The organism is Streptomyces sp. P9(2023) (assembly GCF_032436795.1).
Classification (GTDB): Bacteria; Actinomycetota; Actinomycetes; order Streptomycetales; family Streptomycetaceae; genus Streptomyces.
The window spans coordinates 1-56,345 of sequence record NZ_JAUPWM010000014.1 but is presented as its reverse complement, the minus strand read 5'-3'; the positions used below and the strand labels follow the sequence as shown (position 1 = coordinate 56,345).

The following is a 56,345-nucleotide window of genomic DNA, read 5'->3' as shown; positions in this document are numbered from 1 at the left end:
CCGCGTCCGGGGGCGGCTCGACCCCCTCGGGAGGCGGCGGGGGCTCCACGCCCGCCCCGCCGAAGACCACGCGCCCGGCACCCCCGCCCTCCGACGGCGGCGGCTCGTCGACCTCGGGGACGTACTCCCTGGAGAACGTGTCGAACGGCCAGTGCGTGGGTGAGTACAACCCCGGCTACGGCGACTTCGCCAACACGCACACGTGTGGTGCCGACGACGGCGCCGGCAACCCGATCCACTTCGCGTGGACCTACTCACCGGGCGCGAACGGCACCTTCCGGCTGGTCAACAAGAAGACCGGCCACTGCCTCCAGTCGGGCGGGAACCCCGGCGGCGTCGGCGTCAGCGCCTGCAACGGCTCCAGCAACCAGGCGTGGAAGGTCCGCTCCACCACGTCCTCCGGCCGGACGATCATGAATGTGGGCAACGGCCAGTGCATGATCGTCGGACCGCCGTTCCTGAGCACGTCCGCCTGCGACTCCGGCAATCGCGCTCAGCTCTGGCGGAACATCTCAGCCCTCTGACGCCGCCGACGGTGGCCCGAAGACGGGGACGGCGACCGCCCTGTCCCCGTCCCCCTCCGCCCGGAAGGTGACCTCCAGGTCCATGCCGATGCGGAGGTCCGGTTCCGGTACGCCGACGATCTCGGTCATCATCCGGGGGCCCTCGGCGAGGCCGACCACCGCCGCCACGTACGGGACGCGTTCGCCGAAGGGTGGGAGGTCGTTGCGGTGGACGACGGACCAGGTGTAGAGCGTGGCCCGGCCGCTCGCGGGCTCCCAGGTGACGTCCTCGCTCCAGCAGTGCGGGCAGAACTCGCGCGGGTAGTGGTGCGCCCGGCCGCACGCGGCGCAGCGGCGGAGCAGGAGACGGCCCTGGCCCGCCGCTTCCCAGTAGGGGCGGGTGAAGGCGTCGATGTCGGGGTCGGCGGCCGTCCTCGGATTGCCCATCAGAAGAGTCCGATCGCGTGGTCGAGGGACCAGGTCTGCCAGGAGACGGCGAAGAGGGCGACGAGGGAGATGAGGGCCATCATCGCGTTCTGCCCCTGCTCGGCCCAGTCGTGGATCATCAGGACGAGGTAGAGGAGGTTGAGGAGCAGGCCGGCGATCAGGGCGATCGGGGTCAGGAGGCCGAAGATCAGGCCGAGGCCCAGGGCGAGTTCGGCGTAGACGACGACGTACGCCATCACCTTGGGGCGGGGTGCGACGACCGAGTCGAAGCCGCGCTTCACGAACGGCCACCGGTGCTTGCCGGCGATGTCCGCCGCCCACGCGATGCCGGTACCGCGCTCGAACCAGCCCTTCTTGTCCTTGTGGCGCCAGCTCTCCAGCCACCACAGGCCGAGGCCGATGCGGAGGACGGCGAGCCATTCGGCGCCGGTGAGCCAGACGGTCTGCATCGGCGGTACCTGCCCCTCCCGTTGGAACGAATCTGACGGTACGTCAGTTCAGCGGATGTGGCTCCACCCGCGCAAGACCCGCGCACGATTCCCGCACGTCTCCATGCACCCCACCCAGGCGTAACCGTTTCGCAACCGAACCCCCTCTTGACCGAGACCCAACAAGTGATCAGCTCGTTACGCTGAGCACTCATGGTCAACACCCCCCAATTCGGCCCCGATCACCCCGTGTACGTCATCGGGGGCGGACCCGGCGGACTCGCCGTCGCCGCCTCGCTGCGCGCGAAGGGCGTCCGGGCCGTGGTCCTGGAGAAGTCCGACGCCGTGGGCGCCTCCTGGCGCTCCCACTACGACCGGCTGCGGCTGCACACCACGCGTCGGCTGTCGGCCCTTCCCGGCCTCGCGATGCCCCGCTCCTTCGGACGCTGGGTGGCCCGCGCGGACGTGGTGCGGTACCTGGAGAAGTACGCCGATGTGCACGAGCTGGAGATCGTGACCGGGGTCGAGGTCACGCGGGTGGAGCGGGACACCGAGGGCGGCTGGCTGCTGCACGCGACGGGCGGACGGCGGCTGACGGGGCGGGCGGTGGTCGTCGCGACCGGGTACAACCACACGCCGCGGGTGCCGGAGTGGCCGGGCCTGGACGCGTACGGCGGCGAGTTCGCGCACGCGAGCGCGTACCGCAACCCCGCCCCGTACGCGGGGCGGGACGTCCTCGTCGTCGGCGCCGGGAACACGGGCGCGGAGATCGCCGCGGACCTCGTGGAGGGCGGTGCGGGGCGGGTGCGGCTCGCGGTGCGCACGGTGCCGCACATCGTGCGCCGCTCGACGGCCGGGTGGCCGGCGCAGCGCACGGGGATCCTGGTACGGCGGCTGCCGGTGCGGCTGGTCGACAAGGCGGGCGAGCTGATGGCCCGGGTCGCGGTCCCGGACCTGTCGGAGCACGGCCTGCCGCGGCCGGACACGGGGCTGTACTCGCGGGTGCGGGAGGGCGCGATCCCGGTGCAGGACGTGGGCCTGATCGACGCGGTGCGGCGGGGTGCGGTGGAGATCGTGGGCGCGGTCGCTTCGTTCGCCGGCGACAAGGTCGTCCTGGCGGACGGCTCGGCGATCACCCCGGACGCGGTGATCGCGGCAACGGGCTACGGGCGGGCGCTCGAGCCCTTGGTCGGCCACCTGGGGGTCCTGGACGAGCGGGGCCGCCCGGTGACGCACGGGGCGCGGTCGCCGGAGTCGGCGCCGGGGCTCTACTTCACGGGATTCACGAACCCGATCAGCGGGATGTTCCGAGAGATGGCGCGGGACGCGGAGCGCATCGCGAAGGCGCTGGCCGGGCGGGGGCGGTCAGCGGGGTAGCCGTTGCGGCACGGGGGGCGCCGCACGGGGCGGGCGCCGCACCCCGTGCGTGCGGTGACCCCGCGCCCCACCCTGCGTGGGGCGGTCGCCCCGCGCCCCCCACCCCCCGCCGGGGTCCCCCCTGCTCGAGCGAAGCCGAGAGCTTGGGGGGGGTGGGCACACGGGACGGCGCCCCATGCGGGCGCCTTCCGCACATGCGCCCCCCTGTACCCCGGGGCCGTTGCGCGTGCAGGCACCTCGGTGTGGGCGGGGTTACACGGGGCGGACGCGCCCGCCAAGGGCGCCGTTCCGTTGTGCCCACCCGTTCCGCCCCAGCGGAACAGTTGCCCACAACGGGGCGGGGGGGGAGCCCCAGCGGGACCGTTGCCCACAACGGGGGCGGGGCGGGAGCCCCAGCGGGACCGTTGCCCACAACGGGGGCGGGGCGGGAGCCCCAGCGGAACAGTTGCCCACAACGGGGCGGGGGGGGGAGCCCCAGCGGGACCGTTGCGCACAACGGGGGCGGGGCGGGAGGCACCGCCCACGAACGACGCACCGGGTCCGCCAGATCGTCGCGTCCGGGCCATTCCTGACTCGTCGTCAGTTCTGTAATCTGACTGGGCGTCAGGTATGCGTCAGCGGCGGAAGGGTGGAGCGGAACGATGCTCGGATCGACTCACGGCACCTTCACCACCGATCTCCGCGCCCGCGTGGTCGCCTGTGGCGAGCATCCGGGGGCGGCCACCGTCGCCGTGCACGGTGTCACCGCCGTCGCGGGGGACCTCGATGTCAGCGGGCGGGCGCTGCACGCGCCCGTGCCCGATCTCGACCGGTTCTTCCGGCCCGGGTCCGTCGCCGTCGTCGGGGCCTCCGACGCCGAGGGGCGGCCGAACACCGGGATCACGCGGCAGCTGATCGCCTGGGCCGAGCGGGTCGGCGCCCGGCTCGTGCCCGTGCACCCGACCCGTACGACGGTCTTCGGGATCGACTGCGTGCCGTCCGTCAAGGACCTCCCCGAACCCGTCGACCTCGCCGTCCTGCTCCTCGCCGACCCGCTCCCCGTCATCGAGGAACTCGCCGAGGCCAAGGTCAAGTTCGCCGTCGCCTTCGCCTCCGGCTTCGCCGAGACCGGCGGCGAGGGCGCCGCCGCGCAGGAACGTCTCGCCGACGCCGTACGCCGCTCCGGCATCCGCCTCCTCGGCCCCAACACCAACCTCAACGCCTTCGAGCGCTTCCGCGACGACCTCGACGGGCCCGCCATCGCGCTCATCACCCAGTCCGGGCACCAGGGGCGGCCCGTCCACACGCTCCAGGAACTCGGCATCAGGCTCTCCCACTGGGCTCCCACCGGCAACGAAGCGGACCTCGAGACCGCCGACTTCATCTCGTACTTCGCCACCCGGCCCGAGGTCGGCGCCATCGCCTGTTACGTCGAGGGGCTCAAGGACGGCCGCTCCTTCCTCCTCGCCGCCGACCGCGCCGCCCGCGAGGGCGTGCCCGTGGTCGCCGTCAAGGTCGGGCGGACCGAGGCCGGTGCCCGGATGGCCGCCTCGCACACCGGCAAGCTCACCGGCGCGGACCAGGTCGTGGACGCGGCCATGCGGCAGTACGGGGTGATACGGGTCGACGGGCTCGACCAACTCCAGGACACCGCCGCCCTGTTGGCCCGCGCCCGCAAGCCGGTCGCGGACGGCGTCGTCGTCTACTCGATCTCCGGCGGCACCGGCGCCCACTTCTCCGACCTCGCCACCGCCGCCGGGCTCCACCTGCCCACCCTCCCCCAGGCCAAGCAGGACGAGTTGCACGAGTGGATCCCCGGGTATCTGAACGTCGCCAATCCCGTCGACAACGGCGGGCACCCCGTCGGCGACTGGCGTGGGCGGAAGATCATCGATGCCATCCTTTCCGATCCCTCCGTCGGCGTCCTCATCTGCCCCATCACCGGGCCCTTCCCTCCCATGAGCGACAAGCTCGCCCAAGACCTCGTCGACGCCGCCGAAGCCACCGACAAGCTGGTGTGCGTCGTGTGGGGTTCGCCGGTCGGGACCGAGGCGGCCTACCGGGAGACCCTGCTCGGATCGTCCCGCGTCGCCACCTTCCGTACGTTCGCCAACTGCATCGGGGCCGTGAAGGCGTACCTCGACCACCACCGCTTCACCACCGCCTACCGCTCCCCCTTCGACGACGCCCCGCGCACCCCCTCCCCCTCCTTCCGCAAGGCCCAGGCCCTGATGCGGCCCGGCCGGCAGCTCAGCGAGCACGCGGCGAAGCAGCTGCTGCGGGCGTACGGGATCCGGGTGCCGCGCGAGCAGCTGGTGACGAGCGCGGCGGCGGCGGTCCGGGCGGCCGGGCTCGTCGGCTATCCGGTGGTCATGAAGGCGTCCGGTGCGCAGCTGGCCCACAAGACCGAACTCGGGCTTGTGAAAGTGGGGTTGACCTCTGCCAGCCAGGTCCGGGACGCCTACCGGGAGCTCACCGACATCGCCCGCTACGAGGGTGTCGACCTCGACGGGATCCTCGTCTGCCAGATGGTGGGGCGCGGCGTCGAGATGGTGGTGGGCGTGACCCGCGACCCTCTCTTCGGGCCGACGGTCACGGTCGGTCTCGGGGGCGTCCTGGTGGAGGTCCTGAACGACGCGGCCGTACGCGTACCGCCGTTCGGCGAGGAACAGGCCAGGGACATGCTCGGGGAACTGCGCGGGCAGGCTCTGCTGAAGGGCGTACGGGGGGCTCCGCCGGCGGACGTGGACGCGCTGGTGGAGGTCGTGCTGCGGGTGCAGCGGATGGCCCTTGAGCTGGACGGCGACCTGGCCGAACTGGACATCAACCCGCTGATGGTGCTGCCTCGGGGGCAGGGCGCGGTGGCGCTCGACGCGCTCGCGGTGTGCCGATAGGAGCCACTCGACTCATGACCGATGTCCTGCACACCGTCGAGAACGGCGTCTCGTGGATCACGCTCAACCGGCCCGAGGCCATGAACGCCGTCACCTGGGACCAGCGCGAGCGGGTCATCGCGCTGCTCGGGGACGCCTCGGCCGACCCGGACGTCCGGTGCGTGGTCCTCACCGCCACCGGGCGGGGCTTCTGCGCGGGCGCGGACCTGCGGGGCGCACCGGCCTCGGGCTCGGGCTCGGGCTCGGGCTCGGGCGAGCGAAGCGAGATGGGGGTCCCCCCGGCCGGAGGCTGGGGGAGGGTCCCCGGTGACGTGGCCCGGACGATCCGGCTCGGGGCGCAGCGCCTGATCGCGGCCGTACTGGACTGCGAGAAGCCGGTGATCGCGGCGGTGAACGGGACGGCGGCGGGGATCGGGGCGCATCTGGCGCTCGCGTGCGATCTGGTACTGGCGGCCGAGCCCGCGAAGTTCATCGAGGTGTTCGTACGGCGGGGGCTGGTGCCGGACGGGGGCGGGGCGTATCTGCTGCCCCGGCTGATCGGGCCGCAGCGGGCGAAGGAGCTGATGTTCTTCGGGGACGCGGTGACGGCGCACGAGGCGCGGGAGCTGGGTCTGGTGAACCTGGTCGTACCGGCGGAGGAGCTGGAGAAGACGGCGCGGGAGTGGGCGGAACGCCTCGCACAGGGCCCGACGCGGGCCCTGGCTCTGACGAAACAGCTGGTCAACGCCTCCCTGGACACCGACCGTACGACCGCGTTCGCGGCGGAGGCGGCGGCACAGGAGATCAACATGACGACGCGGGACGCGAACGAGGGCGTCGCGAGCTTCGTGGAGCGCCGGACGCCCCGGTACGAGGGGCGCTAGCGCGTCGGCATGAGACCCGTCAGCGGCACAGGGCTTCCCATCTGACGCATCGTCAGCTTCAATGAACACTGTGATGGGACACGCTGGGATGGCGGCCACCGCCGTCCGATACCTCAGGTCGGCCGGGTCACCTACGGCCGTCGAACCGCACCCCCGCCCGCGGCTCCGCGCGGTACGGGAGGACGAGCGCATGCCCGTCGACCCGGCCGAGTTCCGGCGGGTGCTGGGCCACTTCGCGAGCGGGGTGACCGTCGTGACGGCCCTCGACCCGGACGGGCCGACCGGCTTCGCCTGCCAGTCGTTCGCGTCGCTCTCCCTGGACCCACCGCTGGTGGCCTTCATGGTCGCCCGTACGTCGACGACCTGGCCCCGGCTCGCCCGGGCCGGCGCCTTCTGCGTCAACGTCCTCGGCGCGGACCAGCGGGAGTTGTGCCTGGGCTTCGCGAAGAGCGGCACGGACAAGTTCGCGGGCGTCCCGTACGACGCCGCCCCCGTGACCGGCTCCCCCCGCCTGACCGGCGCCCCGGCCTGGATCGACTGCACGATCGCCACCGTCCACACGGGCGGCGACCACCTCATCGTGGTCGGCCGCGTGGAGGCCCTGGGCACCCCGGAGGAAGACACCGGCGAACCCCTCCTCTTCCACCGGGGCCGCTTCGGCCGCTTCAGCGGCTAGGGCCTGTCCGGCGGATCAGGGTCGGATAGGCCGCGGCGTCCGGTGCGGTGCATCGCAAGGCGCCGGAGCGCCTCGATAGCGGAGCTATTGGGGCGTTTCGGCAACGCCGCGAGGTGCCGTGCCAGGCGTCGCGGACCCGGCCATGATCCGCCGGACAGGCCCTAGCTAGGCCACGGCCGGCACACTCGGCTCGCGGCGGCGGATGACCAGGGCCATCAGGGCCGCTACCGCGCACAGGGCGCCCGAGGCGTACCAGACGACGTCGTACGAGCCGAAGACATCGCGGGCCACGCCGGCCGCGAAGGCGACGACTGCCGCGCCGACCTGGTGGGAGGCGAGGACCCAGCCGAAGACGATGGCGCTGTCCTCGCCGTAGTACTCCCGGCACAGGGCGATCGTGGGCGGGACGGTGGCCACCCAGTCCAGGCCGTAGAAGACGATGAAGAAGAGCATCGGCGGGTTGACCGTCGGCGCCAGCAGCATCGGCAGGAACAGGAGCGACACGCCTCGGAACGCGTAGTAGATCGCCAGCAGGCGGCGCGCCTCGAAGCGGTCCGTGAACCAGCCGGAGGCGATCGTGCCGACGACGTCGAAGACCCCGATCACGGCCAGCAGCCCGGCCGCCGCCGTGATCGGCATGCCTTGGTCGTGGGCGGCCGGTACGAAGTGGGTCTTCACCAGGCCGTTCGTCGTGGCCCCGCAGATCGCGAACGTACCCGCCAGGAGCCAGAACGGGCCGGTGCGTGCCGCCTTGAAGAGGACCGTCACGGCCCGGCGCGCCGCGCCCGTCACCGGCGCCGGCTTCGGCACGAACTCACCGCCGTACGGGGCCAGGCCGACGTCCGCCGGGTGGTCGCGCAGCAGCAGCCAGACGAAGGGGACGACCGCGAGCGCGGAGAGCGCGACGGTCACCGCCGCCGGGCGCCAGCCCTCGTTCTCCACCAGCCAGGAGAGGAGCGGGAGGAAGACGAGCTGACCCGACGCGCCCGCCGCCGTCAGGACGCCGGTCACCAGGCCGCGCCGGGCCACGAACCACCGGTTCGTCACCGTCGCCGCGAACGCCAGCGCCATCGAGCCGCTGCCGAAGCCGACGAGAACGCCCCAGTACAGGACGAGTTGCCACGGCTCCGTCATCCACACGGTCAGCACCGAGCCGAGCGCGATCACGCTCAGCGCGACCGCGACGACCTTGCGGATGCCGAACCGGTCCATCAGGGCGGCGGCGAACGGCGCCGTCAGGCCGTAGAGCGCGAGGTTCACCGAGACCGCGAAGCCGATCGTGCCGCGCGACCAGTCGAACTCGCCGTGCAGCGTCTCGATCAGGAGCCCCGGCAGCGAGGCGAAGGCCGCCGCCCCGATGATCGTGACGAAGGTGATGGCCGCGACGAACCACGCGCGGTGCACTCGGGGGGTACGGGAGTTACGGGAGGAGAGGGGCGCCGCCGGCTTCTCGGTTGTCTGGGTCACGTCACACAGCTTCGTGGCCGGGAACCCTCCCCACCATTGGCCCGAATGACAGCTTTCGCAAGGATCGGGCCAAGCGCAGGCTCACCACGCCCGTCGCCGCGAACGCGGCCGTACGCTCACACCCTCGCCAGCCTCCTGATCGGCCGTACCACCAGCAGCGCCGCCACCACGAGCACCGCGATCCCCGCCCCCGCCAGCAGCACCTTCTCCGTGCCGACCTCCTCCGCGACCGGGCCCGCGAGCGCGCGGCCCGCCGCCATCATCAGGAGCGAGCCGGCCACGTCGTACGCGTGCATCCGGTTCAGCGCCTCCTGCGGCACATGCGTCTGGACCGACGTCGACCACATCACCAGCCAGAACGCGAACGCCGCGCCACCGACGAACTGCCCCACGCACAGCAGCGGCACGGACGCCCCCGAGCCGAGCAGCACGAGGTTCACCGGCAGCCCGAGCAGCGCGACCGCGCCCGCCGCGAGCGGGCGGCGGGGCCGCAGCCGCAGGGCGAGCAGCCCACCGGCCGCGTTGCCCGCACCGGCGACGGCCATCAGCCAGCCGTACGTGGCCGAACCGTGGTCGCCGGTCACCAGGGTCGCGGTAAGCGGCACCATCGGCCCGGCGACCGTGAACCCGTACACCGTCCAGATCGCGATCACCCCCCACAGCCAGCTCCGCGCGGTGAACTCCCGCCAGCCCAGCGCCATTTCCGACCGCAGCGAACCGCGCCGGACCGAGTCGGCGGGGCGGGCGGGGAGCCGCATCAGGGTGAGGCAGACCGCGCTGACGGCGAAGGTCGCGCCGTTGAGGCCGAAGGTGGCGCCCGCGCCGCCGGTCAGCGCGACGAGGACGCCCGCGACCGCCGGACCCGCCATCGTCATCAGCGACTCGACGACCCGCAGCACGGCGTTGGCACGCTGCACGTCCGGAGCGATGCGCGGGATCGTGGACGCGACGCCCGGCTGGAAGAGCGCGGCGCCGACGCCGCTCAGGGCGCTGAGCACGTACACCGACCAGAGCGGCGGACTGCCGACGGCGAAGGAGACCGCGAGCACGGCCGCGCCGGGCAGCCGGATCAGGTCGGCGAGGATCATCATGCGGCGGGCGGTGAACCGGTCCGCGAGCACCCCGCCGACGACGACGAGCAGGGCGAAGGGGCCGATCCAGGCGCCCAGCGCGTAACCGACCGAGGAGCCGGGGTACCCGGCGCCGAGCAGACCGGCGGCGAGCGCGACGGGCACCATGCCCTCACCGAAGACGGCGGCGGCACGAGCAACGAAGAAGAGCCGGAAGTCGCGGTTCCAGAGGGTGGGGGTGGGGGCGGGGGTCGAGGCGGGCGGCGCGGACGCGGGCGGCGCGACCGTTCCGGGAATGGGGTCGGGGGCCGCAGACTTGTAGGAGGAGGGCTTGTCCGTCACGGACCGACTTCTAGCAGCAAGTGGTCTGGACCACAAAGGGTTATCGCAAGGGGATCTGCTCGTGCCGCACCGTATCGCCGTCCTGGCCCTGCCCGGCCTCCTCCCCTTCGAGCTGGGCATTCCGCACCGGATCTTCGGCCGCGCCAAGGACAGCGCGGGCCGGCCGCTCTACGAGATCGTGACCTGCGCCCCGGTCGCGGGCCCGGTCCAGACGGACGCGGACTTCGCGATCCACGTGGAGCACGGCCCGGAGGCGCTCGCGACGGCGGACACGGTCGTCGTACCCGCCTCGTACGAACTGGGCCCGGTGTACGACGAGGGCCGGCTGACCGACGAACTCGCGGACGCGCTCGCCCGCATCCGGCCCGGGACGCGGCTGGTCGCCATCTGCACGGGCGGATACGTACTGGCCGCCGCCGGCTACCTGGACGGGCGCCCGGCCACCACCCACTGGGCCTCGGCGGAGCACTTCCAGCGGCGCTTCCCGAAGGTACGGGTCGACGCGGACGTCCTCTTCGTCGACGACGGGGACGTACTGACCTCGGCGGGCGTCGCGGCCGGGATCGACCTGTGCCTGCACATCGTGCGCCGCGACCACGGGAGCGCCGTCGCCAACGACGTGGCCCGCGGGACCGTCGTACCGCCACACCGGGACGGCGGGCAGGCCCAGTACATCGCGCGGCCGGTCCCGGAGGCGGGGACGGCGACGACGACTGCCGCACGGGCCTGGGCGCTCGCGCATCTGCACGAGCCGATCCAGCTGCGGGACCTGGCGGTACGGGAGGCGATGAGCGTACGGACGTTCACGCGCCGCTTCCGGGACGAGGTCGGCATCAGCCCCGGCCAATGGCTGACCCAGCAGCGGGTCGAACGGGCCCGCCACCTCCTGGAGTCCACGGACCTCCCGGTCGACCAGGTGGCCCGCGACGCCGGCTTCGGCACGCCACAGTCACTACGGTCCCACCTGCAGGCAGCGATCGGCGTCGCCCCGACGACGTACCGGAGGACGTTCCGCACGGCCGCCCATGCGGGCGCGTTCCGCACAGGAGCCTGACCCCCGCCCCGGGGCCGGCGCCCGAGGCGGCGCCTCGTCAGTCGGTCCGCGCACCCGCCCGGGACGGCAGCGACGTTGCCGCCGCCTCCCGTCCGCTCTCCCGCCGCGCGTCCACCCGCGCGTCCACCCGCACCCGCCGCCACTCGCCCACCGCCCCCATCGCCGTCAGGACCAACGTCAGGGCGACGCCCCACAGGATCGCCGTGGACGGCGCGACGACCTTCAGAAGGCCGCCGGCCAGCGTGCCGCTCGCGGCGTAGCCGGCGCCCACGGCCGCGTACATCACCGAGTACCCGGCGGCCAGGGCGTGCGGCGGGAGGATCTGGCGGAGGGCCAGGTTCCGGGTGAGCATCGCCGGGGCCTGGAGCAGTCCGGCGAGGACGAGGGCGAGGGCGATGGCGCCCGTCCACGGCAGGACGGCGACCAGCACGACGCCCCCCGAGACGGCCAGGATGAGGAGCAGGCTCTGCACCGGCAGCCGGCCCGGCCAGCCGCTGCGGAGCCCGTACACGAACGCGCCGACCGCCGAGCCGATCGAGAACCCGGCGAGCAGGGGGCCGGCCCAGCCGATCCCGATGCCCCGCTGTTCGAGGAGCGCGGGGAGGATCAGTTCGGCGAGGGCGAGCAGGGTCAGGCTCGCGGCGCCGGTCACGTACACGGGCCAGGCCCGGACCAGGACGCGCCGCAGCGGTTCGCCGTCCGCGTCGCGGCCCTGCCCGTCGACCTTCCAGCCGGCGGGCAGCGCCCGGAGCCCGCCGACCGAGGCCGCCATCAGCCCGCCCGCGAGCAGCAGAGGCACGCCGGGGGCGACGCCGAGGGCGAGCCCGGTCGCGAGGGCGGGGGCGGCGGCCCAGATGCCGAAGGTCAGCACGGACTCCATGGAGAGCGCCTGGGTGACGGCCTTCTCGGGGACCATGCCGGTCAGCACCGCGCGCAGCCCGCCGGGCGCGGCGGCGGGGCCCGCGCCCGCGATGAAGGCGAGGACGCCGAGGAGGGCGGGGTGGGTGGTGCCGGCGAGCCCGAACCCGAGCCCGCTGAAGGCGAGCGCGCCGACCGCGAGCCCGACGGCGAGGTGCGGCCGGGCCCGTTCGGCGTTCATCCGGATGCCGAGGACGGGTGCGCCGAGGATCTCGCCGAGGACGTACGCGGCGGCGAGTACGGCCCCGAGGGTGTAGCCGCCGGGCTGCTCGCGCACGAGGAACACCAGCGCGAGCGGCGCCATCGCGACGGGCAGCCGGCTGGCGACGGCGACGGCCGACCAGGTGAGGACGGGGCGGGTGAGGATGTCGCGGTAGGCCATGAGACATGACCGTAAGGGCGGAACGGTGATGGCGACAGGGGGCGGGCTACGCCTCCAGGATCGCGTTGCCTGAAGCTGAAGGACCTCGACGGCTCGGCGGTCCAGGCGGTGACGGGCACCTGGATCGCCTGAGCCGGGGCCGGGGCCGGGGCCGGGGCGGGGCCGGGGGCGTACGCCCTTCTAGAAGGTCAGGACGCCCCGCGCGACCTTGCCGCGCTCTGCGTCCTCCGCCGCCCGCGCGAACTCCTCCACCGGGTACGTGGCGGTGACGAGCTCGTCGAGGAGGAGGAGGCCCTCGCGGTAGAGGTCGGCGTAGAGGGCGATGTCCTTCTGCGGCCGCGAGGAACCGTACCGGCAGCCCAGGATCGACTTGTCGAGGAACATCGCGGCGGGCGGAAAACTCGCCTCGGCGGTGGGCGCGGTCATGCCGAGGAGGATGGCCTGACCGTGCCGGTCGAGCAGGTCGATCGCCTGCCGGACGAGGCCCACGTGGCCGACGCACTCGAAGACGTGGTCGGCGCCGGTGGGCAGGATGTCCCGTACGGACTCGGTGGAGTTCAGGAAGTGCGTGGCGCCGAAGCGGCGGGCGGTCTCCTCCTTGGCGGGGTTGGTGTCGACGGCGACGATCGTGAGCGCGCCGGCGATCCGGGCGCCCTGGAGGACGTTGAGCCCGATGCCGCCGGTGCCGATCACGACGACGGTCTCGCCGCGGTCGACCTTGGCGCGGTTGAGTACGGCGCCGACGCCGGTGAGGACGCCACAGCCCATGAGGGCGGCGGAGGTGAGGGGGATGTCGGAGGGGATCTTCACGGCCTGGATGGCCTTGACGAGGGTCTTCTCGGCGAAGGAGGAGTTGGAGGCGAACTGGAAGAGCGGCTCGCCTGTACTGGTGCGGCTGAAGGGCTGCTTCGGCATCCCGATGGCTTTACGGCACATGGTGGGGCGACCGCGGTCGCAGTCGGCGCAGGCGCCGCAGTTGGCGAGCGTGGAGAGGGCGACGTGGTCGCCGGGGGTGACGTGGGTGACGCCGGGTCCGACCTCCTCGACGACACCGGCGCCTTCGTGTCCGAGGACGACGGGGGCGGGGAAGGGGATGGTGCCGTCGATGACGGCGAGATCGCTGTGGCAGAGCCCGGCGGCGGCGACGCGCACGAGCACGTCGCCGGGCCCGGGCGCGCGGATGTCGAGATCGTGCACGACCTGAACCTGCTTGCCGTCGTAGACGACACCTCTCATGAGCGTGCTCCTTCGTGTCGCGAGTTGGCCGAGCTGTGAACTCCGGTTCGGCTGGGCGGCGCCCCCGTTGTGGGCAACTGTTCCGCTGGGGCGATGGGGGTCCCCCTGCTCGAGCGAAGCCGAGAGCTTGGGGGAGGGTGGGCACAACGGAACGGCGCCCTTGGCGGGCGCGTCCGCCCCGTGCACCCGGAGGTACCTGAACCGCGCAACGGCCCCGGGGTACAGGGGGGCGCATGTGCGGAAGGCGCCCGCATAGGGCGCCGTCCCGTGTGCCCACCCGTCCCGCCCTGCGGGACGATTGCCCACACGGGAGGCGGGACCCCCGCACAAGCGAGGGCACACGGCGTCGGCCTACCCGTTGGGCCTGGTGCCCTCCGAGGCCGCCCTCGCCATCTCCTCCAGGCGCGCAAGCAGCGGCATCGGGTCCACCCCCACCGTCCCCGGCAGAAAGTCCGCGATCCGTTCCGGCGTCCACGCGCCGCCCTCCGCGTACCCCGCCCGCAACTCCCTCGGCTGCGCCCACACCGCGATCTTCGGGCCCGCGATCGTGTAGACCTGGCCCGTGATCCGTTCCTCCCGCGCCCGGTCCGAGAGCAGGTAGACGACCAGCGCCGCCACGTCCTCCGGCTCCCCGATCTCCTTCAGCTCCATCGGGACGTTCGCCGACATCCGCGTCCGCGCCACCGGCGCCACCGCGTTCGCCGTCACCCCGTACTTGTGCAGGCCCAGCGCCGCCGACCGCACCAGCGAGATGATCCCGCCCTTCGCCGCCGAGTAGTTCGCCTGCGCCACCGACCCCTGGTGGTTGCCGCTCGTGAAGCCGATCAGCGTCCCGCCGCCCTGCTTCCGCATCACCGCCGACGCCGCCCGGAACACCGTGAACGTCCCCTTCAGATGCGTCGCGACGACCGGATCCCACTCCTCCTCCGACATGTTGAAGAGCATCCGCTCGCGCAGGATCCCCGCCACGCACACGACCCCGTCGATCCGCCCGTACTCCGCGAGCGCGGTATCCACCACCCGCTGCCCGCCCGCCATCGTCGAGATGTCGTCCGCGACCGCGACCGCCGAACCACCCGCCGCCTCGATCTCCTTCACCACCCCGAGCGCCACCTCCGACGCCGGCTCCCCGCCCTCGATGGAGACCCCGTAGTCGTTGACGACGACCTTCGCCCCCTCCGCCGCACACGCGAGCGCCACCGCGCGCCCGATCCCGCGCCCCGCGCCCGTCACCGCCACGACCTTGCCTGCCAAGAAGTTCCCCACGCCCGGCCCCTTCCCGCACTTTCTGACGGTCCGTTAGATTCGTTCGTCAGCTGGATTCTACGACCCGCCAGATACCGGAGAACAAGACCCGCGGAGGCCCCGATGTCAGATCCCGCGCCCAACCCCCTGCCATCCCAACTCCCCACCCCCTTCCACGACATCGCCAAACGCGTCAACAACTGGGGCCGCTGGGGCCGGGACGACGAGATCGGCACCCTCAACCTGATCACCGACGACGTCGTACGTGAAGCCACCCGCACCGTCCGCTCCGGACACCGCGTCCCCCTCGCCCTCGACCTCAAGCAGGACGGCGTGCAGACCGGCATGATCCCCGGCCGGGTCAACCCGCTCCACGTCATGGTCCAGATCAACCAGGAGCTCTTCGGCCCCGGCACCGTCGCCACCAGCGACGACGCCGTGACCTTCGGCCTCCAGGCCGGCACCCACTGGGACGCCCTCACCCACGTCTCGCACTCGGGCAGGATCTACAACGGGCGCCCCGCCGCCACCATCACCCCGCACGGCCGCTCCGCGTACAGCGGCATCCACACCGCCCGGCACATCGTCAGCCGCGGCGTCCTGCTCGACGTCGCCGCCGCCAAGGGCCTGGACCGGCTGCCCGGCGACCACGCCGTCACCCCCGAAGACCTCGACGAGGCCGCCGAATTCGGCCGCGTCACCGTCCGGGCGGGCGACATCGTCCTCGTACGGACCGGTCAGATCCAGCAGTATCTCGCCGGGGACAAGCACGCGTACGCGTTCCCCTCCCCCGGCCTCTCCGTCCGTACGCCCGAGTGGTTCCACGCCCACGACGTCGCCGCCGTCGCCAACGACACGCTCACCTTCGAGATATTCCCGCCCGAGATCGAGAACCTCTGGCTGGCCGTCCACGCCCTCGACCTGGTCGAGATGGGGATGCTCCAGGGTCAGAACTGGAATCTGGAAAGTCTGTCCACAGCCTGTGCACAGCGCGAGCAGTACGCCTTCCTGCTCTCCGCGATGCCCGAACCCTTCGTCGGCGGAACGGGCACACCCGTAGCCCCGGTCGCCATTCTCTGAATCACGGCCCTACGAGCGACCGGCCCGGCCGCACTACGGGCTCCACGGGTGGCGGCGCGCTCGCGCGCGCCCCGAGCACGGCACGAACCACCGCCGCCACCCGGCCACGACCCGCACTCGTCAAGGGCCCGGGCACACCGGCCCGCCCTCGTCGTCCCCTCGCAACGAATCGCTCACCCCAGGGTGAACAAAACACCACGAACCGTCAACAGTGCACCGAGGCCGCAGGACTGGCCGTGGACGCCGGCGGTTTCATCGGCACCCCCCGGTCCACCTCGCACCAGATGCTCTTGCCCGCGCCCTCGCGCTGCCAGCCCCACCGGTCCGCCAGGCCGTCCACCAGCTCCAGGCCGCGCCCGTTGGTGTCCTCGCCGTGCGCGTGCCGGGGCTGCGGCGGCCGGTCGCTCGAATCGGCGACCTCCACCCGTACCGTCCCGGACTCCGGACAGCCCGCGCCGAACAGCATCCGCAGCACGGCCGGACAGCCCGTGTGCACCACGGCGTTGGTCACGAGCTCGGAGATGAGCAGCACCAGCGTCTCGGCCAGCGGCTCGTCATCCCCTATGCCCGAACCGGCGAGCCTCGAACGCGCCCAACGCCGGGCCCGCCCCACCTCCGCCGGGTCCGGCCCGACCTCCAACTGAACCTGAAGCACCTGCACCGCTCACACCATCCGAACCGGCGGACACATCGCCTCGCGCCTCACAGCCATCGACGTCCTCACGGAACGTGATTCCCTTGTGAGACAGCATGGTTGACGTACAGTCACCGCAACAAGCGCTTCGGGCATATTCCAGCGCGAAGGAGTACGCATGGTCCATACTGTGCGACGCACGTTGCGGGGAGTCGAACAGGAGGACGTCCAGCGCCTCCACGGGGTACCAGCGGTGGGCATCGCCCGATCCGGGGTCACCGCTACGGCGACACCGGGACGATCCGGGCTCACAACCACTCGCATCCCACGGAGGGTACCGGAGCGGAACCCCGACTCCGGGCCGTGACGGCCCGCCCGAAGGACACAACCCGATATCGACGCTCCGTGAGCACCCGCACACCCGCCGCCTACAGCGCGGCCGCCTCCATCTCCTCCGCCCGCGCCCGCGTCAGCCCCCGCTCGGCCCGCACCCAGGCCCGCTTGAGATGCAGATGTACGTCGGCCTCCCAGGTGAACCCCATGCCGCCGTGCACCTGAAGACAGTCCCGCGCACACTGCACAGCCGCCTCGTCGGCAAGCAGCTTCGCCCCGGCGATCTCGACGGGGTCGGCGGTGACGGCAGCCCCATAGACGGCCGCCCGCGCGACCTCGGTGCGTACGAGCATCTCCGCGCAGAGATGCTTGACGGCCTGGAACGCCCCAACGGCCTGCCCGAACTGCTCCCGATTACGGGCGTAAGCCACGGCCATCTCGGTCGTGCGCGAGGCACTCCCGAGCTGCTCAGCGGCGGTGAGCAGGACTGCCCCGTGTGGGCAATCGTCCCGCAGGGCGGGACGGGTGGGCACACGGGACGGCGCCCCTGCGGGCGCGTTCCGCTCCGAGCGCCCCGCAACCACAGGCCCGGGCACCCGATGCAAGGGCGTAAGCGGATCCACCGACCGCACGGCGACGGCACCCGTCACATCGCCCAGCACCACGTCCGCCGCCTCCAGCCACTCCACGAGGCCACCGTCGACCGCCGTCACCACCACCTCCCCCTCCGCGGCACCGTCCACGGAACCGGCGGCCAAGTGCGTGGCAATCAACGGCCCCGGCAACAACACCCGCCCCGCCTCCTCAAAGACAAGAACCGCCTCCGGGAGGCCGAGCCCCACACCGCCCGCCTCCTCCGGGAGCCGCAGGGCGAAGAACCCGGCCGCCCCCAGATCCCGCCAAAGCCCCCGGTCCAACACCTGGGAATCGACCGCCGCCCGCAACGCCTCCCGCCCGAACCGCCCCTCCAGCAGCTCCCGTACCCCCGCCTTCAGCGCCTTCTGGTCGTCCGTCAGCCGAAAGTCCACGTCACCCTCACCGCCCCTTCGGCAGGCCGAGTATCCGCTCGGCGACGATGTTCCGCTGGATCTGACTGGTCCCGGCCGCGATCGTGTACGACAGCGACGACAGCCGGTCCAACGTCCAGTCCCGCCCCAGATCCAGCGCGTCCGGCCCCAGCACCTCCGCCGCCGCCTCGTACAGCTCCTGCCGCGCATGCGAGTACCGCAGCTTGAAGACGGAGCCTCCGACCCCTGGCCCCCCACCCCCCGCCTCCGCCTCGCTCACGTTCCACTGCGTCAGCCGCCACAGCGCCCGGAACTCCGCGCTCAGCCGCCCGAGCCGCCGGCGTAGTACGGCGTCGTCCCAACGCCCGTTCTTCCGCGCGGCGGAGGCGAGCTCACCCAACACCCGCCGGCACGCCACGACCTCCCCCACGAAGGCCGTCCCCCGCTCGAACGACAGCGTCACCATCGTCACGCGCCAGCCGTCGTTCTCCTCCCCCACCCGGTTGGCGACCGGCACCCGCACCTCGTCCAGGAACATCTCCGCGAACTCCGTCGACCCGGCGAGCGTCCGCAGCGGACGTACGGTGATCCCGGGCGCGTCCATCGGCATCGCGAGCCACGTGATCCCCCGGTGCTTGGGACCTGAGCCGTCCGTCCGCACCAACAACTCGCACCAGTCCGCCACCTCCGCGTGCGAGGTCCATATCTTCGACCCCGACACGACGTACGCGTCCCCGTCCCGTACCGCCCGCGTCCGCAGCGACGCCAGGTCGGACCCCGCGTCCGGCTCGCTGAAGCCCTGGCACCACACCTCGTCGCCGCGCAGCACCGGCGGCAGCCAGCGCTCCCGCTGTTCGGGCGTCCCCTCGGCGGCGATGGTCGGCCCGGCGTGCAGCAGCCCGACGAAGTTGGCGCCGACGTACGGGGCCCCGGCGCGCTCGGTCTCCTCCAGGAAGATCAGCCGCTGGGTCGGCGAGGCGTCCCAGTGCACGTCCGCGTAACCGGCGTCGTACAGCCGCCGCTGCCAGCCGCAGTCGTACGCGCGCCGCCCCGGCCAGTCCAGCGGATCGGGCTTCGGCGGCAGCGTCGGCAGGACGCCCGCCAGCCATTCCCTCAGCCGCGCCCGGAACTCCTCCTCGCCCGCCCCGTCCGCGAGGTCCATCAAACGATCCCCAGGTCCAGCATGCGGATCGCGTTGCCGCGCATCAGCTTGTAGATCGTCTCGTCGTCGAGTCCCCGGACATGGTCCAGGGCGACTTCCTTGGTGTGCGGGAAGGTCGAGTCGACGTGCGGGTAGTCGGTCTCGAAGGTGGCGTTGTCCCGCCCCACCACGTCCAGCGACGCGATGCCGTGCTTGTCGCGGAAGAAGCAGCAGAACATCTGCCGGTAGTAGTACGTCGACGGCGGCTCGGGGATCAGGTCGCGCACCCCGCCCCAGGCCCGGTGCTCCTCCCACACGTCGTCCGCGCGCTCCAGGGCGTACGGGATCCAGCCCATCTGCCCCTCGCTGTACGCCAGCTTCAGCCTCGGGAACTTCACAAGCACGCCACTGAACAGGAAGTCCATCATCGAGGCCATCGCGTTGTTGAAGCTCAGCGAGGCCTGGACGGCGGGCGGGGCGTCCGGGGACGCGGCGGGCATCTGGCTGCTCGACCCGATGTGCATGTTGACCACCGTCCCGGTCTCCTGGCACACCGCGAAGAACGGGTCCCAGTAGCCGGAGTGGATCGACGGGAGGCCGAGATACGTGGGGATCTCCGAGAACGTCACCGCCTTCACGCCCCGCGCCGCGTTCCGGCGGATCTCTGCCACCGCCAGGTCGATGTCCCAGAGCGGGATGATGCAGAGCGGGATGAGCCGGCCGCCGCTGTCGCCGCACCACTCCTCGACCATCCAGTCGTTGTACGCGCGGACGCAGGCGAGGGCGACCTCCCTGTCCTTGGCCTCGGCGAAGGTCTGCCCGCAGAAGCGCGGGAACGTCGGGAAGCACAGGCTCGCCTCGACATGGTTCAGATCCATGTCCTTCAGCCGCGCCGCCGGGTCCCAGCAGCCGCGCCGCATCTCCTCCCGGGTGATGCCCTCCAGGGTCATGTCGTCCCGGTCGAAGCCGACGGCGGCGATGTTCCGCTTGTAAGGGAACTTGAGGTCCTCGTAGATCCACCAGTCGGTCGGCGGCCCGTCCGGATCCATCGTGATCTGGTACTTCCCGGCGACGTAGGCCAGCTCCCCGATCCCGGCGGTGAGCGGCTGCGGCCCCCGGTCGCGGTACTTGGCCGGCAGCCAGGTCTTGAAGAGATGGGCCGGTTCGATCACGTGGTCGTCGACGCTGATGATGCGGGGCAGCTCCGTCATGAGGCCCTCTCCCGTTTCCCGATGCCATTTCTGATGACCCGTCAGATACCGAGCGGTCTCAGGTTAGCCCCGCACCCCTGGACCGACAAGGAGCGGACCTCTACCCTCTCCCGTAAATCTGACTGATCGTCAGTTAAGGGGATCGCCGTGACCGACACCGCACACGCCCTGGGCGCCGCCCGGACCCTCTGGGAGCTGGTCGAGCTCCGGGCCGACCTCACCCCCGACCGGCCCGTCCTCCTCCAGCAGGACCGCGTGCTCACCTTCGGAGAGCTGCGGGAACGCGCCGAGCGGTGCGCCGCCGGGCTGTACGGGGCGGGGGTGCGGCCCGGCACCGTCGTGGCCTGGCAGCTGCCGACCCGGATCGAGACAGCGGTCCTCTCCTTCGCGCTCGCCCGACTCGGCGCCGTGCAGTCCCCGGTCATCCCCTTCTACCGGGACCGCGAGGTCGGCTTCGCGCTGCGCGAGTCGAAGGCCGAGTTCTTCGCCGTACCGGGTGTGTGGCGCGGCTTCGACCACACCGAGATGGCGCGGCGGCTCGGCGCGCGCGGGGTCTTCGAGGCGTACGGCCCCGAGTCGCTGCCCGACGGCGACCCGGCCGTCCTGCCGCCGCCGCCCGCATCCGGGGAGGACGTCCGGTGGATCTACTGGACCTCCGGCACGACCTCCGACCCCAAGGGCGTCCTGCACACCGACCGTTCCCTGATCGCGGGCGGCTCCTGCCTCGCGCACGCGCTGCACCTGACCGAGGACGACATCGGCTCGATGGCCTTCCCGTACGCCCATATCGCCGGGCCCGACTACACGGTGATGCTCCTGCTGTACGGGTTCCCCGCCGTCATGTTCGAGCAGTTCGCGCTGCCCGAGGCGCTGGCGGAGTACCGCAGGCACGGGGTGACCGTGGCCGGCGGGTCCACCGCCTTCTACTCGATGTTCCTCGCCGAGCAGCGGAAGCAGCCCGGCGAGAAGCTGATACCGACGCTGCGGCTGCTCGCGGGCGGCGGGGCGCCCAAGCCGCCGGAGGTCTACCACGCGGTCGTACGGGAGATGGGTTGCCAGCTCACCCACGGCTACGGCATGACCGAGGTCCCGATGATCACGATGGGGTCGCCGGACGACACGACGGAGAACCTGGCGACCACGGAGGGGCGGCCGCCGGCCGGGATGGAGATACGGATCGCGGACGACGGTTCCGGGAACGGCGAGGTCCGGCTGCGTGGCGAGGCCGTCTGCCAGGGGTACCTCGACCCGGCGCAGACCGCCGCCGCCTTCGACGAGGACGGCTTCCTGATCACGGGCGACGTCGGGCACGTCACGGCGAGCGGCCATCTCGTCCTCACCGGGCGGATCAAGGACATCATCATCCGTAAGGGCGAGAACATCTCGGCCAAGGAGATCGAGGACCTGCTCCACCGGCACCCGGCCGTCGGCGACGCGGCCGTCGTCGGCCTCCCGGACCCCGACCGGGGCGAGCGGGTCTGCGCGGTGATCGAACAGCCCCCGGGCGCGGACCCGCTGACCCTCGCGGCGGTCACGGAGTTCCTGCGCGGCGAGGGGCTCTCCGTCCACAAGCTGCCGGAACAGGTGGAGGTGGTGGACGCCCTGCCTCGTAACGAGACGCTGCGGAAGGTACTGAAGTACAAGCTCAGGGAGAAGTTCGCCTAGTAGGGCCTGTCCGGCGGATCAGGGTCGGATAGGCCGCGGCGTCCGGTGCGGTGCATCGCAAGGCGCCGGAGCGTCTCGATAGCGGAGCTATTGGGGCGTTTCGGCAACGCGGCGAGGTGCCGTGCCAGGCGTCGCGGACCCGGCCATGATCCGCCGGACAGAACACCTAGGGCGCCAGGTCGCGGGTGGCCTGGAGGAGGTGGCGGACGGGCGGGGGCGGCGGGCCGGGGCGCAGGGCCAGGTACGTCGTGACCGACGCGGTCCGTTCCGGGAGGGCGCGGACGGCGGTGCGCGGGGTGTTCGGGAGGGCCGCCACCTCGTAGAAGACCGTCCAGGAGGGCTCCCGGGCCGAGCCGATCGCGGTCAGGGTGGACTGGAGATCGGTGAACGGCGGCCCGAGCAGGGGCGCTTCGCCGGTCTCGGCACGTACGGCGGCGGTGACCAGGTCGTGGAAGGCGGGGTTGCGCTCGCGGGGCGCGAGGCGGAGGGGGAGAGCGGGGAGGTCCGCGAACTCCGTGAGTTGCGCGAATTCCGTGAGTTCCGCGAGTTCCGCGAGTTCCGCGAGTTCCGCGAGTTCCGCGAGTTCCGCGAGGGCGGGCGGCGCGGTGTCGCTCGCCAGCGGGTGCGTGGCGGGCAGGGCGACGTACAGCGGGTCGTGCCAGAGCGGCAGCAGTTCCAGGCCGGTGGCCGAGGTGCCGGGCGGGCGGGCCCGGACGAAGGCCGCGTCGAGGGCGCCCGAGCCGACGGCCGCGAGGCGCGCCGCCGGGGGCAGGCGCTCGGGGCGGACCTCAAGGCGGGGGGCGAGTTCGGCGAGGCGGGCGAGGAGCCGGTAGGTCCGGTCCCCCGGACCGTGCACGGTGCCCAGGCGGAGGACGCCCTCCTCGCCCGCCGCGAGCTCGGCGGCCACGCGGCGGGTGCGGTCGGCGGCGTCGAGCACCGCACGGGCCTCGGGGAGCAGCCGCTCGCCCTCGGCGGTGAGCCGGACCTGGCGGGCGGAACGGTCGAACAGCCGGACGCCCAGCTCGCGTTCGAGCCGGCGGATCTGCTGACTGACGGCCGACTGGACGATGTGCAGGCGCTCGGCGGCCCGGCCGAAGCCGCCCTCGTCGGCGACGGCCGCGAAGTAGCGCAGCTGCCTCAGTTCCATGCCGTCCCCGTCCCGTCTCCGCGTCCGCATCCATCTGTTTCGGTGATGTCTGTGGTCGGGAAACGGTTCTGGTTCGCCTGCTCTTCCCCGCATGGAATGGCTGCATGACACATCAAGCAGCACAGGTCGTACAGGCCGACGAAGCCGAACACATACCGCTGCCGCACGGCGGCGGCTTCCATCTGCTCGCGGACGGCGGCGCGCTGGGCGCGAACCGGCTGGCCCTCGGCGCCGGGGCGCCAGGGGCCCGGCTCCACTTCCACGCCCGCTCCACCGAGTTGTTCTACGTCCTGGCCGGGACGGTCGAGTTCGAGCTCGCCGGGGACACGACGGCCGTGGGCCGGGGCGGTCTCGTCCTCGTACCGCCGGGGATGCCGCACGCCTTCGGCGCCGCGCCGGGCACGCCGGCCGAGGTGCTCGCCGTGCTGTCGCCGGGCGTGGAGCGGTTCGGGTACTTCCGGTCGCTCGGCCGGATCCAGCACGGCCTGGAGCCGTTCGAGAGCCTGCTGCCCGCGCAGGAACGGTACGACGTCCACTTCGTGGACCGGGACGGGGCCAGGGACGGAGGTGGTGGCTCGGCTACTCCGTCATGAAGTAGTGCGCGAACGCGTTGACCGCCGCCGCCTCGTCGACCTGGCCCGAGGCGACGGTCGGCAGGGTACGGGCGCTCAGCGCGGCCGGGACGTCGGCGATGCCGAGGGCCAGCAGGGCGCGCTCCACGTCGGCGGGGGTCGCGGCGATGGCGAGGACGGCGTGCAGGAACGGCCGGGCGATCTCGGCGAACCGCTCGGGGTGGTCGTGCAGCCGCTTCACGGCGCCGCCGAGGAACTCCTCGCGGCTGACCTTCTGGTCGCCGTCGACGTCCGCGATCCCCGCCATGCCCTGCCAGAACGCCTCGGCGCCGTCGCACAGCGCCTGGCCCCGGTCGGAGCGGAACGACACGTCGAACTCGGTGAGCAGGCGCTTTGCCGCCGTACTGAAGTCCTCGCGCGAGATCGTCCCGTCGCCGTCCTGGTCGAAGGCGGCGAAACGGCGGGCGATCCGGCGCTCGTAGAGCTGTCCGGGGTTTTGCTCGGTGTCCATGGGCTCCATCCAGGGAGGGTACGACGATCGGCGCCGCGGTGCCGAGTGCGGCGACGCGCGGGTCACGCGACCCTCCCGGTCGCGAAGCCCTCGCCGCCCTCGCCGCCCTCGCCCCTCACGCTGCTCACGCCGCTCACGCCGACAGCGGCTGGGCCTCGTCGTCGACGGCCGCCATCGCGTCACCGTAGACATCGAAGAGGCGGCGCACCCCGAGCGCGGCGAGGACCCGGTTGACGTGCGAGGCGTCCTCCGAGCCCCGGGCGGGCAGGACGACGTGCAGCCGGCCCTGGCATGAGCGCATCAGGCGGCGCGCCGCGATCAGCACGCCCACCCCGCTGGAGTCGCAGAACAGCACGCCCGAGAGGTCGAGGACGACATCGTGGCGGCCGCTCGCGACGGCGGCGTGCACCCGTCTCCTGACCAGGGGCGAGGTCAGCAGATCCAGCTCCCCGTGGATCCGCAGCACGGTCCATGGGCCCTGCTCTTCTTCGTCGACGTGGAGATTCACGCGTCGCGCCCTTCAAGCGGAGGCAGTCGTTCAAGCGGAGGCAGTCGTTCCCGTCCCCTCCCGCTGCCCCGCGACCGCGACTCGAAACCCCCTGGCCCGGGGATGACCATTTCCTTACCATCCCGCCCCACCCCGGAGGCGTACTTGCCGCAAAGGGGAGTGCGCTGTCGGACGGCCCATTACTTTGGAGGGTGAACTCGGGTCGGGAGGTCGACGCATGGCGAAGGACACACCACCGCGCTGGGACCGCAGGATGCAGCAGCGTCTTGCACGCGGTGAGGCCGCCGCGCTCGGCGAGCTCTACGACCGGTTCGCCTCCCTCGTCCACAGCCTCGCCCACCGCGTGCTCGACGACGAGCGCGCCGCCGACCAGGTCACCCGCGAGGTGTTCGGCTACATCTGGGAGAACCCGGACGCGTACGACCCCAAGCAGGGAAACATGCGCTCCTGGGTCGCCAAGCTGACCCAGCGGCAGGCCGTCCACCGGCTGCGGCAGACGGAGGCGACGGCGTACGCGGAGACCGGCGAGGGCTCGGCGGAGGAGCTGGAGCAGAAGGTGCGCCAGGCCTCGGTCGCGGCCCGCGCCGACTACATCGTGACGTCGATGCCGGCGCCGCTGCGGGCCGCGCTTGAACTGGCGTACTTCCAGCGGCGCGACTACCGGCAGACGGCCGCGGACCTCGGCGTCACGGAGGACGAGGCGCGGCGCCGGCTGCGGCTCGGGCTACAGCTGCTCTCGACGGCGAACACCCGCCCGCTGGAGGGCTCGTCGCCGCCCGGTTACGGACGGACGCTGTGAGCGGCCCCGACGACACGCCCGACGAGGTGGCGCGCGCTCGCCGGATACCGGGACCGCGCGCGGCGGCGGACGACCACGCGGACCTGACGGGAAGCCCTGCGGTGACAGAGCGCACGACCGACCCCGGAGTGACGGATCCCGAGCCGCCGCCTCCTCCACCCCCGCCCCCGCCCCCGCCCCCGCCCCCGCCCCCGCACAGCGTCCTGAAATCGCTTCTCGGCGCGTGGGCGCTGTCGGCCTGCTCGCCGGAGGAGACGCAGGCGGTCGAGGACCATCTGACCGAGTGCGCGCCGTGCGCGGACGAGGCGCTGCGGCTACGGGACGCGGTCGGGCTGCTGCACTCCGAACGGGACCTGGACCTCGACCCGCTGCTGCGCTCCCGGGTCCTGGAGAACTGTCTGGGCCGCCGCCCGGCCCGTATTCCGGTGCCCACCTGGGCGACTCCGTACGACGCGGAGACGGCCCGGCTCGACGCGCTGCTGCGGGACATCGGCGAATCGGAGTGGCACGCGCCGGTACGGCTGAAGTGGTTCGAGGGCGAGCGGCCGGTGACGCGCAAGACGACGGTGGCCGGTGTCATAGGCCATCTGCTGACGGTGGACGGCCTGGTGTCCACGGCGCTCGGCCTGGACGACCCGCTGGGCCCGCAGGCCGCGGACCTCGACCCGGCGGAGCGTACGGAGGCGTACTGGCAGGGCTCGTACCACCCGCCGACACGGGGCGTGCGCGAGCCGTGGCGGGAGCAGAGCCACACGCTGATCCGCACGGTGTCGTTCGCGGGGCGGGGCGTCGCGGACCTGACGGTGACGTACGGGGACTTCGCGCTGCCGATGCGGGACTCGCTGCTTGAGCGGGCGTTCGAGTGCTGGGTGCACGCGGAGGACATCGCGAACGCGGTGGCGTATCCGTACGAGCCGCCGAGCGGGACGCACCTGCACGGCATGATCGACCTGGCGGCGCGGCTGCTGCCGGCGGCCCTGGCCGACCGGCGCCGCGCGGGCCTGGCGGGGCCGGCGCGCCACCTGGTCACGGCGGGAGCGCCGGGCCGCTCGCTCCACCTGGAGGTCGAGGGCTCGGGCGGCGGCCACTGGTACATCGCCCTGGACTCCCCGGCGGCGGTCGGCTCGCCGGACCACGCGGTGGCGCAGGTGGCGATGGACGGCGTCGAGTTCTGCCAGCTACTGGCGGGCCACGTCCCTCCGGGAGAGGCGGCGGCAGGCCAGGACGGCGACCGAGAGGCAATCCGAGACGTCCTCTTCGCAGCGGCGTCCCTCAGCAGGCTGTAGACCGCCGGGTTGTGGGCAATCGTTCCGCAGGGCGGAACGGGTGGGCACAACCCACGACGGCGCCGCACCCATGGGCACCGCCAGGCACCGGGAGCCTGGGCCCGGCAAGGGCGCCGTCCGTTGTGCCCACGCGCGCGCGGGCTACGCGAAGACGACCGTGCGGCGGCCGTTCAGGAGGATTCGGCGTTCCGCGTGCCACTTCACCGCTCGGGCCAGCGCCTGGCACTCCACGTCGCGGCCGGTCGCCACCAGCTGGTCCGGGGTGACCTCGTGGCCGACGCGCTCGACCTCCTGCTCGATGATCGGGCCCTCGTCGAGGTCTGCCGTCACGTAGTGGGCCGTCGCGCCGATCAGCTTCACGCCGCGCGCGTGCGCCTGGTGGTACGGCTTGGCGCCCTTGAAGCTCGGCAGGAAGGAGTGGTGGATGTTGATGATCCGCCCCGACAGCTGCTTGCACAGGTCGTCCGACAGGACCTGCATGTAGCGGGCGAGGACGACCAGTTCCACGTTCTCCGAACGGACCAGCTCCAGCAGCTCCGCCTCCGCCGCCGACTTGTTGTCCTTCGTGACCGGAATGTGCCGGAACGGAATACCGTACGAGCCGACCAGCTCCGCGAAGTCCGTGTGGTTGGAGACCACCGCGACGATCTCGACCGGCAGCGCCCCGATCCGCGAGCGGAACAGCAGGTCGTTCAGGCAGTGGCCGAACTTCGACACCATCAGCACGACGCGCATCCGCTCGTCGGCCCGGTTGATGTGCCAGTCCATCACGAACGAGTCGCCCACCGCCGCGAAGCTCGCCCGGAGCTTCTCCACGGTCACCGGCTCCTCCGCCGAGAAGTGGACGCGCATGAAGAAGAGACCCGTGTCCCGGTCCTTGAACTGCTGGCTGTCCTCGATGTTGCAACCCGTGATGAAGAGGTAGCTCGACACGGCGTGCACGATGCCCTGTTTGTCCGGGCAGGAGAGAGTGAGGACGTACTGGTCGGTCATCCCCGTAGTTTTTCACACCCCGCCACCCCGGCAGGGCGGACGTCCGTCAGACGGACCCGTTCATGATACGGAGCACGTCCAGGGAGCGCGGGGGCGTGTCCGGGTCCTCGCCGTCCGCCGACGCCATCCGTACGTGCGCCTCGCGGGCGGCCCGTACGGCCTCCGGCCACCCGTGGTGCTCCATGTACGCGGAGAACGGCGCGTCGGGCCCCACCTGGTGCATGATCCGCAGCACCCGCAGCGCGGCGACGTCCACCATCGCGGCCTCGCCCGAGTCGCGGAAGATCGTTCCGACGTACTTCTCGGCGGACCAGTTGTCCAGCCAGGTGTCCTCGACCAGGCGGTAGACGGCGTCGGTGACGTCGCCGTACCCCTCGTGGCCGGCCAGCCAGGTCGTCTCGTGGAACCCGGGGTCGGAGAGCATGTGCAGCGCCGAGCGCACGTTGCTGCGCCAGCGCCACCACGGCATGTCGTTGAGCGGCATGCCGCCCATGGTGGAGGAGCGACGGCCGCGACGGGAAGAGTTCACCGAACCTGAGACTGGACTGGACACCGTTCGATCGTACGTTCCCCATCAAGATCGGCCGACCAGCACCCTCCCCGGCCGGAGTGGACCCCTGCAATTCACCTTGGCGTCACCCTGCGTTGAACTATGCACATTTCTGCGTTACCCATGAGGCGGAATTGTGCGTGACCATGACCGGTAGGCGACTGACCTCACTCCTCGCGTACGTCACGGCGGCAGCGGCCGGGGCGTCACTGCTCACCGGCTGTGGCGTGATCCCAGGGACCTCGGGGGGTTCCAGGGAGCCCGTGATCGTCATGACCTGGGCCCCGGACGGGACCCGCGCCACCAACCAGCCCGGCATGCCCGCCATGGCCCAGGCCTTCGCCCGCTGGGTCAACGCGGCCGGCGGCATCGACGGCCATGAACTCAGGATCCTCACCTGCAACGAGGAGAACAGCTCCGCCGGCGCCGCGGCCTGCGCCCGCCGGGCCGTCCGCGAGGACGTCGTCGCCGTGGTCGGCTCGTACAGCCAGAACGGGCGCGCCTTCATGGCCCCCCTCGAAGCGGCCGAGATCCCGTACATCGGCGGCTACGGCATCTCCGAGGACGAGTTCACCAGCCCGCTCTCCTACCCGGTCAACGGCGGCCTCGCCTCCCTCATGGCCGGTCACGGCACGCAGCTCGCCGAGTCCTGCCGCAAGGTCTCCCTCGTCCGGCCCGACACCCTCGCCGGCGACAAGCTGCCCGACCTCCTCAACTCCGGACTGCGCAAGAGCAGCCACGACGGCGCCACCGACATCCCGGCCCCCGAGGACGCCGCCGAGTACACCGCGCCGGCCGACCGCGCCCGCGCCAAGGCCGGCGGCAAGGACGGCTGCGTCGCCGCCGTCCTCGGCGAACGCACCCAGACCTTCTTCGACTCCTTCCGCCGCCTCCCGGGCGACGAGGGGGGGAAGGGCTCGGACGACGCGAAGAGCGCCGAGAGCATCCGGATCTCCTCCGTGCTCGGCAGCGTCAGCCAGCCCGTCGTCGACCGCACCGGCGGCGAGCACAGCCCCTTCGAGGGCGCGTACGTCACCGGCTGGTACCCGGAGGCGAACGACGAGCGCTGGGCCCCGATGCGCAAGGTGATCAAGGACCACGCGTTCGCCGACAACCGCGTCGACCCGACCGACGCGGGCGTCCAGACGACCTGGATCGCGTACACCGTCCTGAAGAAGGTGATCGAGTCGCTCGACAGCGAGTCGATCACCGCGGGCGCCGTCGCGTACGCCCTGGACCAGGGTGTCCAGGTCGAGACCGGCGGCCTCACCCCGACGCTGCGCTGGCGTTACGAGGACATGCTCGGCGCCCCTCGCTTCCCGCGGATCGTCAACCACGAGGTGACGTTCCAGGTGGTCCGCAAGGGGCAGCTCGTGGCGCAGAAGCCCGGCTTCGTCGACGTCGGCGAGACCGTCCTCAGCGCCCCGTAGGCACGCGGGCCCCGGAGCCGGGGGCCGGAGCCGCGGGCCCAGGAGCCGGGCCGCCCCGGAGCCGGGTGGCCCCTACAGCTGGACCGGCTCCCGCTTCGGCAGGCCGAACTTCTGGGCGGTCGGGTTCCACAGCCCGGCCGCCTCGCGCTTGGCGATCGTCGCGTCGGAGCTCTTCTTGCCCGCCTCGACCGTCTGCGTGGTGCCCCGGGCCTTGCCGCCCTTGCACAGCTTCTTGTTGCCCTTCACCTGGTCCGCCCAGGCCGCGTAGTGGTCGTCGGCGGACGCCGAGGCCTGCCACGCCTTGGTGAGCGCGGCGCTCAGCGCGGCGTTGTCCGGGATCTTGTCGACGCTCAGGCCCTGCAACCGGGTCACCAGGGCCCGCCGCTGCCCTGCGGCGCCCCGCAGATCGACGGCCGCCTTGTCCAGGTTCTTGCACTGCTTGATCGCCTCGACCGAGCGGATCACCGCGTCACGGCTGTTGTTGCTGTCCGCGAGCAGCTTGTCGAGCGCCTTCGCCTGCGGCTCGGCCGGGTCGGCCGGGTCGGCCGCGGCCTTCCCGCTCGGCGCGGCCGACGGGACGCCCGAGCTGGCGGCCACGTTCTGGCCGGGGCCCTTGTCCTTCTCTTCGCCCCCGCCACTGAGCAGCGCGCCGGCCCCGAGGCCGACGACCGCGCAGCCGACGACGACGGCGGCGATCAGGGCGACGGGCGACTTTCGGCGCCGCTCGGGCTCGTCGTCGTAGCCGTCCTGGTACGCGCCCTGGAACGCGGGCGGCACCGGCGGCTGCTGCTGGAACTGCTGCTGCGGCGGGGTGTGCGGGGCGTAGGGCGCCTGCTGGTGCTGCTGGAACTGCGGCGGCGCGGCCTGCCGCGGAGGCTGCGGCATGTGCTGCGTCGCGTCGCTGCGGAAGAGGTTGTCGAACTCGGCGGGCGGCTGCCGCTCACCGGGCGTCTGCGCCGGTACGGGAGCGATGTACTGGGTCGCGTCCGACGCCCCGGCGGGCTGCTGCGGCGGGCCGCCGGCCAGCGGGCCGGTGCCGAGGAACTGCGTGTCCGAACCGGCGCCCCGCGCGGCGACGGGCGGGATGTGCTGGGTCGCCTGCATGTCGGCGACGGAGGGCGCGGGCGGGTAGCCGTACCCGGGCTGGGCGGGCTGCGCGGCGGGAGGATATCCGTAGCCGGGCTGCGCGGGCTGCACCGGCGGAGGGTAGCCGTACCCCTGCGGCGGCTGCGGCTGCCCACCGGGTATCGCGCCCGGCATCGGTCCGGGCATCGGCCCCGGCCCCGCGCCCCGGGGCGCAGGCGGGATCGGGGCGATGTACTGCGTCGCCTGCATGTCCGCGACCCCGCCCGGCACGGCCTCCGGCGGGAGCGGCTGGGCCGGCAGCAGCGGCTGAGCGGACCCCTGGGGCTGCTGCGGCTGCTGCCCCTGCGGTCCCCCACCGGGACCCCAGGCGCCGCCCCACGGCTGGCCACCGGCCGGGCCCGTGCCCTGGCCGGTCTCCACGCCGCCCTCCGCGGGCAGCACGACACCTTCGTGCGTGGGCCGTACCGCCGGATACTGCGGCTCCGGCCCCTGTCCGCTCTGCGTCACCGGGACTCCTACTGATGGACCTACGGAATCGTCGGCTCACGCTACCGGGTGCGTCCAGGGCGGCGCACACACGTGTGAGCCCGGTAACAGACCCACAACGAACCCGTACCGGTCCCGCCCCAAACTCCCGTATCTCCGCGCCCCCGTGGCCCCTTCCGGCCCCGGAGACCCGGTCGTCACACCGCGTGCAGGTCCAACCGCGCCCCGAACCCCCGTACCGCGGGCTCCGCCGCGAACGGGTCGAGCCGCTCCTTCAGGTCGTCCAGATACTCCGAGCCCCGCGAGGACCGCAGCGTCGCGAGCAGTTCGAGCGCCCGCGTCCCCGTGTGGCAGGCCTGCTCCACCTCGCGCCGCTGCACCTGCGCCGAGGCGAGCAGCACCAGACCGATCGCCCGCCGCCGGGCCCGCGTCTCGGGGTGCCCGTCGAGCGACTCCTCCGCCGCCCGCGCCGCCTCCTCGGCCTGCCCCAGGTCCCGGTGACAGTGGGCCAGTTCGTCGGCGAGGTACGCGTGGTCGAAGTGCGCGATCCACGCCGGGTCGTCGCCCGACTCCGGATCCGCCTGCTCAAGCGCGCGTACGGCACGACCGGCGACCGCCGCGAAGGCGTGCGCGTCCCCGAGCAGCGCGTGCCCGCGGGCCTCCGCCGCGTAGAACATCGCCTCCGCCCTCGGCGTCACCCGCCCCCGCGCGCCCTCCTGCGCCGCCCGCGCGAGCTGCGCGATCTCCCGGGGGTTCCCGAGCTGGGCGGCCAGATGACTCATCGAGGCGGCGAGCACATAGCCGCCGTACCCCCGGTCGCCGGCGGCCTGGGCGAGCCGCAGCGCCTGGATGTAGTACCGCTGGGCGAGCCCCGGCTGCCCGGTGTCCACCGCCATGTACCCGGCCAGCTCCGTGAGGCGCGCGACCGCCGCGAACAGCTGCCGGCCGACCGTCTCCCGGTACGAGCCCGAGAGCAGCCCCGCCACCACGCTGTTCAGGTAGTGCACGACCACCGGCCGGACGTGCCCGCTGCCGAACCGCCGGTCCAGGTCCACCAGCGCCGCCGTCATCGCCCGGACCGCCTCCACGTCCGAGACCCCGACCCGTGCCCCGGCCGACCGGGCCACGTGCGTGTCCGCGCCCGTGATCAGCCAGTCCCGGCTGGGCTCGACCAGCGCGGAGGCCGCGACCGTCGACCCGGAGAGGAAGTCCCGGCGGCCGACGTCGCTCCGCCACAGCTCGCAGACCTGCTCGATCGCGCCGAGCACGGTCGGCGCGAACTGCAGCCCCACGCCCGCCGCCAGGTTCTTGCCGTTGGCCATGCCGATCTCGTCGATCGTGACCGTGCGCCCCAGCTTGCGGCCCAGTGCCTCCGCGATGATCCCCGGTGCCCGGCCGCGCGGCTGCTGCCCGCGCAGCCAGCGCGCCACGGACGTCTTGTCGTACCGCAGATCGAGACCGCGCTCGGCCCCGACCATGTTCACCCTGCGGGCGAGGCCCGCGTTGGAACACGCGGCCTCCTGAATGAGCGCCTGCAGCCGTTCGTTCGGCTGGCGGGCGACGAGTGGCCTGGCTGACATGACTACCCCCTGAGGCCGGTGTGTGATCGAAGAGAACTGATCACTGCCCGGCGGATATCCGGTCAATGCCGATGTGAACACGCGAAACCGGACGCATCGGCCACGGGTCCCTGTGCATGCCCCTCGCGCGGGGCACGGCCGACACCCCCCACCCCTGGCTACCCCTCCACCGCTCGCCGGCCCCACGCGCGCCCCCGTCCGTGCACCCATGCGCCCCGCCGTGCAGGATCGATGCTCCAGAGCGCGCGGCACCCCGCCCGTAACCCCAGGTGACGGCGGGAGTTGAGTTCACCGTGGAAGAGACCATCGGAGTCACGGAAGCCGCACAGATCCCCAAGCAGCGAGGCGAGCAGCTGCTGGACAGCGCCGTGCGGTATGCGGAAGAGCGGCACTGGGACGTGTTCCCGGGGACCTGGCTGGAGGCGGTCGAGGGCCGGGAGCGGTGCTCCTGCGGCGTCGAGGCGTGCGTCACGCCCGGCGCGCACCCGGCCAGGCCCGACTGGTCGACCCAGGCGACCGGCAGCGCGGTCGGGGCGCGGCGCATGTGGTCGAAGCAGCCCAAGGCGTCGATCCTGCTGCCGACCGGCCGCACCTTCGACGCGATCGAGGTCCCTGAGGCGGCGGGCTTCCTGGCCATGGCCCGGATGGAGCGCATGGAGCTGACGCTCGGCCCGGTGACCTGTACGCCGGACCGCCGGATGTACTTCTTCGTCCTGCCGGGCGCCGCGACCAAGGTCCCCGATCTCGTACGGAAGCTGGGCTGGGCCCCGGCCTCGATCGACCTGACCACGCGCGGCGAGGGGTTCTACGTGGCGGCGCCGCCCACCCGGGTCGGCGGCCACGGCGCGGTGCAGTGGGCCCGGCGGCCCACCGCCGCCAACCGCTGGCTGCCGGACGCCGAGGAGCTGATCAGCCCCCTCGCGTACGCCTGCGGCCGGGAAGCGGCGGCGGCGCGGGCCCGGCACCCCTGAGGACGGCCCCTTAGGGTGTGCTCGTACGCGGCGCCAGCGCGCCGTACGGGGACGACCGAAGGGCTGACGGACCATGCCTGACCAGGCATCTGACGGAATGTACGTAGAGGCGGGCAGCGCCCCCGGGGGACCGGGAGCGGTGCCCGCCGTTCGCGTGGAGGGGCTGTGGAAGCGCTTCGGGCAGCAGATCGCCGTGCACGGCATCGATCTCGTCCTGCCCGCGGGCAGGTTCATCGGTCTCGTCGGCCCCAACGGCGCCGGCAAGACCACCTCCCTCTCCATGATCACCGGCCTGCTGCGGCCGGACGCGGGACGCGTGCTCGTCGCCGGGCACGACGTGTGGCGCGACCCGGAGTCGGTGGCCGAGGTCAAGGCCCGGATCGGGATCCTGCCGGAGGGTCTGCGGCTCTTCGAGCGGCTCTCGGGCCGCGAACTCCTCGCGTACACCGGGCGGCTGCGGGGGCTGCCCGGTGCCGAGGTCGACAAGCGGGCCGCGCAGCTGCTCGACGTGCTGGACCTGGCGGGCGCGCAGAACAAGCTGGTCGTGGACTACTCGACCGGTATGCGCAAGAAGATCGGCCTGGCGGCGGCGCTCCTGCACAATCCGGAAGTCCTCTTCCTGGACGAGCCGTTCGAGGGCGTCGACCCGGTGTCGGCGCAGACGATCCGGGGCGTCCTGGAGCGGTACACCGCCTCGGGCGCGACCGTCGTGTTCTCCAGCCATGTGATGGAGCTGGTGGAGTCGCTGTGCGACTGGGTCGCGGTGATGGCGGCCGGGCAGATCCGCGCGCAGGGCCCGCTCGCGGAGGTACGCGGTGACGCGCCGTCGCTGCAGGCCGCGTTCCTGGAGCTGGTGGGCGCGAACGGGCGGGAGTCGGCCGGCGACTCGCTGGACTGGCTCGGCGGGGGTACGGCCCGATGACCACGGCCACGACGACGGCCACGGCCGCCGCCGCACCTGATTCCCTGACGTCCGTCTTCGTCCGGCTCAAGTGGTCGCTGCTGCGCAACGGGCTGCGGCAGTCGGCCGGCCGGACCGCCGCCTATGTGACGTCGATCGTCTTCTCCGCCCTCTTCGGCGCGGCGCTGCTCCTCGGGTTCGTCCTGCTGCGGGGGTACGCGGACGCCGACTCGATCGCGATCCTGCTGACCGGGTTCCTCGCGCTGTCGTGGACCGTCATGCCGCTGTTCGTGCCGAGCGGCGACGAGACGCTCGACCCGTCGCGCCTGGTGATGCTGCCGCTGCACCCGCGTCCGCTGGTGCGGTCACTCCTTGTGGCCTCGCTGGTGGGCATCGGCCCCGGGTTCACCCTGCTCGTCGGCGTGGGCGCGGCCCTCGCGCTCGCGCGGGGCGCGGCGGGGGTCGTGGCGGCGGTCCTCGCCGTGCCGCTGGTGGTCCTGGTGTGCGTGGCGCTCTCGCGGGCGGTCGCCGCCGCCAACGTACGGCTGCTGACCTCGCGCAAGGGCCGGGACCTGGCGGTGCTGAGCGGTCTGGTGATCGCGCTCGGCATCCAGGTGGTCAACTTCGGCGCGCAGCGGCTCAGCCGCTCCGGGGGCCTGGCGGCGCTCGAACCGGCCGCGGCGGTGGTGGGCTGGCTGCCGCCGGCCTCGGCGATCGCGGCGGTGGACTCGGCGAGCGCGGGCGACTACGCGGCCGCGGCCGGGCAGTTGCTGCTCACGGTCCTCGCGCTGGGGGCGCTGCTGTACTGGTGGCAGCGGAGCCTGGTGCAGCTGATGACGGCACCGGACGGCTCGACGATCGGCGCGGCCGGGGAGTCGGGCCGGGACCGGGCGTCCACGGGCCTGCTCGGGCGGCTGCTGCCGGGCGGGCGTACGGGAACGGTGATGGAGCGCAGCCTGCGCTACGTCTGGCGCGACCCGAAGACGAAGGCGAGCTGGATCACCGCGCTCGCGATCGGCGCGATCGTGCCGATGTTCAACGCGCTCCAGGGCGCGGGCGGGGTCTACTGGGCCTGCTTCGCCTCGGCGATGCTCGGCATGCAGATGTACAACCAGTTCGGCCAGGACACCTCGGCGTTCTGGATGGTCGCGCAGACGATCTCGACCAAGGCGGACGCGTACGCCGAACTGCGGGCGCGGGCGCTGACGATGCTGCTGATCACCGTTCCGTTCACGATCCTGGTGACGGCGGGCACGGCGGCGGTGTCCGGCGAGTGGTCGTCGCTGCCGGACGCGGTGGGCGTGGCCTTCGCGCTGCTCGGCGCGATGCTGGCGGTCGGCGCGGTGACCTCGGTGGACTTCCCGTACTCGATCCCGCAGGACAGCCCGTACAAGAACGTGGCGCCGGGGCAGGGCGGGCTGGCCTGGATCTCGATCTTCGGCGGCATGCTCGCGGCGGCGGTGCTGTGCGCGCCGGTGATCGGCGCGGCGATCTACCTGCACGTCACGGACGAGCGCTCGGTGCTGTGGCTGCTCCTTCCGACCGGGGTCCTGTACGGCGCGCTGCTGATGTGGGGCGGCCTGAAACTGGCGGCGTCGCGGATGGCGGGGCGGCTGCCGGAGATCCTTGTGGCGGTCAGTAAGGGGTGAGGGGGCCTGTTGGCCTGTCGAAGGCGCCGGGCGGTGGCTCGGCGCCTTCGGCGTTCCACGGGGTGACGGCGGGCGTCGCGGGTCCGCCGGCGAGCTCGGCCATGTGGCGCAGGCGGGCGTAGTAGGCGACGGCGCCGTTCTCGTCGTCGAGCGCCGGCAGGACCTTCTCGACGGCCGCACGGCAGCGGAGCAGGATGGCCCGGCGGCGGGCGTCGAGCGAGCCGTCGAGCGCCGCGGAGACGCAGCCGGCGATGTCCGCGTCCAGCAGCACGAAGTCCGCGCCTTCGATGTCCCGCCCGCGCAGCTGGGGCGGGAAGGGCGCGCGCAGGTGCTCGGCCCAGAGCCGCGCCAGAAGATCCGGTTCTGTCTCGTTCACGGGGACGATCATGCCTCGGGCGGGGCGTTCGACGGGACGGGCTTCCGGTCGAACAGGCGACGCCGGGGGTTCTCCAACGTCGAACCAATTCCTCGTCCTCGCAGGTCAGTCGGTCGTTCGAGGTTGGACCAAGGGAGCGTGGAGCGCTCTCGACGGTGGGGCGCAACCCTCCTCAACTGCCCGAACGTTCGGTCGTGTCCGGAAAGCGGCGACGGATGTGCGATCACCCTCCGCATCGGCAAGACTCCGGCGCGCAATCAGGAAGCACCCGCCCCGAAGGGACACTCTCATGCGTCACCTGCTCCGTGACACCGCCTTCACCACCGCGCTCGCCACCGGCCTCGCCCTGGTCGGCGTCGCCGCGAGCCCCGTACCCGCCCAGGCCGAGCCCACCCGCCTGTACCCGGCGTCGGCGCTCGTGCTCGCCGTCGCCAAGGGCGAGTCCCCGGCGGCGACGATCGACCGGGCCGTGACCCTGAGCTGTGCCCCGACGCCGAGCGGCACCCACCCGGCGCCCGAGACGGCCTGCGAGGAACTGAACGCGGTCGACGGCGACTTCGGGCAGCTGGCGAGGATGAACCACAGCACCCCCTGCACGCACGTCTGGGACCCGGTCACGGTCACCGGCGAGGGCGTCTGGAAGGGCAAGCGGGTCTCGTGGTCGGCGACGTACGGCAACACGTGCGCGATGAACGCGGGCATGGCGCGGAACACGGTCTTCGGGTTCTGACCTGCTGGATGTGATCGCTCGCCGGGCGTGGTTGACCACGCCCGGCGAGGCCCGGTCGGACGGTGCGGTCAGGCGGTGTGGTCAGGCGGTGTGGTCGGGCGACTCGTCGGCGTGGACGCCGGTCACCTCGCGGGCCCGGAAGGGCGTACGCCACTCGCCCGTACCGGAGTAGAGATAGACACGCTTGCTGCCCGGGTGGTGGGCGAAGAGATCGGCCTTGCCGTCGTGGTCGACATCGCCCGCGCCGACGAGCTGGCTGTACGCGTTCCAGCCGCCGCCGATCCTCGTACGGGCTCCTGAACAGGCCGGGTGGTGCGCACACGGGTACGCACCGCCCGGTTGGACCACCGGCAGGGCGACGTGGTTGTAGGAGCCGCCGGGGAAGGTCCCTGAAGATTCATCAGGCGTTCGGATTGCAGCAACCCGTACAACCCCTTCAGCGGATCGTGAGTCCAACCCGGAGGTACGCACTGGTGTGCGTACCTCCGGGCCTTCAGGAGGAACCGCAGTTGACTTCCGTACGCTCCACCCGCCGTCTTGGCAGTGCCGTCGCGACCGTTCTCGCCGTGACCCTCGGCGCCACCGCGCTGGCCGCGCCCCCGGCGGCGGCCGCCGCTCCCTCCTCCTCGTCGGCGGACGTCGGCGCGCGGAACGCGCCCCTCCCGATGGAGCCCGGCTCGTACGTCGTCGCGGCCGGCAGCGAGGGCTTCTTCACCCAGACCGACAGGCCCAGCTACAGCTACTACCGCTGGACCCGCTACTCCGACGGCGCCACGACCGACCTCCGGTGGTTCACCACCGAGCAGGAGGACCACCCTTACGCCTCCGGCAACACCGCGGCCATCGAGAAGCCGTTCGAGAACGAGGTCCGCATCTTCGACGGCGCGACAGGATCCACGGACGCCGTGCCCGTGGACGCGGACACCTACGACCTCCGGATCCCCGGCATCGCGGGCGGCGGCGTCTTCACGGTCGCGGACACCGCCGGCACCCCGCCCGTACTGAAGCTGCACACCCGGGCCGAGGGGACCCGCGAGGTCGTCGGCTCGCCCCTCGCCGACCCGCACGCCATCCTGCGGACGGCGACGACCCGGCACGCCCTGATCGACGGCAAGGGCGCCGACGGTAAGACGTACTGGATCGTCGTCGACCTGGCCTCCGCCAAGGTCGTCGAGTCGTACGTGGTCCCGGCGAAGGCGGACCGCGCCTCCGTCACGCTCTCCGACACCCGTATCGCCTGGGTCGAGTACGAGCCCGGCTCCCAGGCGGCCAAGGCGGTCGTCCGCAATCGGGCCGGCGGCGGCGAGACCGCCGTACCGCTCGGCCAGGACCCCGATCGGAAGCTGTCCGTACGGCTGCTCGGCGACGACTGGATCACCTTCGGCAAGCCCGGTGGCGGCACGGCGACCACTCCCTCCCCGCTGCACGCTCTGACGGCCCGCCACCTCACGAGCGGCGAGACGTACAAGCTGCTCGACCACATGGTCTCCACGGCGGACGTCCCCGAAGGCGGCCAGGTCGTGGGCGGCGGCACCCTCGCGCAGGGCGAAGGTGCCTACCGGATCGCCCTCGACACGAGTGGCCGGCCCGCGGCCTCCCTCGTCGCGGCCATCGGTACGGACACGATCGCCCAGGTCGAGCCGGCGAAGGTGCCCACGGGGGCGGTCGACCTCGACAACACCGACGTGGTGCCGTTCCGCTGGCACCTGAACCGCTCCAACGTCTACGTCGAGATCCGCGTGCGCCGCAACGACATCGACGGGTGGGCCGTCTACCGGGAGGTCCGCACCGGGCTCACCGCCGGTCTCGTCGCGCTCGACTGGCGCGGCGACATCAACGGCGACAGCGGCCCCGCCTACACAGACGCCCCCACCGGCGACTACACCTGGGAGATCACCGCCACGCCGCTCGACGGCATCGGTCCGGTCATGAAGGACTCCGGCACGTTCACGGCGACCCGCGAGCCGCGACACCACGACTTCGACCGGAACGGCGCGCCGGACCTGCTGGTGCGGAGCAACGGCAGCAACGACGCGGCGATCCTCAGCACGTACTTCAAGCCGGACACGAAGCAACTCACCGGGCAGAGCAAGCCGTTCGGCTCCGGCTGGCGGATGTTCGACCGGATCGAGTCGGTCGGGGACGTCGCGGGGGACGCCTCGCCCGAACTCGTCGGCCGGGACAAGGACGGCGTCCTCTGGATCTACGAGGGCCGGGGCCGCAGCACCCTCTTCCAGAACCGGAAGCAGGTCGGCGGAGGCTGGCAGGTCTACAAGCAGCTGGCCGGCGGCAGCGACCTCACCGGGGACGGCAGGGCCGACCTCGTCGCCTCCGACACGTCGGGCGTGCTCTGGCTGTACGCGGGCACCGGGCAGCTGGACAAGCCGTTCGCCCCGCGCAAGCGGATCGGCGCCGGCTGGCAGACGTACAACCAGCTCACGGCCGTCGGCGACCTCGCCGGCGGACCGGGCGGAGACCTCGTCGCCCGGGACCACGACGGCGTGTTGTGGCTGTACCTCGGCAGGGGCGACGGCACCTTCACCGCCCGTACGAAGATCGGCGCCGGCTGGAACGCGTACACCGAGCTGATCGGCTCCGGCGACGCCAACCGCGACGGCAAGGCCGACCTGCTCGCCTTCAGCCCGCGCGACCGGGTCGCCTACTTCTACGCGGGCACGGGCGACCGTCACCGCCCGTTCGAGAAGCGCGCGAACACCGCCCTCCAAGTGAACCCGACCCAGGACCACTTCGCCTGACGTCCGGCACGCGCGCCATGAAGGCCCTGGCTGGGGTGACCGTCACGCCGCCGGCCGGGTTCGCGCCGCGGACCGGAGTTCGGGGGATTCCATCGGGTCGTTGCGGAGTGCGGCGATCCGTCGCAGGGCGTTCATCACCCGGCACCTTGCCCGACCCGGCGCCCGGCCGCCAGGCGATATCGGTCGGTACCGGCCGGGCGGCAACGGGTCCGGCCGGGCCGATCGGAGGACGCCTATCCTGCGACGCGGGGACCACGCGAACAGGGGGCGGACATGGAACGGTTGGAGTGGTTGGACTACACGCCGGGAGAGCTGCGCAAGCACCGGCGGACGCGGAGCGTGTGGACCTCGCTCACGGGCTGGGGCATGGCGGTCAGCGTCGCCGGGGCGATCGGGTGCGTGCTGTGGGGAGTGGCGCCGTACCCGCCGCTGTACGCCGAGATGGGGTTCGCCGCGCTCTTCGTGCTCTTCGCCGCCGCGTGGATCGTCTCCTCCCGCCGGGCCCCTGGGCGGAACTCCTACTGGCGGCGGCGGGGCCCTGTGAACACGCCCCTGTCGAGCGAGTACCTCGGCCGCGCACCCGTGTGGCTGCTCGCCTGGCTGGTCCCGCCGGCCACCCTGGCCTGCCTCGCCATGGGGCTCATGGTCTCCCCGGAGTACGGCCGCGAGACCGCGCGGCTGAACGCGGCCCGATACGGGGAACATCCCGCGACCGTGGTCCGGCTCGCCGGGGACCCCGTCCAGGGGGACAACGCCTCCGACGAGCCGGTGTTCTTCCACACCGACCTCGTCCTGCGGATCCCCTACGACAGCGGGCCGCGCGAGGTGACCATGGCCGGGATGTACACCCGGAACGCCCCTCCGAAGACAGGCATGACCATCGAGGTGTACTACGCCCCGGGCGACCCCCGCCCGGACTCACCTGTCCTTACGGACGGCCGTCGCGACCGGCCGGGTGTCTTCCACAGCTTCACCGTCTTCGGATTCGTACTGGTCATTCCGGCTGGGGCACTCCTGACGGGCGCCCTTGGGTGGGAACTGACACCCCGGGTACGCAGGTTCACACCCGACGTCCACCTCCCGGCCTTCGGGATCGTCGCCCTCGGGCTGCTCCTGCTGCTGCCGACCGCCATCGGCTGGGAGGCCGCCGGCCTCGCCCGTCCGGCCGCCTTCCTCGCCTGCGTCACCCCTGGGGCCGCGCTGGCCTGGGCCTGGCGCACCGCCGGGGGAGGTTCGAGCGGGCGCTAGTGGACTGGACCCGGCGAACAGGCTTTGCCAAACGGTCGGCCACTTGTACTTCCTGGCCAGGTAGCTTCCAGGGCATCCATTGATCTTTATGCGTGCGGGCCCGTTTCGGCATGACCGAGAGGGTCTGTGAGGAGGGGTGTGCCATGAGTGCGGTCGACCTTGCGGAGACGGCGGCCGGTCTGCCGGAGGCGTGGAGTTCTCGCAGGCTGGGCATGGTGGGGCCGGCCTGCGTGAAGGTACTGCGCATGGACGAGCTGCCGGTCGAGGAAGAGAGCCACGGGTCCGCCGAGGCTCTGCTGGTCCTCGACGGCCGGCTGGAGCTGGAGGTGGGCGGCATGCCGGTGTCGGTGCGGGCCGGCGAGTTGTTCATGGTGGCGGCAGGAACTGCTCACGCGGTCCGCCCCGGAAGCCGGGGCACGTTGGTGATCGTGGAACTGCCGGAGGAGTAACGGCCGGCTCGCAGACGACGAGAGCACAGCGGGCGTCAGACGGTCGGCCACCAAGGCGAGTTGGAGATGTACGGTCCCCGTTCACCCGGCCCGCAGGCTGCATATCGTTGTGGCCATGACTACGCAGCCTCCGGAGCCCTCTCCGCGCCCCGTTCCCTCAGGTGAACTCCGCGCCTCTCACGACGACAGGGAAGCAGTGGTGGAGCAGCTGCGCGACGCGGCGGCCGAGGGGCGCATCGATTTCGACGAGCTGGATACCCGCCTGGAGCAGGCGCTGACGTCCAAGACCCACGCCGAGTTGGCCGTCCTGACCGCCGACCTGCCGCCGCTGCGTTCCGCGGCGAGCCTGCCGCCGCTGGTGCTCAAGGGCGGCATGCACGGCGCGTCCCGAGGCCCCGGGCGCTGGGAGGTCCCCGGGCACGTGATCGCTCACGGAGGCATGGGGGGCGTGAAGCTCGACTTCACCCGGGTCGAGTGCCGCCTCGCGGAGATCGCGGTGGAGGCGTACGGGGAGACATCCGGCGTCACGATCGTCATCCCCGACGGCTGGGCCGCGGACACCAACGGCATGGATCCCGGCGTCGGCGGCCTGAAGGACAAGACCACTCCCGCCCGGCTTCCCGGAACTCCGCTGATCCGGCTCACCGGGTCAGGCGGCATGGGGGGACTAGTCATCCGCCACCCCAACCGCCGGGAACAGCGCAAGCTGGACAACAACCCGACGCAGGACTAGGACCCGCGTTGGACGCCGTCCGCCGCCGCGACCTCCTCGACGAGCGTGCGCCAGGAGCCACGGGGCGGGCGGGGCGAGTGGGCCGGGTGTTGCTGCCGCGCCGCCTCGGCCGTACGGCAACGCCGGCACCGGGTCTCGTCGGCGACGGGCCGGAAGACGTGGTCGTCACCTGGCCCGTCGCAGATGACGAGCCCTGCGGGCGGGGCGGCGGCGGGAGCGGGCGCCTCGGTGGGCGGTGGTGCGGGCAGCTTCACGACCAGCCGGTGCCGCAGGAAGCCCACGGCCGAACGGACCCCGTCACTGGGTAGCCCGGTGGTCAGGGCGTGCCGCAGATCGGCGGAGGAGAGCCCCCGCCGGAACCACTCGGCAGCGGATTCGGCCAACGCCCGGGCCTCACGAACACCCAGCGCCAGGACGGGATGGGCGTGGCGGAGAGACAGCAACAGACGCTCGGCAGCGAGGACTTCGGAGGTGGAGGCGGAGGTGTGGCCGGGGTCGGGGTCGGGGTCGGGAGCAGGGTCGGGGTCGGGAGCAGGGTCGGGGTCGGGGTCGGGAGCAGGGTCGGGGTCGGGAGCAGGGTCGGGCATGGGGGCGGGGTCCGGCTCTGACGAGGGCTCCGGGTCATCCGGGGCCGGGGCCGGGGCCTGTGCTTCCTTCCCTCGCGCTTGCGCACCCGCTTTGGAGGGTGGGTGGGGAGAGTTCTTCCCCCGTTCTTCTTCTTTTGGAGGGCAGCCGACGCATGGGCCGTTCGGAGAACCGACCGTCGGTTCGTGGTCGGTCGGCGACCGGCCGTCGCGGACGGCGCTCGCCCCCTCACGCGTGAGGGTGATGTTGGCGAGGAGCTGCTCGGTGACCCAATGCCCGCGTGCGCCCTGCCACTTCCACTCGTGGAAGAACCCGGAGGCGATGAGCGACTCCTTCGCCCGCTGGAAGGCCCGGGGCTTGAGCCCCAACGCGGCGGCGTGCTCCCCGAGGGCCTTGCCCGACTCGCTCTCGGGGAGACCCTGCACGTAGAGGATCAGGAGCTTGGCGTCGGAGTTCAGACGCGGGTGGCGCACGATGTCGTGCGAGGCCTTCACGTAGCTGCGCGTGGGCGCGATAACATGCCGAAGCATTTCTGGTGGACCTCGTATCCACTAGGGGTGAAGGCCCTCGGGTGGTGTTGGTAGCACCATCGGGGGGCCGCTCCATTTCTCTCACGGAGCGTGATGACGCGGTCACCGTACAGCATCGGTGCCGGTCTCGTACAACAAGTCCCTTATGCAGAAAGGGCCTCCGCTCGAAAGCGGAGGCCCTTGCCGTGGATCAGAAGGCGCCGTTCAGACGCCACCATCCGTAGCTCTCCAGTACGCCCGCGCCCAGCCCGCCGGTGCCGCGACCGGGGTAGAGGACCAGGCCGTCCAAGGTGTCGACGGCGGCGAGGTCGAAGTGACCGTCGGCGTTGAAGTCGCCTACACCGAGGATGTTCTGCATGCCGTTCCAGCCGCCGCTGCCGATCAGCACGCGGGAACCGATGGTTCCGGCCCTGCCGGGGTAGAACCAGAGCTTGCCGGTGGACGCCTCGCGGGCGACCAGGTCGGGGCGGCCGTCCTCATTCATGTCACCCGCCCCGACCAGGGCGTTCATGCTGTTCCAGCCACCGTTGCCGAGGAGCTTGCGCGCACCCAGACCACCTGAGGCGGTGCCCGGGTACATCCAGAGCTTGCCGGTGGACTTCTCGACGGCGAGCAGGTCGGCGCGGCCGTCCCCGGAGAGGTCGCCGAACGCGGTGACCTTCGCCATGCCGTTCCAGCCGCCACTGCCGATCAGCTTGCGCGTGCCCAGGCCGCCGGTGCCCGTGCCCGGGTAGAGCCACAGCTTCCCGGTGGACGCCTCGCGGGCGATCACGTCCTCGCGGCCGTCACGGCTGAAGTCGCCGTGCCGGGTGAGCGCGTCGAAGCCGTTCCAGCCACCGGAGCCGACCATGCGGCCGGTCCCGTCACCGGGCAGGAACCACAGACGGCCCGCGTCGTCCCGGACGAGGACGTCCGACGTCCGGTCGCCGTTCAGGTCGCCGAAGCCCGCCGCCTTGGGCGCGGTCTCCGCCTGCCAGTCGGGGTACGGGAGCGCTTCGCATTCCCGCGCGGTACGGACGAGCTTCACCGAGCTGACGGCGCTGTCGCCCCAGTGGGTGGCTATGGGATCGGGCTCTTGCGTGCTGTACCCCTGCGAGAGACCGTAGTTCGCGTCGTCGTAGAGGCAGGCGATCATGGACGTGCGGTTGACGGTCGTCTCGAAGGCGTTGTCCCAGGTGCCCAGTGTCGCCTTGCTCGTGTTCGTCTTGAACATCGTTCCTGTGCCGTTCGCGTCCTTCCAGGCACAGAAGTAGCCCGACGGGCAGTCGCTGATCGCGGCCTGCGCGGGCGTCGTGCCCGCCCCCAGCAGGCCGACCGAGGCGAGTCCCAGCGCCGTGGCCACGGCGGCCAGGCGCCGACGCAGTGATGTGCGCAATTCTTTCCCTCCCGGATGCGGCGCGGAGAGGTGCTCGGCGCGCCGCGGGGGGACCGTACCGTGGCGCCGCGGTCACCTCACCGCGCGGGTGACCATCACGTGCAGCAGCCCCGGTTCCACGAACGGGTCCTCGGTCGTGGGCAGGGACCGCCAGTCCAGCGGCCAGGTCGCGCCGTCGAGCGCGGGGATCCCGACGAACGCCTCGCTCCGGCCGTTGCGGCTGAGCGCCCGCGCGGGGGCCGGCCAGGCGTGGGCGACGGCGGTCTGCGGGGGCAGCAGAAAGTACAGGTTCCGCTCACCGGTCGCCTCACGGACGATCGGCCCGGCACAGAAGTCCGTGAACTCCATGAGCCGGTACGCGACGTCCTCCCCGAGAAAGCCCCCGATCCGCACGGCATCGAAGTGCACGCCGGCGTGACGGAGGGCGTGGCCGGTTGCGGGTACCCAAGAGGGCACCCTGTCAAGTGACTTGCGCGAATTCATGACACCAGCTTTCCGGTGCCGCTCTACTGTGACCAGCGACACAGGTTGTTTGTGGCGGACTGTGCACTCGGGGAGGTCAGGTGTGAACAACGGGAACAACAGGAGTCCAGGGGCTGCGAAAGCCTTCGGAAGGCTGCTGCGCTTCTACCGGGAGCGGGCGAAGGTCTCCCAGGAGGCACTGGGCAAGGCGACCGGTTACTCCAAGTCCCAGGTGGCCATGATCGAGCGCGGAGAGCGACGGCCGAGGGGGCGCTTCGTTGAGCTCTCGGATGAGCTCCTGGGTGCACAAGGTGCACTGGTGGAGGTCGCGCAGGAACTCACGATGAGCGCCGTCGCCGCCTGGTTCGAGGACTACCTGGAGGAGGAGGCGAAGGCAGCAGGCATCCATTCGTACGAGAACCACCTGATTCCCGGCCTGCTACAGACACCGGAGTACGCGCGAGCGGTCTTCCGTTGCGCCAGCCCGCCGTGGGACGACGATGAGCTGGAGGACATGGTCGCCGCGAGGATGAGCAGGCACGCGGTGTTCCACCGCAAGCCGTTGCCACTGGTCAGGTTCGTCCTTGAGAAGGTCGCGCTCACCCGGCCGCTCGGCGGTCGCAAGGTTCTGCGGGACAACTTGCTGCACATCCTCGAAGTCGCTCGGCTCCGCAACGTCGAGATTCAGGTGATGCCCGAGGACCGAGAGGTCCACGCTGGCCTCAGTGGGCCGTTCATCCTCCTGGAAACCGCAAAGCGCAGCAGCCAACTCGTGTACGTCGAGGGCCTGAGCGGCAGGTACTTTCTGAGCGAACAGCCCGACTTGGGGGACGCGTTCGCGCGGTATGGCACTCTGCGGGCGCAGGCCCTCACCCCGGAAGACTCCTCAGAACTGATCGAACAGGTGGCACGAGAGCTATGAGCACCGAACTCAACTGGTTCAAGAGCAGCTACAGCAGCGAACAGGGCGGCAACTGCATCGAGGTCGCCGTCGTCTGGGCCAAGTCCTCATACAGCGGCGACAAGGCTGACGCCTGCGTCGAGGTCGCCGCATGCCCCCACACCGTCCACGTACGCGACTCCAAGGACACCGCGCTCCCCTCGCTCGCCGTGACCCCGGATTCCTGGGCCGCGTTCGTCGCGGGGATCGACGCCTGAGCGGTCCGAGGGCCGGGGGCGGGTGCCCCCGGGCCCCCGGGGGTTCGGGTCAGCCGCGGGTGGCGCGGGCCCACTGCTGGGCGATGTTGTTGTAGTTGCAGCGCTCGGTCCAGGCGCGGTCGTTGTTGCCCGTGAGGCAGTACGGCGGTTGCTGGTGAAGCTGTGCCAGCCGCGCAGGTTGACCTTGTTGAAGGTGTCGCCGGCGGCGTCGATCAGCTTGGATTCGAACCGCGCGGTTCGGCAGTCGAAGGTGCCGAGGACGCCCTTGTCGCCGGAGGCCGCGATCCAGAGGCACTGGCCGGTCGCGCGGTTGCGGATCTCGTAGCGCGAGCGGCCGTCGGGGGCCTTGCGGTAGTCCGCCGGGATCTGGTCGGGCGAGATGTCCCAGGTCTGGTGGTTGTTCCCGAGCTGGCACTGGCGGATGTACACCTTGCCCGCGAAGTCGGCGTCGAGGCAGCGCTTCGTCTTGTTGTTCTTCAGGTGCCCACTGAGGGTGGCGGCCTCGGCCGGGGTCGGCGAGGCGACCGAGCCGACCAGGGCGACGGTCGCGCCGAACGCGCCGACCGCCGCGATGCGCCCGATGCGCGCCAACTGTGCGCGAACACGCTTCATGTGAGGGTTCCTCTGATGGTGGGGGTGGTCCCGTTCCGGGACTCGTCCGGATCATGGTCGGCGAGGAACCGTGGCCTCGGTAGGCATCCAGTGCTTACCGAATGCTTACGAGGAAGGAGCCAATGACGGCTGACGCCAACGTCCGCATGCCCCAAGCGGCCAAGGACCGCTTCGCCGCCATCGCGGCGGCCGAAGGGTTGTCGCTCCGCGCCTATCTGGCCCGGCTGGCGGACACGCTGCTCACCCCGGCCGAGCGGGCCGCGCGGGCCGCGGAGGCCAAGGTCGGGCTGAAGGCGTGGAACGGGGGCGCCCCGACCGCTGCCGAGCAGCAGGACCTGGACGACGAGCTGGACCGGCGCTTGGCCCGGGCGACCGCGCGGTGAGCGACTCCGTACACATCGTCCTGGACGACACCGCCGGGCGGCAGCGCACAGTCAGTTCGCGGCACAACCTTCCGTGGACCGGCCCGACGGAGCGATCATCGCCACCACCGCGCCCGCGCGATGGGTCGGGGAGGCCGTGCGGGTCCTGGATCTCGGGCCCTGACGCGCTGACGCCCTGACGCCCTGACGCCCTGACGCGCTGACGGTCAGGTCAGCTGGGCGAGCTTTCCGCTCCCGCGCCACCATGGACGTATGGCCATCGAGGTCGCGGTAGTCGAGGCGCCGTCCGTGCTCGGGTTGCGGCCGTCCGGGGTGCAGGACCTGCCCCGGGCGTTGCTGGACGCCGGGCTGGGCGGGCTCTCCGGGCTGTCGCGGGCGGGGAGGGTGGTCCCGCCTGCGTACGAGGCCCGGCGGGATACCGGGACCGGGGTGCTGAACCCCGGTGGCATCGCCCGGTACTCCGTGCTGCTGGCCGACGCGGTGGGTGAGGTTCTCGACGGCGGGCGGTTCCCGCTCGTGCTGGGTGGGGACTGCAGCATCCTGCTGGGGAACCTGCTGGCCCTGCGGCGCCGGGGGCGGCACGGGCTGCTGTTCCTGGACGGGCACACCGACTTCTACCAGCCGGAGGCCGAGCCGACCGGCGAGGCGGCCTCGATGGAACTCGCCCTCGTCACGGGCCGTGGCCCCCGGATGCTCACCGAGTTGGAGGGCCGGGGGCCCTTGGTGCGGGACGAGGACGTCGTGGTGTTCGGGTTCCGCGATGCCGAAGAGTCCGCCGCCGCCGGGATGCAGCCGTTGCCGCCGGGGCTGTACGCCCTGGATCTGGACGCCGTCCGCGCGGTCGGCGCCGGCGAGGCGGCGCGGGGCGCGGTCGGGCGGCTGACCGGGGGCGGGACGGACGGCTTCTGGGTGCACCTGGACGTGGACGTCCTGGACGACGCGGTCATGCCGGCCGTCGACTACCGCCAGCCCGGCGGTCTGACCTGGTCGGAGCTGGAGACGGTCCTCGGCACGGCGCTCTCCGACGACCGCGCCGTGGGCCTCGACGTCACGATCTTCAACCCGCGCCTCGACCCGGACGGCACGATCGCGACCCGCCTGGCGGAGTGCCTGGCGGCGTGCCTGCGGCGAGCGCTTGCGGCCTAGGCTCTGCCGGACCAGCTCGACCAGCTCGACCGGCTCGACCGGCTCGACCGGCTCAACCAGTTCGACTGGGCCGTGTCCGACGTGATCATCTACCCAGACCCTGGGAGGTGCAGGGTGCCCTCCAGGACGGTCACGGCGTCTCCGCCGAGGTGGACGCGGTCGCCCTGTACGGCCGTGCGGACCAAGCCCTCGGCCAGCGGCGCCGCCTCCCTCGGTCAGTAGCCCGCCTGCCTACCGGCCCCCGGTCAGCAGCAGGTTCGCCGCCACCGTCGCCCCGTCCGTACGGACCGTGCCCGCCACGGCCGTCGCTCGTGCGCCGAACTCCGGGGCCAGGGCGGTCTCCAGTGCCGCCGCGAGGGAGTCCGTGGTCGGGGTCGGGTCGTCGTGGGCCACGCCGACGCCGAGTTCGGCCACCCGGCCGGCCCAGTACGGCTGGTCCGCGCCCTGCGCCACCACCACCTGCGGTACGCCCGCCAGCGTCGCGGTCGTCGTCGTACTCGCGCTGCCGTGGTGGACGACGGCCGCCACCCGGCCGAACAGCGCCCGCTGGTCGACCTCCCCGACGACGAAGCAGTCGTCCTGGTCGTCCGGCGGGAGCAGTTGCGCCCAGCCCCGGGAGACGACCGCCCGGCGGCCCTGCGCGCGGATCGCCTCGACGGCCGCCCGGGCGACGTCCTGCGGCGCGCCGAGGGGCGTGCTTCCGAAGCCCACGTACACCGGCGGCGTACCGGCGTCGAGGAACTCCACCAGCTCGGGCGGGAGCGGGCGTTCGTCGGCCGGGAGCCACGCGCCGGTCTGTACGACGCCGAGGTCCGTCGGCCGCCACGGGTCCAGGACCGGGTCCGTGGCCAGCCACGGCTGATCGGTGAAGGCGTAGTCGCGGACATGGTCCACCGGGGGCAGGCCGATCGCCGCCCGCCGGGTCGCCAGCATCTCGCCGAACATGTCGTTCGCGTTCCGCGCGTCCAGCTCCCACAGCGCCCGGTTGTCCGTCGCGTCCGCGGGCAGCGCCCGGCCACGGCGGGCGGGCGGCCTGCGGTACGGCGACGGCAGGACCACCGGCTGGTGGCTCGCGTGTACGTAGCGGATGCCGAGCTTCTCGGCCACCGACCGCGCCCCGGTCGTGACCGGCAGGGGGCCGGTCGCCACCAGCGCGTCACAGCCCTCGACGGCCGCCGCGACCGTCTCGAACTGCGCGTCCATCAACGCGGCGGCCCGCTCCGCGAGGCCCACCGCCGAACCCGGCGTCACCGAGGTCACCAGCGCGCGCACCGGCGCGCCGGTCGGCACGTGCTCCACGCCGAGCCCGGCCAGCCGCTTCCCGAACTCCTCGTCCGGCGGCGCGCACACCCGCGCCTGCGCGCCGAGTTCGTTCAGCCGCGCCGCGAGCACGACCACCGGCTCGACGCTCCCCCGCGCCCCGTACGTCGACAACACCACGCGCATCCCGCGACCCCCGCTTCTGCATTCGCTTCTACTTCTACTTCTGCTTCCGCAGTGATCCAACCACCTCGAAGATCATTTCGTCGGGTGTTCTCGGTCGGAACGGCGACCGAACGAGTGGACTCACCGGGGCGGCGGGCCGAGGAAGGGGTACGGGCTGGGGCTCGGGGGTCACGTTGGCGTTCCGGATCCCCGGTCGTGACATCCCGGCACCAGAACATCCCGACATCCCACGTCCTGAACTGGAAGAGACCACCCGCCATGCGCCGTACCCCCGCCCGTCGACGCCGACTGTTCGCCGCAGCGCTGCTCGTGGCGTCCGTGCTGGCCCCGATGGCCACCACACCCGCCACCGCCGTCCCTGCCGCCCTCCCCACTGCTCTCTCCGCCACCTTCGACCACGGCGGTACCGAGGACTGCCCGCCGGACGGTTTCGGGCCCGAGCTGACCGCCCGGCTGGACAAGGCCATCGAGGACGTCCGCGAGCAGGCCGGCATCCCCGGGCTCGTCGCCGGACTGTGGTTCCCGGGGAAGGGGAGCTACGTCCGCGCGAGCGGTGTCGCCGACAAGGTCACCGGGAAGCCGATGACCACCGACGGCTTCGTACGGATCGGCAGCGAGACCAAGACCTTCACGGTCACCGCGCTCCTGAAGCTCGTGGACGACGGCAGGATCCAGCTGGACGACCCGATCTCGAAGTACATCGCGGGTGTGCCCAGGGGGCCCGAGATCACGTTGCGCCAGCTCGCCGAGATGCGCAGCGGCCTGTTCCCGTACACCGACGACGCCGACTTCCAGCACGACCTGCTGAGCGATCCGAGCCGGTTCTTCACCCCGCACGAGGTGCTCGCGTACGGCTACAAGCACAACAACACGTTCGATCCGGGGGCGCAGTTCCAGTACTCGAACACGAATCTGGTCCTGCTCGGGCTGGTGGTGGAGAAGGTCAGTGGTCAGCGGCTGGTCGACTTCATCGACAAGCGGGTGCTGCGCCCGGCCCACCTGCGGCGCACGCTGTTCCCGACGGGCCCGGAGTTCCCCGAGCCGCACCCGCGCGGGTACACCAACCAGACGCTGAGCGGGGAGGTCACCGACTCGACGGACTGGAACCCCAGTTGGGCCTGGGCGGCGGGGGCGATGATCTCGGACCTGGAGGACCTGCGCCGCTGGGCGAAGATCGTCGCCACCGGCACGCTGCTCAGCCCGGAGACCCAGGCCGAACGCCTCAAGACGCTGCCGACCGGCTTCCCCGGCACCGGCTACGGGCTCGGCATCATGGAGACCGGCGGCTGGATCGGGCACAACGGCTCCATCCCCGGGTACGAGACGGTGACCGTGTACCTGCCGTCGCAGAAGGCCACGATGGTGCTGATGCTCAACACCGACATCACCTCGCAGGGGCAGGAGCCGAGCTCGCTGGTCGCCCGGGCGATCACGGAGATCCTGACGCCGGACAACGTGTACGACCGGCCGGTGCCGCCGAGGGAGGCGGGCCCGTCGCGCGCGATCGACATCGGTTTCGCTGCACGCTGAGCCAGGAGGTACTGGGCTACGAGGCATTGAGCTAGGAGGTGAGAACTCCCTCCAGGAACGGCTCGATCGCCGTGCGCCAGGCGTCGGGGTGGTCGTAGTGGAGGAGGTGGCCGGCGTCCGGGATCTCCGCGTACGCCCCGCGCGGGAGGACGCGGACCATCTCCTGGGCCTCGGCGCGGCCCAGCTCGCCGTCCAGGCCACGCACGACGAGCGTGGGGCAGCGGACCTGGGCGAGCGACTCCCAGTGGGCGTCGTGGACCCAGGTCACGCGGGAGGTCAGCATCTGGGCGGGGTCGAAGACCGGGTACCAGCCGTCGGGGCGCTCGGTCATCACCTCGGCGAAGAAGTCGCCGCGCGCGGGGTTCGGCCGCTCGACCCAGGGGTCGTCCGCGCCGAACCACTGCCGGACGGCGTCGAGCGAGGCGAAGGGCACCGGCCAGCGGCGGAACCAGTCCGTCCACTCGCGCTGCGAGGCCGCGCCGAGGGCGGAGGCCCGCATGTCGCAGATGACCAGGGCGCGGACGAGGTCGGGATGCTGGGCGGCGAGCTGCCAGGCGGTGAGGGCGCCCATGGAGTGCCCGATGAGGGTGACGGGGCCGAGGCCGAGCTGCTCGACGGCGGCGGCGGCGTCGGCGACGTACGCATCGCGGGTGAAGGGGCCGGCGGCGGGCTTGTCGCTGCGGCCGTGACCGCGCTGATCGAGGGCGACGACGCGATGGCGGCCGGCCAGCCAGCGGGCGGTGGGGGCCCAGTGCGAGGCGCTCCCCATGAGGCCGTGCAGCAGTAACACGCCGGATGCGGCGGTCGGTGTTGCTTGTGTCTGCTCTTCCGTGAACTCCCAGGCAGCCAGGCGTAGGCCGTCGGCTCCGGTGACGTCGAGACGTCGCACCATCCCTGGCACCCCCTCTTTCCCATCGAGCGTGTCGAGCACCGCCAGACTATCGAACCCTTATTCGAAAATGGGGTTCTGCCACGCAACACCCCTCGTTCGAGTGACCACGCTCAAGGATTGACGCGCGCCGCCGAGGGGAGTTTCTCAGCGGGAGGCGGACCGCTCGGGGAAAACGGTCCGAGGGGAATGACCCTGGGAGCTCGGGGCTCCGGGTCAGCACAGGGGAGGACAGGCCCCGGCGCCCATGGGCGCCGGGGCACTCTGTCGAAAGCAGCACCACCCCGGACGACTCCATCGCACCCACCCCTCCCCGGCCGCACGAACTCCCCCAGCGTGGCACGCCGACCCCCCCGGCCGTGGCGATTCCGCCGTAAAACGGGCCGGGGGTGGTGGGGGCGGGTGTTGGGGGGTGGGTGTCAGCCCCACGTCGGGGCGGGCGGCCCGGGTACGGGCCCGTCGACCCAGGCCGGCCCAGCGGCCCACCGCGTACGCGCCGCCGGCCCAGTTCGGGGCGGCGGCGACAGGTTCGGGCCCTTGGCTTGTTCTTTAAGGTCTGGCCTGGTCGCGATCGATGATGGTCTCTGGGCGCCGAACGGTTTTGCCCACGTCGTAGCGGGTGGCGGACCGCCGGTTCTCGAACCGAGGGGCCTCCCGGGGCCGGGCTGGGTGGGTTTCGGTGCACGGGCTGGGCATGGCAGGTGAGCGCGGAGGTTCCGAAACCCTCGGCGGACCCGGGCGGGGGTGAGTCGGCCGGGCTCGGCCGGCTTCTCCCAGGGACGGCGGAGGTCCTCGGCGAGCGGGCGGGCCAGGCGGAGCTGGGTGTGGGCGGTGATGATCAGCCACGTCCAGCGGTCCGCCGCCTCGGGGGTGCGGAGTTTCGGGCCGGTCCAGCCGAGGGTCTGCTTGGCCATCCGGAAGGTGTGTTCCAAATCGAACCTGCGGAGGAACGCCTGCCAGCGCAGGTCCATGTCGGCGCTGGTCATGCCAGTCTGGGAGGACCACAGCCAGACCGGCAGCGGGTCTCCACCGCCGGGCAGGTGGTCGACCTCCAGGCGGATCAGCGTGCCCTCGATGATGGGGAGTTCGCCGTCGTGGTCGATCCACGCGGAGCGGTGGGTGAGGCGGGGGTGGATCCGGTCCCAGGCCATGGTCTGCGCGGTGCCGTAGCGATTGGTGACCTGAACGGTCGCCGCGTCCGGCTCGCCCCAGGTATCCGGCTTGTTGAAGCGGAATTCCTTGCCGTGCTTGGGTGGACGCCCGCCTTGGGGCGGCGAGATCCAGTGGCTGGGTACGGGCTTGCGCATCACGCGGTCCGACCGCAGGCGGCCCAGCACCTCAACCGGCAGACCCTGGAGGAGGTGGGCCATGCGTGGGGCGTCATAGCCGGCGTCGAAGATGACCACGATATCCGCGGCGCCCTCGCGCCACTGCCCGCCGGTGATCAGGTCCTCGATGACGCGGCGGACCTGGGCGGCGGTGACCTCCGCCACGTCGTCCTCGGGCCCGAGGCGGACCGCGTCCAGTAGCTGGCACCAAGAGGTGCGGCCCGATTCGAGGTCGGCGACGAACGAGTACGGCCAGCCGGGGATCATCATGTGCTGGTCCCGGCTGCGGCCGAACGTGTGGCAGAACAGCCGCTCCGCGCTGCACGGCGCGTCCGGTCGCAGCCAGTTGCTCACGTCCACGGCCAAGACGAGTCGGTTGTCGGCCGCCCGCGGCTGCGGCAGCGCGGCCAGGGTCCGCCGAAGGCGGGGGACGTCGATGCCACCATGGTTTAAGGCCGCGTACAGGGCACCGTGCCCACGTCGGTGCTCAGCCAGCAGCGTCAGGTCAACCGGCGTCCTCACCGGCCCGTCCGCGCACAGCAGCGCGTCCGTCACCTCGAACAACACGTCGGACCGAGCGGTCAGGCAGCCGAAGAACTCGTCCCGGAAGTGTGACGCCCACGCGAACGGATCGCGTTCGGCGCCGGGGTGCGGCAAACTCATACGTCTACGGCCTTCCAGCAGATCCGGTGCGTGTTGATCCACACCACAGGATCAGCCGAAGGCCGTTCTGACATACGGCGATTACCCATCCGAGCGAGCGCGTGCGAGTCCCGTTCGAGTTGCGGGCGTCGCCCTGGGCCAGCCCCTAGTTGATCAGCCGGTCCGACCGCGGACAGGTGCGACAGCAGTCGGCTCGCCCGTCGACGCAGCCGGTCGGGGCGTCTTGGGGGCGCCGTCGTCGGCGGGCCTGTCCGCGGCTTGGGCTCTGATAACAGCGGCCATCCTATTCGTTGGACGGCCTGGCCGACGCCTTCGCCGCCTTCCCCGACAACGGCGAGCGGCACCCAGGGGTGCTGATGTACGCGGACGGCTTCTGCATCCGGCCCGTACTGCGGGAGATGGCCTGCGAACTGGCCCGGCACGGGCACTACGTACTCGTCCCCAACTTCTTGTACCGGCACGGCCCGGCACCGGTGATCGAACTTTCCGAGTACATCGGAGAAGAGGTCGGGCCCGCGGTCTTCGCCCAGCTGATGCCCTTGATCGAGGCGCACGCCACCGACCGTGTCCTGAGCGACGCTGACGCCTACCTCAGGTTCCTCACCACCCGGCCCGAGGTCGCCGCCGGACCGGTCGCGGTGACCGGCTACTGCATTGGTGGCCTCCTGGCGATGCGCACCGCTGCGGCCCACCCCGACGAGGTGGCCGCCGTCGCCGGATTCCACAGCCCCGTGGTCGCCGACGCGCCGACAGCCTGCACGACTTCCTCTCCAAGCTCAGCGCCCAGGTGGTCCACCTCGGCCACGCCGAGACCGACATGACGCCCGAGGCCCTCGGCGAGCTCAACCAGGCGCCGCAGGTGTCGACCACACCTCCGAGATCTACCCCGGCACCGTCCACGGCTTCACGATGTTCGACACCGACGCCTTCAACCCCTCCGCCCTACAGCACCACTGGCACCGCCTGCTCCCCTCCTCGCCTGCACCCTGGGCAACAGCTGAGGACGAGGTCCCGCTCGCGCATGTCGGGGGGCACGACGATAATTGAAGAAGGGTCCGGTGCCGGTCAGTCGGCGCTCGGGCGCTCTCTGAAGCAGGTCATACGAGTGGCTGCATAGCGTCGCCCCTGACTTCCATGGCATCCGCTGTTCGCGCGAGCGATGTCGCCATGCCGGAACGGCCCCGAGCAGAGATGCCATCCGAACGGCTCCACCAGCTCGTTGCCTCGGGCGATCGACAGGCGCGGACGCGGTGCGGAAAGGCGATGTGATGTCAGATCGCATCCTGTACTACAGCGCGTCCACAGGGCGCGGACTCATCGGCACCATCGACACCAACAACGTCCTCAAGGACGTCACCGTCATCCCTGAAGGCGCCTTCGCCACAGACTGGACACAGATCACCGCACTCAGCGGCGACCGCATCCTCTACTACAGCGCCTCCACAGGACGCGGACTCATCGGCACCATCGACACCAACAACGTCCTCAAGGACGTCACCGTCATCCCTGAAGGCGCCTTCGCCAC

General features: G+C 72.1%; 51 protein-coding genes and 2 pseudogenes (1 of these 53 running past the window's edge). 27 read left to right on the top strand and 26 right to left on the bottom strand.

The window, feature by feature from the left end:
- Positions 1–524 carry the end of a protein kinase domain-containing protein gene (locus Q5762_RS19845; RefSeq protein ID WP_315893502.1) on the top strand. It extends 1,468 nt beyond the left edge of the window, so 524 of the gene's 1,992 nt are visible here — the last part of the coding sequence; its start codon lies beyond the left edge, outside the window; it ends in the stop codon at positions 522–524.
- Here the strand turns inward: Q5762_RS19845 and Q5762_RS19840 are convergent.
- Both Q5762_RS19840 and Q5762_RS19835 read right to left on the bottom strand, forming a co-directional pair.
- Complete coding sequence (locus Q5762_RS19840) at positions 513–950, bottom strand: Zn-ribbon domain-containing OB-fold protein (RefSeq protein WP_315893501.1); 438 nt, start codon at positions 948–950, stop codon at positions 513–515. The genes Q5762_RS19845 and Q5762_RS19840 overlap by 12 nt on opposite strands.
- Positions 950–1,399 (bottom strand): DoxX family membrane protein, encoded by a 450-nt coding sequence (locus Q5762_RS19835; protein ID WP_315893500.1) that lies wholly within the window; start codon positions 1,397–1,399, stop codon positions 950–952. The genes Q5762_RS19840 and Q5762_RS19835 overlap by 1 nt, the downstream gene beginning before the upstream one ends.
- A gap of 192 nt (positions 1,400–1,591) precedes the next feature.
- Between Q5762_RS19835 and Q5762_RS19830 the strand changes: the two genes are divergently transcribed.
- The 4 genes from Q5762_RS19830 (at position 1,592) to Q5762_RS19815 (ending at position 7,167) form a co-directional block, all read left to right on the top strand.
- The gene (locus Q5762_RS19830) at positions 1,592–2,755 is read left to right on the top strand and encodes an NAD(P)/FAD-dependent oxidoreductase (RefSeq protein ID WP_315893499.1); all 1,164 of its coding nucleotides are present in this window, start codon (positions 1,592–1,594) and stop codon (positions 2,753–2,755) included.
- A 641-nt stretch (positions 2,756–3,396) separates the two neighbouring features.
- A complete protein-coding gene (locus tag Q5762_RS19825) occupies positions 3,397–5,628 on the top strand; it encodes an acetate--CoA ligase family protein (protein WP_315893498.1) in 2,232 nt (743 codons plus the stop codon).
- Between the two features lie 14 nt (positions 5,629–5,642).
- Entirely contained in the window at positions 5,643–6,491 is an 849-nt protein-coding gene (locus Q5762_RS19820; protein WP_315893497.1) for an enoyl-CoA hydratase-related protein, read from the top strand.
- Between the two features lie 88 nt (positions 6,492–6,579).
- Positions 6,580–7,167, top strand: coding sequence for a flavin reductase family protein (locus Q5762_RS19815; RefSeq protein WP_315893587.1), 588 nt, complete (start codon positions 6,580–6,582; stop codon positions 7,165–7,167).
- Positions 7,168–7,332: 165 nt separating this feature from the next.
- Here the strand turns inward: Q5762_RS19815 and Q5762_RS19810 are convergent, their stop codons facing one another.
- Together Q5762_RS19810 and Q5762_RS19805 are read right to left on the bottom strand one after the other, a co-directional pair.
- Positions 7,333–8,634 carry an MFS transporter gene (locus tag Q5762_RS19810; RefSeq protein ID WP_315893496.1) on the bottom strand — a complete coding sequence of 434 codons (1,302 nt, stop codon included), beginning with the start codon at positions 8,632–8,634 and terminating at the stop codon, positions 7,333–7,335.
- 116 nt (positions 8,635–8,750) lie between these two features.
- Positions 8,751–10,046, bottom strand: a complete 1,296-nt coding sequence (locus Q5762_RS19805; RefSeq protein WP_315893495.1) for an MFS transporter — start codon at positions 10,044–10,046, stop codon at positions 8,751–8,753.
- Between the two features lie 61 nt (positions 10,047–10,107).
- Here Q5762_RS19805 and Q5762_RS19800 point away from each other — a divergent pair, with 61 nt between their 5' ends.
- Positions 10,108–11,100: a helix-turn-helix domain-containing protein gene (locus tag Q5762_RS19800; RefSeq protein ID WP_315893494.1), complete on the top strand. Its 993-nt coding sequence runs from the start codon at positions 10,108–10,110 to the stop codon at positions 11,098–11,100.
- A 37-nt stretch (positions 11,101–11,137) separates the two neighbouring features.
- Here the strand turns inward: Q5762_RS19800 and Q5762_RS19795 are convergent, their stop codons facing one another.
- From Q5762_RS19795 to Q5762_RS19785, 3 genes are all read right to left on the bottom strand, one after another.
- Positions 11,138–12,400: an MFS transporter gene (locus Q5762_RS19795; RefSeq protein ID WP_315893493.1), complete on the bottom strand. Its 1,263-nt coding sequence runs from the start codon at positions 12,398–12,400 to the stop codon at positions 11,138–11,140.
- A gap of 180 nt (positions 12,401–12,580) precedes the next feature.
- On the bottom strand, positions 12,581–13,636 hold the full coding sequence (locus Q5762_RS19790) for a Zn-dependent alcohol dehydrogenase (RefSeq protein WP_315893492.1): 1,056 nt from the start codon (positions 13,634–13,636) through the stop codon (positions 12,581–12,583).
- A 351-nt stretch (positions 13,637–13,987) separates the two neighbouring features.
- A complete protein-coding gene (locus tag Q5762_RS19785) occupies positions 13,988–14,902 on the bottom strand; it encodes an SDR family oxidoreductase (protein WP_315893491.1) in 915 nt (304 codons plus the stop codon).
- 102 nt (positions 14,903–15,004) lie between these two features.
- On the opposite strand from Q5762_RS19785, the gene Q5762_RS19780 reads away from it, so the two are divergent.
- Positions 15,005–15,961 (top strand): cyclase family protein, encoded by a 957-nt coding sequence (locus tag Q5762_RS19780; protein WP_315893490.1) that lies wholly within the window; start codon positions 15,005–15,007, stop codon positions 15,959–15,961.
- 205 nt (positions 15,962–16,166) lie between these two features.
- On the opposite strand, the gene Q5762_RS19775 is transcribed toward Q5762_RS19780, so the two are convergent.
- From Q5762_RS19775 to Q5762_RS19760, 4 genes are all read right to left on the bottom strand, one after another.
- Positions 16,167–16,622, bottom strand: coding sequence for an ATP-binding protein (locus Q5762_RS19775; RefSeq protein ID WP_315893489.1), 456 nt, complete (start codon positions 16,620–16,622; stop codon positions 16,167–16,169).
- 401 nt (positions 16,623–17,023) lie between these two features.
- Positions 17,024–17,956 carry an acyl-CoA dehydrogenase family protein gene (locus Q5762_RS19770; RefSeq protein ID WP_315893488.1) on the bottom strand — a complete coding sequence of 311 codons (933 nt, stop codon included), beginning with the start codon at positions 17,954–17,956 and terminating at the stop codon, positions 17,024–17,026.
- Between the two features lie 7 nt (positions 17,957–17,963).
- A complete protein-coding gene (locus Q5762_RS19765; protein WP_315893487.1) occupies positions 17,964–19,097 on the bottom strand; it encodes an acyl-CoA dehydrogenase family protein in 1,134 nt (377 codons plus the stop codon).
- Complete coding sequence (locus Q5762_RS19760) at positions 19,097–20,287, bottom strand: amidohydrolase family protein (RefSeq protein ID WP_315893486.1); 1,191 nt, start codon at positions 20,285–20,287, stop codon at positions 19,097–19,099. The genes Q5762_RS19765 and Q5762_RS19760 overlap by 1 nt, the downstream gene beginning before the upstream one ends.
- A 147-nt stretch (positions 20,288–20,434) precedes the next feature.
- Here Q5762_RS19760 and Q5762_RS19755 point away from each other — a divergent pair, with 147 nt between their 5' ends.
- Positions 20,435–21,952: an AMP-binding protein gene (locus Q5762_RS19755; protein ID WP_315893485.1), complete on the top strand. Its 1,518-nt coding sequence runs from the start codon at positions 20,435–20,437 to the stop codon at positions 21,950–21,952.
- Positions 21,953–22,118: 166 nt separating this feature from the next.
- Here Q5762_RS19755 and Q5762_RS19750 read toward each other — a convergent pair whose 3' ends face one another.
- On the bottom strand, positions 22,119–23,099 hold the full coding sequence (locus Q5762_RS19750) for a LysR family transcriptional regulator (RefSeq protein ID WP_315893484.1): 981 nt from the start codon (positions 23,097–23,099) through the stop codon (positions 22,119–22,121).
- Positions 23,100–23,203: 104 nt separating this feature from the next.
- Here Q5762_RS19750 and Q5762_RS19745 point away from each other — a divergent pair, with 104 nt between their 5' ends.
- The gene (locus Q5762_RS19745; protein WP_315893483.1) at positions 23,204–23,692 is read left to right on the top strand and encodes a cupin domain-containing protein; all 489 of its coding nucleotides are present in this window, start codon (positions 23,204–23,206) and stop codon (positions 23,690–23,692) included.
- On the opposite strand, the gene Q5762_RS19740 is transcribed toward Q5762_RS19745, so the two are convergent.
- A complete protein-coding gene (locus tag Q5762_RS19740; protein ID WP_315893482.1) occupies positions 23,679–24,182 on the bottom strand; it encodes an EF-hand domain-containing protein in 504 nt (167 codons plus the stop codon). The two genes, Q5762_RS19745 and Q5762_RS19740, sit on opposite strands and share 14 nt — an antisense overlap.
- A gap of 133 nt (positions 24,183–24,315) precedes the next feature.
- Complete coding sequence (locus Q5762_RS19735) at positions 24,316–24,690, bottom strand: STAS domain-containing protein (protein ID WP_315893481.1); 375 nt, start codon at positions 24,688–24,690, stop codon at positions 24,316–24,318.
- Positions 24,691–24,907: 217 nt separating this feature from the next.
- Here Q5762_RS19735 and Q5762_RS19730 point away from each other — a divergent pair, with 217 nt between their 5' ends.
- Entirely contained in the window at positions 24,908–25,489 is a 582-nt protein-coding gene (locus Q5762_RS19730) for a sigma-70 family RNA polymerase sigma factor (protein ID WP_315893480.1), read from the top strand.
- On the top strand, positions 25,486–26,775 hold the full coding sequence (locus Q5762_RS19725; RefSeq protein ID WP_315893479.1) for a zf-HC2 domain-containing protein: 1,290 nt from the start codon (positions 25,486–25,488) through the stop codon (positions 26,773–26,775). Before Q5762_RS19730 ends, Q5762_RS19725 begins: the two co-directional genes overlap by 4 nt.
- A gap of 141 nt (positions 26,776–26,916) precedes the next feature.
- Here Q5762_RS19725 and purU read toward each other — a convergent pair whose 3' ends face one another.
- Positions 26,917–27,768, bottom strand: coding sequence for a formyltetrahydrofolate deformylase (gene purU / locus Q5762_RS19720; protein ID WP_315893478.1), 852 nt, complete (start codon positions 27,766–27,768; stop codon positions 26,917–26,919).
- 46 nt (positions 27,769–27,814) lie between these two features.
- A complete protein-coding gene (locus tag Q5762_RS19715; RefSeq protein WP_315893586.1) occupies positions 27,815–28,261 on the bottom strand; it encodes an SCO4402 family protein in 447 nt (148 codons plus the stop codon).
- A gap of 203 nt (positions 28,262–28,464) precedes the next feature.
- On the opposite strand from Q5762_RS19715, the gene Q5762_RS19710 reads away from it, so the two are divergent.
- Positions 28,465–29,748, top strand: coding sequence for an ABC transporter substrate-binding protein (locus Q5762_RS19710; RefSeq protein ID WP_315893477.1), 1,284 nt, complete (start codon positions 28,465–28,467; stop codon positions 29,746–29,748).
- 72 nt (positions 29,749–29,820) lie between these two features.
- Here the strand turns inward: Q5762_RS19710 and Q5762_RS19705 are convergent, their stop codons facing one another.
- Together Q5762_RS19705 and Q5762_RS19700 are read right to left on the bottom strand one after the other, a co-directional pair.
- Entirely contained in the window at positions 29,821–31,341 is a 1,521-nt protein-coding gene (locus Q5762_RS19705) for a hypothetical protein (protein ID WP_315893476.1), read from the bottom strand.
- Between the two features lie 176 nt (positions 31,342–31,517).
- Positions 31,518–32,900 (bottom strand): transcriptional regulator, encoded by a 1,383-nt coding sequence (locus tag Q5762_RS19700; protein WP_315893475.1) that lies wholly within the window; start codon positions 32,898–32,900, stop codon positions 31,518–31,520.
- Between the two features lie 293 nt (positions 32,901–33,193).
- Between Q5762_RS19700 and Q5762_RS19695 the strand changes: the two genes are divergently transcribed.
- From Q5762_RS19695 to Q5762_RS19685, 3 genes are all read left to right on the top strand, one after another.
- Complete coding sequence (locus Q5762_RS19695; protein ID WP_315893474.1) at positions 33,194–33,871, top strand: bifunctional DNA primase/polymerase; 678 nt, start codon at positions 33,194–33,196, stop codon at positions 33,869–33,871.
- 97 nt (positions 33,872–33,968) lie between these two features.
- On the top strand, positions 33,969–34,793 hold the full coding sequence (locus tag Q5762_RS19690; RefSeq protein ID WP_315893585.1) for an ABC transporter ATP-binding protein: 825 nt from the start codon (positions 33,969–33,971) through the stop codon (positions 34,791–34,793).
- Entirely contained in the window at positions 34,790–36,421 is a 1,632-nt protein-coding gene (locus tag Q5762_RS19685; RefSeq protein WP_315893473.1) for a transporter, read from the top strand. Before Q5762_RS19690 ends, Q5762_RS19685 begins: the two co-directional genes overlap by 4 nt.
- Here the strand turns inward: Q5762_RS19685 and Q5762_RS19680 are convergent.
- Positions 36,408–36,797, bottom strand: coding sequence for a hypothetical protein (locus Q5762_RS19680; RefSeq protein ID WP_315893472.1), 390 nt, complete (start codon positions 36,795–36,797; stop codon positions 36,408–36,410). The two genes, Q5762_RS19685 and Q5762_RS19680, sit on opposite strands and share 14 nt — an antisense overlap.
- A gap of 289 nt (positions 36,798–37,086) precedes the next feature.
- Here Q5762_RS19680 and Q5762_RS19675 point away from each other — a divergent pair, with 289 nt between their 5' ends.
- Positions 37,087–37,527: a subtilase-type protease inhibitor gene (locus Q5762_RS19675; RefSeq protein WP_315893471.1), complete on the top strand. Its 441-nt coding sequence runs from the start codon at positions 37,087–37,089 to the stop codon at positions 37,525–37,527.
- 81 nt (positions 37,528–37,608) lie between these two features.
- On the opposite strand, the gene Q5762_RS19670 is transcribed toward Q5762_RS19675, so the two are convergent.
- On the bottom strand, positions 37,609–37,875 hold the full coding sequence (locus Q5762_RS19670; protein WP_315893470.1) for a VCBS repeat-containing protein: 267 nt from the start codon (positions 37,873–37,875) through the stop codon (positions 37,609–37,611).
- A 161-nt stretch (positions 37,876–38,036) separates the two neighbouring features.
- On the opposite strand from Q5762_RS19670, the gene Q5762_RS19665 reads away from it, so the two are divergent.
- From Q5762_RS19665 to Q5762_RS19650, 4 genes are all read left to right on the top strand, one after another.
- The gene (locus Q5762_RS19665; protein WP_315893469.1) at positions 38,037–40,283 is read left to right on the top strand and encodes a VCBS repeat-containing protein; all 2,247 of its coding nucleotides are present in this window, start codon (positions 38,037–38,039) and stop codon (positions 40,281–40,283) included.
- A 273-nt stretch (positions 40,284–40,556) separates the two neighbouring features.
- The gene (locus Q5762_RS19660; RefSeq protein ID WP_315893468.1) at positions 40,557–41,531 is read left to right on the top strand and encodes a hypothetical protein; all 975 of its coding nucleotides are present in this window, start codon (positions 40,557–40,559) and stop codon (positions 41,529–41,531) included.
- Between the two features lie 143 nt (positions 41,532–41,674).
- A complete protein-coding gene (locus tag Q5762_RS19655) occupies positions 41,675–41,980 on the top strand; it encodes a cupin domain-containing protein (protein WP_315893467.1) in 306 nt (101 codons plus the stop codon).
- 115 nt (positions 41,981–42,095) lie between these two features.
- Positions 42,096–42,713, top strand: coding sequence for a DUF1707 domain-containing protein (locus Q5762_RS19650; protein ID WP_315893466.1), 618 nt, complete (start codon positions 42,096–42,098; stop codon positions 42,711–42,713).
- On the opposite strand, the gene Q5762_RS19645 is transcribed toward Q5762_RS19650, so the two are convergent.
- The 3 genes from Q5762_RS19645 to Q5762_RS19635 form a co-directional block, all read right to left on the bottom strand.
- Positions 42,710–43,828, bottom strand: coding sequence for a hypothetical protein (locus Q5762_RS19645; protein ID WP_315893465.1), 1,119 nt, complete (start codon positions 43,826–43,828; stop codon positions 42,710–42,712). The genes Q5762_RS19650 and Q5762_RS19645 overlap by 4 nt on opposite strands.
- Positions 43,829–44,018: 190 nt before the next feature.
- Positions 44,019–45,203 carry an FG-GAP-like repeat-containing protein gene (locus tag Q5762_RS19640; protein ID WP_315893464.1) on the bottom strand — a complete coding sequence of 395 codons (1,185 nt, stop codon included), beginning with the start codon at positions 45,201–45,203 and terminating at the stop codon, positions 44,019–44,021.
- A gap of 72 nt (positions 45,204–45,275) precedes the next feature.
- A complete protein-coding gene (locus tag Q5762_RS19635) occupies positions 45,276–45,686 on the bottom strand; it encodes a hypothetical protein (RefSeq protein WP_315893463.1) in 411 nt (136 codons plus the stop codon).
- A gap of 82 nt (positions 45,687–45,768) precedes the next feature.
- On the opposite strand from Q5762_RS19635, the gene Q5762_RS19630 reads away from it, so the two are divergent.
- From Q5762_RS19630 to Q5762_RS19610, 4 genes are all read left to right on the top strand, one after another.
- Complete coding sequence (locus Q5762_RS19630) at positions 45,769–46,587, top strand: helix-turn-helix transcriptional regulator (RefSeq protein ID WP_315893462.1); 819 nt, start codon at positions 45,769–45,771, stop codon at positions 46,585–46,587.
- Entirely contained in the window at positions 46,584–46,823 is a 240-nt protein-coding gene (locus Q5762_RS19625; protein WP_315893461.1) for a DUF397 domain-containing protein, read from the top strand. The genes Q5762_RS19630 and Q5762_RS19625 overlap by 4 nt, the downstream gene beginning before the upstream one ends.
- Positions 46,824–47,557: 734 nt before the next feature.
- Positions 47,558–47,818, top strand: coding sequence for a hypothetical protein (locus tag Q5762_RS19615; protein ID WP_315893460.1), 261 nt, complete (start codon positions 47,558–47,560; stop codon positions 47,816–47,818).
- 252 nt (positions 47,819–48,070) lie between these two features.
- A complete protein-coding gene (locus tag Q5762_RS19610; protein WP_315893459.1) occupies positions 48,071–48,964 on the top strand; it encodes an arginase family protein in 894 nt (297 codons plus the stop codon).
- Positions 48,965–49,195: 231 nt separating this feature from the next.
- Here Q5762_RS19610 and Q5762_RS19605 read toward each other — a convergent pair whose 3' ends face one another.
- The gene (locus Q5762_RS19605) at positions 49,196–50,410 is read right to left on the bottom strand and encodes a glycosyltransferase (RefSeq protein WP_315893458.1); all 1,215 of its coding nucleotides are present in this window, start codon (positions 50,408–50,410) and stop codon (positions 49,196–49,198) included.
- Between the two features lie 258 nt (positions 50,411–50,668).
- Here Q5762_RS19605 and Q5762_RS19600 point away from each other — a divergent pair, with 258 nt between their 5' ends.
- The gene (locus Q5762_RS19600) at positions 50,669–51,940 is read left to right on the top strand and encodes a serine hydrolase domain-containing protein (protein ID WP_315893457.1); all 1,272 of its coding nucleotides are present in this window, start codon (positions 50,669–50,671) and stop codon (positions 51,938–51,940) included.
- Between the two features lie 31 nt (positions 51,941–51,971).
- Here the strand turns inward: Q5762_RS19600 and Q5762_RS19595 are convergent, their stop codons facing one another.
- Positions 51,972–52,832, bottom strand: coding sequence for an alpha/beta hydrolase (locus Q5762_RS19595; RefSeq protein WP_315893456.1), 861 nt, complete (start codon positions 52,830–52,832; stop codon positions 51,972–51,974).
- Between the two features lie 546 nt (positions 52,833–53,378).
- Positions 53,379–54,820: pseudogene (locus Q5762_RS19590) on the bottom strand (NF041680 family putative transposase).
- A 350-nt stretch (positions 54,821–55,170) separates the two neighbouring features.
- Between Q5762_RS19590 and Q5762_RS19585 the strand changes: the two are divergent.
- Positions 55,171–55,867, top strand: a pseudogene (locus Q5762_RS19585) (dienelactone hydrolase family protein).
- 221 nt (positions 55,868–56,088) lie between these two features.
- Positions 56,089–56,345: hypothetical protein (locus Q5762_RS19580; RefSeq protein ID WP_315893455.1), on the top strand; the 257-nt coding region annotated here is incomplete at its 3' end.

What these genes read in the sequence shown, in the direction of transcription:
- Q5762_RS19690 (WP_315893585.1), top strand. Translation starts at nt 33,969, where the DNA reads ATGTACGTAGAGGCGGGCAGCGCCCCCGGGGGACCGGGAGCGGTGCCC.
- Q5762_RS19635 (WP_315893463.1), bottom strand. Translation starts at nt 45,686, where the DNA reads ATGAATTCGCGCAAGTCACTTGACAGGGTGCCCTCTTGGGTACCCGCA.
- Q5762_RS19835 (WP_315893500.1), bottom strand. Translation starts at nt 1,399, where the DNA reads ATGCAGACCGTCTGGCTCACCGGCGCCGAATGGCTCGCCGTCCTCCGC.
- Q5762_RS19730 (WP_315893480.1), top strand. Translation starts at nt 24,908, where the DNA reads ATGGCGAAGGACACACCACCGCGCTGGGACCGCAGGATGCAGCAGCGT.
- Q5762_RS19615 (WP_315893460.1), top strand. Translation starts at nt 47,558, where the DNA reads ATGACGGCTGACGCCAACGTCCGCATGCCCCAAGCGGCCAAGGACCGC.
- Q5762_RS19660 (WP_315893468.1), top strand. Translation starts at nt 40,557, where the DNA reads ATGGAACGGTTGGAGTGGTTGGACTACACGCCGGGAGAGCTGCGCAAG.
- Q5762_RS19650 (WP_315893466.1), top strand. Translation starts at nt 42,096, where the DNA reads ATGACTACGCAGCCTCCGGAGCCCTCTCCGCGCCCCGTTCCCTCAGGT.
- Q5762_RS19795 (WP_315893493.1), bottom strand. Translation starts at nt 12,400, where the DNA reads ATGGCCTACCGCGACATCCTCACCCGCCCCGTCCTCACCTGGTCGGCC.
- Q5762_RS19655 (WP_315893467.1), top strand. Translation starts at nt 41,675, where the DNA reads ATGAGTGCGGTCGACCTTGCGGAGACGGCGGCCGGTCTGCCGGAGGCG.
- Q5762_RS19715 (WP_315893586.1), bottom strand. Translation starts at nt 28,261, where the DNA reads ATGGGCGGCATGCCGCTCAACGACATGCCGTGGTGGCGCTGGCGCAGC.
- Q5762_RS19765 (WP_315893487.1), bottom strand. Translation starts at nt 19,097, where the DNA reads ATGGACCTCGCGGACGGGGCGGGCGAGGAGGAGTTCCGGGCGCGGCTG.
- Q5762_RS19830 (WP_315893499.1), top strand. Translation starts at nt 1,592, where the DNA reads ATGGTCAACACCCCCCAATTCGGCCCCGATCACCCCGTGTACGTCATC.
- Q5762_RS19740 (WP_315893482.1), bottom strand. Translation starts at nt 24,182, where the DNA reads ATGGACACCGAGCAAAACCCCGGACAGCTCTACGAGCGCCGGATCGCC.
- Q5762_RS19610 (WP_315893459.1), top strand. Translation starts at nt 48,071, where the DNA reads ATGGCCATCGAGGTCGCGGTAGTCGAGGCGCCGTCCGTGCTCGGGTTG.
- Q5762_RS19825 (WP_315893498.1), top strand. Translation starts at nt 3,397, where the DNA reads ATGCTCGGATCGACTCACGGCACCTTCACCACCGATCTCCGCGCCCGC.
- Q5762_RS19600 (WP_315893457.1), top strand. Translation starts at nt 50,669, where the DNA reads ATGCGCCGTACCCCCGCCCGTCGACGCCGACTGTTCGCCGCAGCGCTG.
- Q5762_RS19645 (WP_315893465.1), bottom strand. Translation starts at nt 43,828, where the DNA reads ATGCTTCGGCATGTTATCGCGCCCACGCGCAGCTACGTGAAGGCCTCG.
- Q5762_RS19750 (WP_315893484.1), bottom strand. Translation starts at nt 23,099, where the DNA reads ATGGAACTGAGGCAGCTGCGCTACTTCGCGGCCGTCGCCGACGAGGGC.
- Q5762_RS19760 (WP_315893486.1), bottom strand. Translation starts at nt 20,287, where the DNA reads ATGACGGAGCTGCCCCGCATCATCAGCGTCGACGACCACGTGATCGAA.
- Q5762_RS19780 (WP_315893490.1), top strand. Translation starts at nt 15,005, where the DNA reads ATGTCAGATCCCGCGCCCAACCCCCTGCCATCCCAACTCCCCACCCCC.
- Q5762_RS19605 (WP_315893458.1), bottom strand. Translation starts at nt 50,410, where the DNA reads ATGCGCGTGGTGTTGTCGACGTACGGGGCGCGGGGGAGCGTCGAGCCG.
- Q5762_RS19675 (WP_315893471.1), top strand. Translation starts at nt 37,087, where the DNA reads ATGCGTCACCTGCTCCGTGACACCGCCTTCACCACCGCGCTCGCCACC.
- Q5762_RS19790 (WP_315893492.1), bottom strand. Translation starts at nt 13,636, where the DNA reads ATGAGAGGTGTCGTCTACGACGGCAAGCAGGTTCAGGTCGTGCACGAT.
- Q5762_RS19815 (WP_315893587.1), top strand. Translation starts at nt 6,580, where the DNA reads ATGGCGGCCACCGCCGTCCGATACCTCAGGTCGGCCGGGTCACCTACG.
- Q5762_RS19625 (WP_315893461.1), top strand. Translation starts at nt 46,584, where the DNA reads ATGAGCACCGAACTCAACTGGTTCAAGAGCAGCTACAGCAGCGAACAG.
- Q5762_RS19820 (WP_315893497.1), top strand. Translation starts at nt 5,643, where the DNA reads ATGACCGATGTCCTGCACACCGTCGAGAACGGCGTCTCGTGGATCACG.
- Q5762_RS19685 (WP_315893473.1), top strand. Translation starts at nt 34,790, where the DNA reads ATGACCACGGCCACGACGACGGCCACGGCCGCCGCCGCACCTGATTCC.
- Q5762_RS19710 (WP_315893477.1), top strand. Translation starts at nt 28,465, where the DNA reads ATGACCGGTAGGCGACTGACCTCACTCCTCGCGTACGTCACGGCGGCA.
- Q5762_RS19840 (WP_315893501.1), bottom strand. Translation starts at nt 950, where the DNA reads ATGGGCAATCCGAGGACGGCCGCCGACCCCGACATCGACGCCTTCACC.
- purU (WP_315893478.1), bottom strand. Translation starts at nt 27,768, where the DNA reads ATGACCGACCAGTACGTCCTCACTCTCTCCTGCCCGGACAAACAGGGC.
- Q5762_RS19700 (WP_315893475.1), bottom strand. Translation starts at nt 32,900, where the DNA reads ATGTCAGCCAGGCCACTCGTCGCCCGCCAGCCGAACGAACGGCTGCAG.
- Q5762_RS19595 (WP_315893456.1), bottom strand. Translation starts at nt 52,832, where the DNA reads ATGGTGCGACGTCTCGACGTCACCGGAGCCGACGGCCTACGCCTGGCT.
- Q5762_RS19745 (WP_315893483.1), top strand. Translation starts at nt 23,204, where the DNA reads ATGACACATCAAGCAGCACAGGTCGTACAGGCCGACGAAGCCGAACAC.